Here is a 57,671-nt window from a genome sequence, read left to right as displayed (position 1 = left end):
GTCCAGCAGCTCACCCATCAGGGTGCCGTACCGACCGAGCAGATGCTCGACGCGTGAGACGCGCATACCGGTGCGCTCGGCCGTCAGGGCTCGGGAGTTGAACGCCCCGAGGTACCCGTCGGCACCGACGAGCGGAATGTCCTCGGTGACACACTTCGGCACCGTCCGCTCGAGCCCGTGGACCGCGGAATCGACTGCGTCCTTGGCCATCACGCGATAGGTGGTGTACTTGCCACCGGCGATCACCGTCAGTCCGCGCACCGGACTGGACACCGCATGCTCACGCGAGAGCGTGCTGGTGGAATCGGATTCGCCGAACAACAACGGTCGCAGTCCGGCGTACACACCGACGACGTCGGTGCGGTCCAACGGATCGGCGAGCAACTTGTTCACGTGACCCAGGATGTAGTCGATGTCGCTCTGGCTCGCGGCCGGATGAGCCAGGTCGAGCTTCCAGTCGGTATCGGTGGTACCGATGATCCAGTGGCTCCCCCACGGGATGACGAACAGCAGACTCTTCTCGGTTCGGGTGATGATGCCGGTGGCACTGTTGATGCGATTGCGCGGCACCACCAGGTGCACGCCCTTGGAGGCGCGAACCTGGAACTGCCCACGGCCACCGACCATCTGCTGCACCTCGTCGGTCCAGACACCGGCCGCGTTGATGACCTGCTTGGCCCGGACCTCGAAGGAGCGTCCTGTTTCGAGGTCGCTCGCCACGACGCCGACGACCTTGTCGTCCTCACGCAGGAAGCCCGTGACGCGAGTGCTGTTGGCGCACAACGCACCGTAGGCGGCCGCGGTACGGGCGAGCATCATCGTGTGCCGGGCGTCGTCCACCTGACCCTCGTAGAACTTCACCGCACCGCGGATCGCCGAGCGCTTGCCGGACGGGAAGGACTCGAGTGTCTTCTTCTTGCCGAGGTGCTTGTGGTGGCTCGGGACGCCGCGTCCGGCACCCATGACGTCGTAGACGCCGATGCCGAGTCCGACGTACGGACGGTCGATCACCTTCTCGAGCGGATAGATGAACGGCACCGGGCGAGCGAGGTGCGGACACAGCTTGTTCAGTACCAGCGAACGCTCCTTCAGCGCCTCGAACACCAACGCGAAGTTGAACTGCTCGAGGTAGCGCAGACCGCCGTGAAACAGTTTGCTCGAGCGGCTGGACGTGCCGGCCGCGTAGTCACGCGCTTCGAGCAGACCGACCTTCAGTCCGCGCGTGACGGCGTCGAGTGCGGTGCCCGCTCCGACGACGCCGCCGCCGATCACCAGGATGTCGAGCTCTTCGGCTTCCATCCGCGCCAACGCATCAGCGCGGGACTGCGGGCTCAAAGCCGTTGTGGTGGAACTCATTCTTCATCAACCCAATCGAGAGTACGTGTTACTGCCTTCTTCCAGCCGGCGTACAGCTTTGCCCGCTGGTCTTCGTCCATGGACGGTGTCCATGTCTTGTCCTCGGCCCAGTTCTGCCGGATGTCGTCCTCGCTCTCCCAGTACCCGACGGCGAGGCCGGCCGCGTATGCCGCTCCGAGAGCGGTTGTTTCGGCGACGACGGGCCGCACCACGTCGACGTTCAGGATGTCGGACTGGAACTGCATCAGCAGTTCGTTGACGACCATTCCGCCGTCGACCTTGAGTACCTCGAGGTCGACTCCGGAGTCTGCGTTCATGGCCTCGATGACCTCGCGCGTCTGGTACGCGGTGGCTTCCAGGACGGCGCGGGCCAGGTGGCCCTTGTTGACGAACCGCGTCAATCCCACGATGGCACCGCGGGCATCCGCGCGCCAATGCGGGGCGAAGAGTCCGGAGAATGCGGGGACGAAGTACGCGCCTCCGTTGTCGTCCACCGACCGTGCGTCGGTCTCGATGTCCGCCGCCGAGGAGATCATGCCGAGGTTGTCGCGCAGCCACTGCACCAGCGACCCCGTCACAGCGATGGAACCTTCGAGCGCGTACACCGTCGGCTGGTCGCCGATCTTGTAGCAGACCGTGGTCAGCAATCCGTTCTTGCTCATGACCTTTTCGGTGCCGGTATTGAGGAGCACGAAATTGCCTGTGCCGTAGGTGTTCTTGGCCTCACCGGGAGACAGGCAGGCCTGCCCGAAGGTCGCTGCCTGCTGGTCGCCGAGAATTCCGGAGATCGGCACTCCGCGGAACGGGCCGCGCTCACGGCCGGTGCCGTACACCTCGGAACTCGAGCGGATCTCGGGCAGCATCGACATCGGTATGTCCATGTCGGCGCAGATGCTCTCGTCCCACGCCAAGGTGTCGAGATCCATCAGCAGGGTGCGCGAGGCGTTGGTCGGATCGGTGTAGTGCAATCCGCCGTCGGTTCCGCCGGTCATGTTCCACAGCACCCACGTGTCCATGTTGCCGAAACACAGTTCTCCCGCTTCGGCTTTCGCTCGTGCGCCGTCGACGTTGTCGAGGATCCACTTGATCTTGGGTCCGGAGAAGTAGGTGGCCAGGGGTAGGCCGGTCTTGGCGGTGTACTTGTTGGCGTCGCCCCCGCCGAGGGCGGTTGCGATGCGATCGGTACGGGTGTCCTGCCAGACGATGGCGTTGTAGATCGGCTTGCCCGTCGCGCGCTCCCACACCAGCGCCGTCTCACGCTGGTTGGTGATACCGACTGCAGCGATGTCCTCACGCGTCAGATCCGCTGCGGCCATGGCACCGGCCGCGACGGCGCGCACGTTGTCCCAGATCTCCGACGCGTCGTGCTCGACCCAGCCGGCCTGCGGGAAGATCTGCTGATGTTCCTTCTGATCGACCGCGACGACGGTGCCCGCGTGATCGAAGATCATGCAGCGTGAAGACGTGGTTCCCTGATCGATCGCGGCGACGTACTTTCCTGCGAACTCGGTCATGGCTTCTCTCCTGTGGTCTGGGTGTCTGCTGGGAGTCGTGATGGCAGCTCGGGCGTCGAACCTTCTTGTTTGCGTAGGTTCTTACCGATGAGCAGGTCGTACAGGAACACTCCTATCGGTCCGCCTACGAGAGGTCCGACGATCGGGACCCAGAAGTACAGGCCGCCGTATTGATCTCGCCAGGCTCCACCGTATCCGGTGATGTAGGACGCCAGGCGAGGTCCGAAATCTCGGGCCGGATTGATCGCGTATCCGGCGTTGGTGGCCCATGCGAAACCGATGGCGACGACGATGAGACCGACGATCAGCGGAGCCATGTTGGCCATCGGCGCGGTGCCGAGCGAATCGGTCACTGCCACAATGAGGAACAGCAGGATCGCGGTGCCGATGATCTGATCGATCAGCGCCGAGGACACGCTGACGGGCAACGTTCCGTTTCCGGGAAGCGTCGAGAAGATCGTCTGGGTGGCGGTGGTGTGCCCGGGATCCACCGCGTTGATCATGTCGTTGTAGTTCCAGCGCACCAGCAGCGCGGCCACGAAGGCACCTGCGGTCTGCGCGAGGATGTAGGGCGCAACCATCTTCCAGCTGAATCCGCGGAAGAGGGCGAACGTGATGGTGACCGCAGGGTTGAGGTGCGCCCCGGTGATACGACCGGCGACGTAGATGCCGAACATCACGCCAAGCCCCCATGCCCAGGCGATCGAGTCGTGGTCTCCGAGACTTCCCGATTCACCGCCCGAGACGACCTGCGCGACGACGCCGACGCCGAACAGAATGAGAATCATGGTTCCGGCGAACTCGGCAGCCATGTGCGCCGGCAGTCCCCATTCCGGTTCCTTACGAGCCATTGTGTAGCCTCCGCAAAGTTGGTGATGCACGCCACATTGCGTGCTGTTCGCCACGGTAGACGGCCTGCACTGCGTTGCACAGCTGATGCACATATGTGCAAACCGGTCGTACACTGCGACGGTGACGGACCAACGCATTACGCCCGAATCGGATCTGCGGACCGGCCATGCCACCCAGGCAGCGCGCCTCTATTACTTCCAGGACATGACGATGGCGGCGATCGGCCGTGAGCTGGGCGTATCGCGTTCGACGGTCTCACGACTCATCACGTTCGCGCGGGCATCGGGATTGGTGGAAATCAAGATCTCCACCCCGCTCGGTCAGGCCCCACGAATCGAGCGTGCATTCGCCGATCTGTACGACATTCGTGCACATGTCGTCCCCGTGTCGGAAACCGTCGACGAACTGCAGCGCCTCGATCGCGTCGCCACCTTCGCAGGCCGATTGCTGACTTCGTTCTTCGAGTCCGACATGGTGATGGGCGTCGCCTGGGGAACCACCGTCAGCGCCGTCAGCCGCAAGCTCGCACCCAAACGAACGCACAACTCCACCGTCGTGCAACTCAACGGCGCAGCGAACACCCGCACCACCGGAGTCTCCTACGCCACCGACATCGTCCGAACCTTCGCCGACGCCTACGGCGCTGTGGCGCAGGGATTTCCGGTACCCGCATTCTTCGACTACCCGGAGACCCGGCAACACCTGTGGCGTGAACGCAGCATCAAGCGAGTACTCGAACTGCAGGATCGGATGAACCTCGCCGTGTTCAGCATCGGCGTCATGAGCGGTGCCGTTCCGAGTCACGTCTACAGCGCCGGCTACCTCGAGCGTGAGGACAGAGCCGAGCTCCAACGTGACGGCGTCGTCGGAGACATCGCCACCGTGTTCCTGCGCTCCGACGGCAGCCACGACCGAATTGCGTTGAACGACAGATCGAGTGGACCGAGCCTGGATCGGCTCAAGGTGGTTCCGCGCCGAGTCTGCATCGTCGCCGGAGCGTCCAAACTCGATGCACTCACCGCCGCACTGCGCGGCGGATTGATCACCGACCTCGTCATCGACGACATCAGCGCGGCCCAGTTGATCCTGCGCTCGCGCGGCTGACCTCTTGCGCTCACCCGATTCTCGTGCCACTCTTTTCTTCATGACAACCGGAAAGGCGGACACCGCCTCCCTCACGTGAGCGCCGTGCCGATGCCGTCGACATTCCCCCGTCGCGGCACATTCAGTGACAATCCCGATGAATACGCCGAGAGCATTCGTGCGCTCTGCGCGCAGCGCGATCGATGGCTCCGCTACGGCCTGAAGGCCGGTCCTTCCGATAGAACCACGGCGGAATCAGCAGTGGCACAGTTGTATCGAAGAGCCGGTTTCGACGCGCCCGAGTTCGTGTGGGTACCGTCCCCCGCTGCCGCCGCGTCCTTCGTCACGGCAGAGCAGCTGGTGAACGACATTCCCACGACCGCCGCGATAGCCGATAAAGCACCTGCACGCATCGCATCGTTGCTGTCGAATTCCCGTCGACGAATGGACGAGCGAATCGACAAGCGAAGAATCGAATGGCCGCGGTGGTACTTCTACCAGAATCCGAACAAGCCGAGCGATCGAGAAGCGCGGACGACCGTTGCAACACGTTCACCGGAGGACGCGGCCCGAGCCGGCATCAGTCCCGATCCCATCATTCGCCGGACAGTGTGGGATTCGTTGCGCACCAGCCTGTTCGACGGTGTCGCTTCTACAACGAGAAGCCTCGCTCCACACTCGTTCGGCAGTATCACCTGGTACGGCCAGCAGGAAGCGCATCGCGTCGCCTACTACGACATCTATCGCACCTTTCACCTCGCCACGTTCGAGCGCGAGGACAACGAACTTCTCGACATTCAATCCGCTCTCGTCGAATCGACGGGATGGTGGTGGGCGTTCGACGACGTCGCAGTGATGTCCGAACGCCCCACCGCAGTGCACACCGAGCCCATTCCAAATCCGGTGCACGGTGAAGTGCGCCTGCACAATTCGTCGTCTCCAGCAGTCGAGTTCAGCGACGGCAGCGGTGTCCATGTCCTGAACGGGACCGTGGTTCCCAAGTGGGTGATCCACGATCCGACGGTCGAGCGCATCACCGTCGAACGCAACGTCGAGATCCGACGGAGCGCCATCGAACGAATCGGTTGGGACAACTATCTCGACCGAGCCGGTTTGCGACTGGTCGACACCGACGCCGATCCGGGCAATCCCGGTTGCACCCTGCAACTGTTCGCCACCCCGGCGGGCTGGGGCAGCGAGGGTCGAATCCTTCTCGCCGTCAACGGCTCTCGCGAACGTGACGGCGAGCGCCGACGCTACGGACTTCGCGTCCCCGGCGCGTTCTCGTCCGCGGTCGACGCCGCGGGCTGGACCTACGGCCTGGCCGGAGCCGACTACGGCCGGCTACTCCGCAGAACCTGACACCTAACGACGACACCACACCACGACGACACACACCCCCGACAACACACACAAGGTGACTCACATGAACTCGAACATCACACTGTCCGCACTGACCGACCTCACCGGCCTCGACGTATTCGACTATCTCGACAAGGAGATCTCCGTGCCCGTCATCGACGGCCTGCAAGCTCAAGGCGATCTGATCGTCGTTCCGTACGTACTGCTCGACGGCATAGTCGTTCCCACCGGCCAGACGCGACGCGAGAAGGTGCCGCTGACGGGAATCGAACTACTGCGCAGCGCCGCAGGCGGTAACCCCCACAGCCTGGTGGCCGATGGTGGCGTCTGCTCGTGGGCCAGCCCCGTGCACGACGTCCGAGGTCTGGCCCTGGGCATCCTGACCAACTCGCAGACGGCATACCTCATTCATCCCGAACACGGAGCCACCGGAATCGCGCCGGGGACATACGTCATCGGCCGGCAGCGAGAAGGCGGACAGGGCGGCTGGTTCCATTCGCCCCACTTGATTGCCGACTGAGAAATAGTGGTGCCCGTCACATTTCTGTCGAAGTGCTAGGTCCATCTCACAAACCTATCTTCGGTAGTAAGTGTGACGTTGTGTACCACTAAGGTTCGCGACATGGCTGCTGTTGTCGTTTCCACGGTCGCATGACCGGCTCCCCCTCGCCGGTACAGAACCGACTCCTCGGAATCGCTCTTGTCGTGCTCATCGTCGTGTTCGTGGGGTGGAGCGTCACCTCGTACAACAAGACGTTCAAGGACGTGGTGACGGTCTCCCTCGAGACCGACAGCGTCGGCAACGCACTTCCGCGCAACGCCGACGTCAAGGTACGCGGCCTGATCGTCGGTGAGGTGCGATCGGCGACGACGGCCGGTGGCGTCGTCACCTCGGAGTTGGCCATCGAGCCGGACATGGCCGAGATGATTCCATCGAACGCCACCGCGCGACTGCTGCCGAAGACACTGTTCGGTGAGCGGTACGTCGCGTTGGTGTTGCCGGACGGCAAGCCCGGGTCGCCGATCACCGAGGGCACCGTGCTGAAGCAGGATCGCAGCGGCAACGCCATCGAGGTAGGGCAGGTACTCGACGGCCTGTTGCCGCTGCTCCAGGCGGTGCCACCGGAGGACCTGTCGAACACCCTCGGCGCGATCGCCCAGGGCCTGAGCGGACGCGGCGAGGAACTCGGCCTCACGATCGACAGACTCGAGAACATCTTTGCCGGGCTCAATACCGAGTTGCCCGCAATCCAGGAGGACCTGCGCGGGCTTGCCGACTTCTCGCAGACCTACTCCGATGCGGCTCCCGAGTTGATCAACGCACTGGACAACCTACGGACCACCGGAAATACCGTCGTCGAGAAGCGACCGGCCCTCGAGTCGCTGTACGCGTCTTTGACATCCGCCTCCAACACCACCGCCGACTTCCTCGATGCCAACTCCGCGGACATCATCGGGCTGGCCGCGAATTCCCGTGAAGCACTCGAGGTGTTCGCCGAGTTCTCCCCGGCCGTCGGCTGCACCGTCGCCCAATTCGCCGAGGGTGCCAGACGCGGCAGGATCGTCACCGGCGTCGGCGACGAGTATCCCGGCATCAACGTCTCGATGCCGTTCGTCAACCCGAAGGGTCGGTACCTACCGAACCAGGACGAGCCGAGATTGTTCGAGCAGGACCGTGGACCGACCTGCTACTCCTCGCTCGACCGCTCGTCGGGCGAATACTTCCCGCAGTACCCGGGCAGCTCCCCCAACGACGGCTCGTACCAGGTGCCGTCGAGAAACCCCGGCGAACAGGACATTCCGTCACTTCCGGTTCCTCAGCTCTCCCCCGTGCCCGCGTCGTACGCGAACTCGGTCACCGAGCAGCAGACCCTGGCCGTCGTCTACGGCGGGGCCACGGGGATCGAGCCAGACGCAGTGCCGTCCTGGACGACGACGCTCGGCGCTCCAGCACTCAGAGGAACGCAGGTCACGTTCGAATAGGACCTACTGATTGAATGGTCCGCATGCCCCGTCGACGAGCGCGGCGGGTAACGATTCAGGAGTACAGATGCCAGCCGATACGAACACCGCCGGATTTTCCATCCAGTCCAGCAACGACGGCCGCGCGGCCGTCATCGCGGTCGCCGGTGAACTCGACGTCACCACGGCCCCCGCATTGTCGAGCGCGATCGACGCCCAGATTTCCACCACGCCCGCTGCACTGATCATCGATCTGAGCAAGGTCTCGTTCTTGGCCTCGGCGGCCATGACCGTGCTGGCAACGACCCAGAAGGATCACGGGGACACCGTCGCGTTCTCGGTCGTCGCCGATGGGCCGACCACCAGCCGCCCGATCAAACTGATGGGTCTCGATCAGGAATTCGCGCTGCACGCCGATCTGGCGTCAGCCCTCGCCGCCCTCGACTGACGACACTCCGAGCGCCATCACTGCTGCGTCGTCGGCCAATCCGTCGCCGAAGCTGTTCAGTAGGACTCGCAGATTCTCGACGATGATCGCGGGCGTCGCCGGGGCGTGGGCGTTCGCGAACTCGAGCAGCGCGCCCTCGTCGTCGTATCGACCGGTGCCCACCCGCGCCTCGGTGAGGCCGTCGGTGTAGAGCATCAGGGTCTCGCCTGCGCTCAATGTCACGGTGGCAGGCACGAAGCGAGCGGCACGCAGAATTCCGACGAGTTGCCCACCCGTCATGTGGACGTAGTGCGCGCTGCCGTCGGCCCGCATCACCAGCGGAGGCGGATGACCGCCGCTGGCCATCGACACCAAGAATCCACCGGCCGAGCGGCTGAGCACCCCGAACACCGCAGTGCAGAACTGCGCATCGTTCTCGCGGAACTCCTGCCGCAGAACCGAATCCAAATTGTGCAGAACAGCTACCGGGTCGTGGTCGTACACCGCTGCCGCGCGCAGGGTGTACCGCGTCAACGACGTCACGGCTGCGGCCGACGCACCCTTGCCGCACACGTCGCCGAGGAAGAATCCCCAGCGGTCGTCCGACAGCGGGAACAGGTCGTAGAAATCTCCACCCACCTCATCGCTCGATGCCGCGTGATAGTGCGCGGCGGCGGTCATTCCCGACGGCGGCAGCAGGGCAGGAGGGAGCAGCGACCGCTGCAGTGTCTTCGCCAGCAGCTCCGCTCGCGTTCGAGACTCGAGCAACTCGCGTTCGTAGGTGCGACGGTCCCTGGCGTCGAGCGCGGTGATGCGAATCAGTACCGGCGTGTCCTTCTCGTCGGTCTTGACGTTCGCGGTCATGAACACGGGCAGCCGACGCCGATCGGACGTCACGAAGTCGATCGCGATGCCGTCGAGCTGGCCGTACATCCGCAGAATCGGACCGAAATGGGTCTCGTAGTGGATCCGGCCACCGGCGGTGAGGAGTTGAGTGAAGTCGGTACCGATCAAGGCGTCGACGTCGAAGCCCAGCCAGTTCGCCAGCGTCGAGTTCAGTCTCACGATCCGCATGTCCGGGAGAACCGAGAGGTAACCGCATGGCGCGTTCTCGTACAGGTCCTCGATGTCGAGTTCGTGAATCACGACGATCTCACGAAGGTCGCAATCGCCTCGGCGGTCTGTTCGGGCTGAGTGACGTGCGGGCAGTGCCCGCTGGCGTCGAGGGTCTTCAGAGTGCTGCCTGCGATGTGCTCGTGGACGTATCTGCCGACCTGAGGCGGTGCCAGCGAATCCCGCGCGCAGTCGACGATCATCGTGGGCAGGGCCACCCCGGCCAGGTCAGCACGATTGTCGGACAGGAAGGTGGTGCGGGCGAACACCCGTGCGCACTCGGGATCGGACCGGCAGTAGCTCGCGGTCCACAGGTTCTCGAGATCCGGCCGATCCGGTGCGTTCACCACGATCGGTGCCATCGATGCGGACCATCCCAGATAGTTGCTGTCCAACGACTCGAGCAACTCGTCGATGTCCTCGCGGCTGAATCCGCCGCGATAGTCACCGTCGTCGATGTACCGGGGGGACGGCGTCAGGAGAAAGAGCTTGCCGAACAACTCGGGAGCCGCCTGGACCGCGAGAACACCCATCATCGACGCCACCGAATGACCGACGAACGTGACGTCACGGAGGCCGAGTTCCCGGACTATGTCGACGATGTCATCGACGTAGGCGTCCAGCGGCGCGTACTTGTCGGCATCCCACGCCGAGGGGTCCGACGCTCCCGACCCGACGTGATCGAAGAGCACGATCGAGAAATTCGGAGCCAGGATATCGGTCACCGAACGCCACAGCGTCTGGTCGCAACCGAAGCCGTGAGCCAGCATCACCACGGGCCCGTCGACAGCCCCCACGACCCTGACGTTGTTCCTGATACGTGCACTCACCCGCACAGTCTGCCATCTGCCTCCGACACCGGGGAGTGAGACCGCTCCGACCGGGTATTGCCTGTGTCTACAGAAACGAGAAACTCATGCGAGTGCTGGTCACCGGCGCAACCGGATACATCGGGTCTCGGCTGATCCCGGTCCTCCTCGAACAGGGTCACCACGTGCACGCCGCAATGCGCGATCCGAGCAAGAAATCGCGCTTCGCCTGGGGCGCTCACGTCACCGCCGTGCACTTCGACCTCGACGAGCACGAGACCTTCGACACCGCGACCGAGAATGTCGACGCGGTCGTATACCTCGTGCATTCGATGGACGAGGGCGATTTCGTCGAAAAGGATCGGCATGCCGCGCAGGCCATGGCCGCCGCGGCCGAACGCAACGGTGTGCGCCGGATCGTCTACCTCTCCGGACTCATTCCCGACGACGGCACGCCGCTCTCGGATCACCTGCGCTCCCGCCTGCAGGTCGAGGAGACGTTCCTCGACAGTTCCGTCGACGCCACCGCACTGCGGGCGGCGATCATCCTCGGTTCGGGATCGACCTCGTTCGAGTTGGTGCGACGGATGACCGAGCGTCTGCCGCTCACGCCCATTCCGACGTGGATGCGCAGGCAGGTGCAGCCCATCGCCGTCGTCGACGTGGTGGCCATCATCGCCCGTGCTCTCGGCGACACCGCACGCCCGGGAACGTTCGACATCGGCGGAACCGAGACGATGAGCTATCCCGAGCTGCTGCAGGCGTACGGCAGCGTCGCCGGTCTGCGTCGCGTACAGATTCCGGTGCCGTTGTTGCCGACCGGTCTGGTGGGGCGCGCCGTCGCCAAGATCACCGCCATGCCTGCCGGCACGGTGATCTCGTTGGTCGACAGCCTCACTCACGACATGGTGGTGCGCCGCGGGAACGCGGCAACGGAGGTGTTCGCCGACCCCGGTACGTCGCTGATGAGCGTCCGAGAGGCCCTGGAACGTTCGATCACCGTCACCGCCGAGGAGGGCACCGATGCCCACGCCGATCCCCAGGCTGCCGCCGACACCGATCCCGAGTGGGCAGGCGGAGTCGTCGACATCGTCGACGGCCATGTGCGGCAACGGCCGTCGGGCATCCTCGGAAAGGCTCTGCTCGGAGCGACCCGCTAACCGATGTCGGCGTAGCGGTGGGCCCACGGCACGGCTCGCTCCAACTGTCCGGCCAGTTGGACGAGCAATGCCTCGCCGCCGAGCGGTGCGGTGAAGTGCGCGCCCATCGGAAGACCCTCGGGGGTCCAGTGCACGGGAACCGACAGCGCCGGACGCCCGGTGACGTTTCCCAGCTGCGTGTAGGGAATCCACGAGATGTTGTCGTCGATCATCTGATCCACGATGCCGGTGTAGCGCAGAATTCCTGCAGTTCGGCTGCGCAGCAACAACTCCGATGCCAGCTCCAACGGCTTCGCGAGATCGAAGGCACCGATCTTCGGGGGGAGCTCCGCGACAGTGGGCGTGAGCAGCAGGTCGTAGGTCTCGAAGAAGGTGGCCAGCGCACGCACGTGCACATGGCGACCTTCCACTGCTTCCAGGTAGTCGACACCGCTGGCGGATCTGCCCAGCGCCGCCATGATGCGGGTGTCCCGCTCGAATCTGTCGTCGCCGCAACCGGTTCTGTGCTTCACCTCGTCCATCTCCCACGCCAGGTAGGTGAACCAGGCCAACAGGAATTCGCGGTTGAGATTCGCGTCGTCGTAGGGCGGGGCGTCGAGAAGTTCGACGGTGTGACCGAGCTCGGTGAGTGCCTTCGCAGCAGACTCCATCGCGGCGACGGCCTGCGGGTGGGGCGACGGATTGACCGATGTCACAGCGTACATTCCGATGCGCAACGGCTTCGGGTCCTTGTCCACTCGGGACAGGAACGTTCCGTCCGGACGCGCGGGCAGGTAGTCGGACGTCGCCTCACCGCCCGCCAACACGTCGAGCATCGCGGCGGTATCGCGCACCGACCTCGACACGACGCCCTGCACCGCTGCCCCGTGCATGGGTTCGCCGAATGTGGGGCCCGACGGCACCAGTCCGCGTCCCGGCTTGAGTCCGACGAGCCCACAGCACGACGCCGGAATACGGATGGACCCACCGCCGTCGTTGGCTCCCGCCACCGGGACGATGCCGGACGCCACCGCAGCGGCCGATCCACCCGACGATCCACCGGGAGTTCTGCTGCGATCCCACGGGTTTCGAGTCGCGCCGTGCACCGCCGGTTCGGTGATTCCCTTCGCCCCGAACTCCGGGGTGTTGGTCTTTCCGAAGATCACCAGGCCTGCATCGAGCCAGCGCTGCACCACCGTGGAATGCTCCGGCATCGGCAAGTCCGTCAACGCACGCGATCCGCTCGACGTCGGCAGGCCTGCGTAATCCTGCGAGAGGTCCTTGATCAGGAACGGCACTCCCGCGAAGGGTCCCTGCACCGGCCGCGTCAACTGGTCGTCGGCTTGCTCCCGCATCACCCGAACCACCGCATTGAGCCGCGGATCGATCGACTCGACCTGCGCCAGTGCGCAATCGAGCAATTCGCGCGGTGTCACATCTCCCTCGGCCACGAGACCTGCCAGACCCAGGCCGTCGTACTGGCGATACTCGTCGATGCGCATACCGGCCACAGTATCCGAGGCCACGTCGGCCTCGGAGCGGAATCAGTGCCGCGAATTCGACCCGGCAAGGGGTCGCAGTGCTCCCATCACGATCAACGAACACGCCAGGAGCGCAGCGACCACCAGCAACGCGCGAAGCACGTCACCGTGCCCACCGAGAAATCCGATGAGGGGCGGACCGCCGAGAAAGGCGAAGTATCCGATGGAGGCGACCACACTGACGCGAGCGGCTGCAGCTGCCGGCTCGTCGGCCGCCGCACTCATGGCAACCGGGAAGCCGAGGGAGACGCCCGATCCCCACAGAAACGCGCCCAGAAAGGCAAGCGGCACAATCGGACTGAGCACGAACAACAGCACACCGACCACCGACACGCCCGCGAGACCTCGCAGAACGACGACTCGACCGTACCGATCCAGCAGACCGTTGCCGAACCACCGCACCGCGGTCATGGCGACCAGAAACGTGGTGAACGCCAGGGTCCCGGCGACGGCCGATGCATCGTATCCGTCGATCAATGCGATGTTGAGCCAATCGTTTCCGCTGCCCTCGGCAAACGCGAACGACAGGGCCACGACGCCGATCAACAGGGTGCGCGGCTCCTTCCACCGAGCGAGGGCATGCGGCCGCGAGGTGTCGGCGGCAGGCTGTTCGGGTTCGGCGTCGGACTCGTTCAGAAAGTTACGGACTCCCCACGGGATGACTCCGACGATCACGGCTGCGACCGCCAACAGATGCACCGTGACCGAAATGTTCAGCACCACCATCAGTGTTCCGATCAGGGCTCCCACCACAGTGCCCGCGCTGAAACCCGCGTGAAAGCGCGGCATGATCGATCGCCCGAGCCGTCGTTCGGCAACTGCGCCGTGGACGTTCATGGCAACATCCCATGCGCCGTTGGCGAATCCGAGCACGAACAGCCCGACGAGCAAGGGCACCACACCAACGAGATAGCCGGTGGAGATGACGGTCAGACCGGCCGCGAGGACGAGAGACATCACAGTTACCGTGAGCCGAGACCCGAAGCGGTTGATGATGATGCCGGACAGCGGCAGGGCGAGCAACGACCCGACCGCGATGGCCAGCAGCACGATTCCGAGTTGGGACGACGTGAGCTCGAGACGATCCCTGACCTGAGGGATGCGCGACGCCCAGCTGGCGAATGCGAAGCCGGCTCCGATGAACGCGATATAGGTGGCCCGTACCGCGGTGGTCGTACGCGCCGAGGTCACGTCGATATCAGACACTGTGAATTACCCTGTTTCTCTCGCTGTTCCGCAAGGGTAACGAACGAGGGGCCGGCCGCAGCGATCGCCGCCGAGGGCTCAGAATCCGATCGGCAGTCCCGCGTAGTTCTCCGCCAGCCCCGTGGCCCCGGCCTCGCTGGAGGCCACCCATTTCAGTTGCGAGAGCTGCAACTGCGTATCGAACGGATCGTCGCCGGTGTGCAACATCGTCGTCATCCACCAGGAGAAGTGCGTGCATCGCCAGACGCGTCGAAGTGCGTCGTCACTGTAGGCATCGGCGGCACGGGAGTCGCTCTTGCCCAGCAACGATGTCAGCGCCGGGGCCAGCAGTGCCACGTCGGCAACTGCGAGGTTGAGGCCCTTCGCTCCGGTCGGCGGCACGATGTGCGCGGCATCGCCGGCAAGGAAGAGTTTGCCGTGTCGCATCGGCGTCTGCACGTAGCTGCGCATCGGCAGCACGCTCTTCTCGGTGATCGGCCCCGGTGTCAGCTCCCAGCCGTCCTGACCGTGACCGAGCCTGCGTGCCAACGCATCCCAGATCCGCTCGTCGGACCAGGTGGCGATGTCGGTGCCGTTCGGAACCTGCAGATACAGCCGGCTGACCGTCGACGATCGCATCGAGTGCATCGCGAATCCATCCTGATGCCAGGCATAGATGAGCTCGTCGGTCGAGGGTGCGACGTCGGCCAGCACCCCGAGCCAAGAGTAGGGATACGTTCGCTCCCAGGTGTTGCGCACCGAATCCGGCATCGCCGCCCGGCTCGGACCGAAGGAACCGTCGCATCCGGCGATGACGTCGGCGTCGATCCGCATCGACGTTCCCGACGCGTCGGTGAACGTGACGTACGGAGCGTCGGACTCCACGTCGTGCAACGCGGTGTCGGAGACGTCGTAGTAGATCTGCTGACCGGCCTTCTCGCGGGCCGCAACGAGATCCTTCGTCACCTCGGTCTGCCCGTACACCCACACGCTTCGGTCCACCAGGTCGCGAAAGTCGATGTGGTGGCGCTCTTCCGGCCACTGCAGATAGATTCCGCGGTGCTCGTGCCCTTCGCGATGCAACCGCTCACCCAAGCCGTGGTCGTCGAGCAGCTGGACCGTCGAATGTTCGAGGATTCCTGCGCGGATTCGTGAGAGCACGTACTGCTGCGTACGCGACTCGATCAGAACGGAGTCGATTCCCTGCTCCCCGAGTAGGTGGGACAGCAACAGACCCGCGGGCCCTGCACCGATGATGGCGACCTGTGTACGCATGTATCGAGTACACCGCGCGTTCGGGCCGGGAACAAGAAGTCGTTTCCACTCAGTGAAAAGGCGATCTTCACCCCCGCAGACTTCGCTCGATTCCTCGGGCTGCAACCTGCAGAGCTGCAACCAGTCTGGCTCGATCACGGCCGATGCTCGGAACCACGATTCCCAGCGCGGCCACCACTGCCTCGCCTTCGCCGCGGACCGGTACGGCCACCGAACACGCCCCCAGCGTCATCTCCTCGACCGTCTGCGCGTACCGCTCGCGATGCACTCGGCGTAGTTCGCCGTCCAACTTTCCCGGGTGAGTCACCGTGTACGGGGTGATGCGGGCCAAGTTCCCGAGCACGCGATCGTGCACCTCGCGCGGGGCGTGGGCCAACAACACCTTTCCGACTCCGGTCGCGTACAGCGGCAGGCGGGCTCCGACCCGGCTGATCGCGGGCACCGACGCGTGTCCGGCCAACCTGTCCAGGTAGAGCACCTCGTCGCCGTCACGAATGGCCAGATGCACCGTGGCGAGCGTGGCTCCGTAGAGATCGTGCAGGAACGGCGACGCGATCTCGCGCAGGTCGGACTGATCCGGGGCCAGCAGCCCCAGCTTCCACAGCCGACGCCCCACCACGAACCGACCGTCGTCGCCGCGAACGAGTGCTCCCCAGTCGAGAAGCTCGTGCACCAAGCGGTGAGCCGTGGCGATGGGAAGACCTGCGCCGTCTGCCAATTCGGTCAACGTCAACGCAGGTGTCTTCTCGTCGAACACGCCGAGCAACGCCAGCAGCCGCGAGGCCACCGAGACCCCCGGATCCCGCGCATTGCCTGCCACCTGCACGACGATAGCCTCCCCGGTCATCGCCGAGCTCGAAGTTATGGACGAACTCCGGCCGAAAGTCATCCACAACTTCGAGTTCGGCGGGCATCAGACCGCGGCAGCCGCGAAGCCGATTCTGTTGAAACGCTTCTCGCGGGCGATCATCCGCATCGACGGATCCTGGGCGATCAGGTCGGCGAGCTCACGGTGCAGCACCGCACCCACCCGATCACAGAACTGCTGCGATTCGTCGGCCGCGTCGGGCAGCTCGGGAATGATGATGTCGACGACACCGGCGCGGAAGAGATCGAGCGAGCGCACTCCTTGCTTGGTGGCCATCTCCGCGGCATGGGCGGTGTCGCGATGCACGATGGCCGACGCACCCTCGGGCGGCAGCGGCGAGAGCCACGCGTGCTGAGCAGCGAGAACGCGATCGGCGGGCACCAGCGCGAGGGCGCCCCCGCCCGTCCCCTGTCCCAACAGCAACGACAGCGTCGGGGTTTCGAGGTCGACCATGTCTGCGATGCACCGAGCGATCTCGCCGGCCAGGCCACCTTCCTCGGCCTCCTTCGACAGCGCTGCGCCCGCGGTGTCGATGACGGTGACGAGCGGAAGCTTGAGATCCTGTGCCAGACGCATACCGCGTCGGGCCTCGCGAAGCGCTGCGGGACCGAGCGGTGTCTTGGTCGTCTGCCCACGTCGATCCTGCCCGAGCAGTACGCATGGCATGTCGCCGAACCGCACGAGAGCCAGAATCAGGCCAGGATCCGATTCCCCCTGCCCGGTTCCGTTGAGCGGCAGCACATCTGCTGCAGTACTGAACAGCAACTCGCGCACGCCGGGCCGATCGTTCCTACGGGAGGCCAGGATCGACGTCCACGCAGGCACGTCCTCGATCGTCCATTCGAGCGCCTCGACGGTACGTGGCCGGCACGACGGGATGTCGGTCATGATGCGCAGCGCCCGATCGACGATTTCGCCGAGCTGCTCGGGCGGGCGGATGGCATCGATGAGCCCGTGGGCCTGGAGGTTCTCCGACGTCTGCACGCCCGTGGGGAATTTCGCGTCGTAGAGAGCCTCGTAGACGCGAGGCCCGAGGAAGCCGACGAGGGCACCGGGCTCGGCGACGGTGACGTGTCCGAGCGATCCCCAGGACGCGAAGACTCCACCGGTGGTGGGGTGCCGAAGGTAGACGATGTACGGCAGGTTCGCCGCCTTGTGCGCAGTGATCGCGGCGGTGATCTTGACCATCTGCAGGAACGCGACGGTGCCCTCCTGCATGCGGGTTCCGCCGGAGGTCGGCAACGCGAGCAGCGGCAGCCGCTCGTCCGTCGACCGGTGCACGGCAGTGACGAGCCGTTCACCCGCCGCAACCCCGATCGAGCCTGCCAGAAATGCGAACTCGCCGAGCAGGATTGCGACCTTGCGGCCCCGAATGGTCGCCGAGCCGGTGAGGACGGACTCGTCGAGACCGGTCTTCTCACGGGCCGCCGCGAGTTCGCTCGCGTACTGGTCGTCGATGACGTAGTCCGCGGTCGGGGTGTCCCAGGAGTCGAAGCTGCCGGGATCGATCACCAGATCGAGCAGTTCGAGGGCGGTCATTCTGGTCATCGGATCGCTTCTTTCAGCCAGTCGCGGACGAGTTCGTCGTCGGCACCCAGTACCGGTGGTGCCAGGTGATTGGTTTCGGTGACTTCGGTGCCGTCGGATTCGAAGAAGCGCAGCGGCGGCCCCGGCAGAGTGACCGTGCCGAGAGTCGCGTGCTCGACGTCCACCAGCAGGCCTTGAGATTTGGTCTGCTCCCACTCGTACACTTCCTGTACATTTCGCACTTTGCCTGCGGGAACACCGATCTCGTCGAGGAGAGTCAGGAGCGGCTCGGTCTCGTAGGTGCGGAAGATCTTGGAGACGAGCTCGATGACGTCGTCGCGACTGTCGACGCGCTGCGGGTTGGTGGCCATGCCTTCGAGATCGGGGTCGATACCGAAGCCCTCACAGAAGCGATGCCACAGGCCCTCGCTGCCCACGGAGATCTGCACTGCGCCATCCGATGTCGGAAACAATCCGTACGGGCAGATCGACGGGTGATGGTTGCCCTGAGCCGCGCCGACCTCGCCGGCGACGGTCCACTTGGTGCCCTGGAAGGCATGCACTCCGACGACGCTGGCAAGCAGGGAGGTGCGGACGACCTTGCCGCGTCCGGTGCGGTCGCGTTCACGTAGTGCGGCGAGAACGCCGAAGGCTCCGTACATTCCGGCCAGCAGGTCTGCAATGGGAACTCCGACGCGCTGGACGTCCTCGGGACCGGAGCCGGTGAACGACATCAATCCGGCCTCACCCTGGGCGATCTGGTCGTAACCGGAGCGGCCGCCCTCGGGTCCGTCGTAGCCGAATCCGCTGATCGACAGCACGACCGTGCGCGGGTTGATCTCGGCGATGCGCTCCGGCGAGAAGCCGAGGCGGTCGAGCACTCCGGTGCGGAAGTTCTCGAGCAGCACGTCTGCTCGTTCGATCATGTGCTCCAACGCTTCTCGGCCGTCGTCGGTCTTGAGATCGAGTGCGATGGACCGCTTGTTGCGGTTGGCCGAGAGGAAGTACGTCGACTCACGTTCGGCATCGCGCGGAGTGACGAAGGGGGGACCCCAGACCCGGGTGTCGTCGCCGCCCTTGGGGGTCTCGACCTTGATGATGTCCGCGCCGAGGTCGCCGAGCATCATCGCCGCGTGCGGACCGGCCAAGGCGCGGGTCAGATCGACCACCACGGTGCCTTCGAGCGGTCCGGTTCTGCCTGTCGTGTTGAGGGGCATCGAATTGATCCTTACGTCGAAGCGAGGTGGGAGCCGGACCCGAAGTCCGATTGGATTACTGGGCCAGTGGCCTAGCCAATTCCATTGGACCAGCGAACCACGGAGAAGTCAAGTAACGATTTACGGGCCTTTGCTCAGCTCAGACGCGTGATGGCGGCACGCCGAGTACACGTGCCGCCATCATCGATCAGGGAAGTCGAGCTGCCGTACGGCTACATCCAGCCGGGTACCACCAGCAATCCCCAGGCGATCAGCGGACCGATGACCACGACCAGGGCGCTGTATTTGAGGATCTGCTTGTAGAACACATCCCGGTCGATGTCCTGGGCGTTGGCGAGCACCAGGGCTCCGTTGGTGGAGAACGGGCTGACGTCGACGATGGTCGAAGCGATGGACAGAGCCACGATGACTCCGATGGCCCCTACTTCACCGGCGAGCAGGAACGGAACAGCAAGCGGAATGGTGACGCCGAGGATCGCGGTGGACGACGCGAAGGCCGAGACGATGGCACCGATGTAGCAGAGCAGCAGCGCCACCAGGAGCGGGATGCCGATGTTGGCGACCGAATCGCCGACGTATTCGACGGTTCCGGCTTCCTGCAGCACGCCGACGAACGTGAGCACACCACCGATGAGCAGCACCGTCGACCAACTGATCTGGTTGATCGCGCCCTTCTGCGCCTTGGGCGATGCGAGAGCGAGGATCACGGCCACCGTCATCGCGATGAAGCCGACGTCGAGGTCGAGCACTAGCGCGAACAGAGCCAGCGAGGCGAGGCCGACGAGCGTGAGAATCTGGTCGAAGGTGATGGCCTTGACCGCGGTGGCCAGGGGCGGTGCGTTCTCGACCGTGACCGTCTGACCGGAGGGACGAGGCGTCGACGCCCCGAAGCCGCGCATGACCGTTCGCGAACCCGAACCGCCGACTCCACCGGTGTCACCGTCGGGACGAGTGCCGTCCTCGTCGTGCACGCTGCGTCCGATGAGGGAGCGGCCACCGAGGAACATGAACAGCAGCGCGCCGATTGCGGCGTTGAAGAACAAGCTGCCGAGGAAGAGTGTGAGTGGACTGTTGACCAGGCCTGCATTGGCGGCGATGTTGTTGACCGTGACGCCGTAGATGCTGATGGGTGAGAATCCGCCTGCCTGCGCGCCGTGGATGACCATCATGCCCATGAGCAGGGCGTTGATCTTGTAGCGCGCGGCAAAGCCGAGGGCGATCGGGGCAACGATGGCCACCGCGGCCGGACCGAGCGCCCCGATGGAGGTCAGGACGCCGGTGATACCGAACATCACCCAGGGGATGAGCGCCACCCGGCCTCCGACGAGCCGAACGGCTCCGCGAACCAGCAGGTCCACCGTGCCGTTGTTCTGCGCGATGGCGAACAGGTAGGTGATTCCGACGAGCGTGAGGAACAGGCTGCTCGGGAAGCCGGCAATGATGTCGTCGGCACCCATGCCCACGGCAAGTGTTCCGACGAAGAACGCTGCCACGAACCCCAACGCGCCCATGTTCACGGGGAACACGGTTGCGGCGAGGAACATGACGACGAGCGCAAGGATGGGTATCAACTCGGTCGACATCGAAGGTCTCCGGTCCGTCTGTGGTCTCACCCGGGCGGTCGCCCAGGATCTCCAGTGGCTAATTGGACTGGCCACTGAGTCAATAGGGACTCAACCAGTGAAGTGGATCACTTGTCAACCCCAACTGTGTCTGCCGTTACTGCTGCGACGGCGGCTAGGGTGGAGGTCCAGAGGAACAGAGAGCGAGTGACACAGTGGCTGAGCAAATTCGCCCCGTGACCCGACCACGGCTGTACGAGGTCATCGTCGAACAGCTGTGCAGGCACATCGCCGACCGCGATATGAACCCTGGCGATCGACTTCCCCCCGAGCGTGAACTGGCCGGGCATCTGGGAGTCAGCCGTGCATCGCTGAGTCAGGCCCTCGTCGCCCTCGAAGTGCAGGGCATCCTGTCGGTCCGGCACGGCGACGGCGCAGTGCTCGTGCGACGACCCGTGGGAGACATGGCAATTCGCGCCCTGCGCGAACACGCCGACCGTCTTCCCGAAGTGATCGAGGCCCGTGAGGCACTCGAGGTCAAGCTCGCCGAACTGGCCGCAACGCGTCGCAGCGACGACGAGATGGCGGCCATCGACCACGCCGTGTCCGTGATGGCCACCGAGATCACCGACGGCGATCGAGGAGACTCCGGCGACGAGTTGTTCCATCACGCCATCACCGAGGCCGCGCACTCACCGCTGCTCGCTCGCCTGATGGGCGAAATCGCCGAGCTGATTCGCGAGACCCGCATCGAGTCGCTGTCGCAGTCCAACCGCCCCCAGGCCTCGCTCGAGCATCATCGCCGCATCGCCGAGGCCGTCCGCAATCAGGATCCGGCCGAGGCAGGACGGGCAATGGCCGACCACATCCGACTCGTCTCGGACGTGGCGCTGCTGCGCTCGGTCGACGGCTAGAGAACTCCCCGCCGAGCTCGAAGTTATGGATGAATTCTGACCCGAATCCGTCCATAACTTCGAGTTCGGCAGCTCGGGCAGCACCCTTGGTTGACATCCACGACACCGTCGCGCCATCATAATTGGCACAGCGCCAACAAACCACGGATGCGCTTCGAGCCAAGGACCCACCATGACTGCACTCGCAGACCGCACCTCCGGCGACCTCGCTACCGAGCTCGCCGACGTGCGACAGCTCGCCCGAGGATTCTTCGAGAAGGAGGTCGCGCCGCACCGCGAGGAATTCGCGGCAGCCGGACGCCCCAGCCGCGAGGTCTACCGCACCGCGGGCAGCCTCGGACTGCTCGGCATGTCGGTACCCGAGCAGTACGGCGGAGGCGGCGGCGACTTCCGTCACGAGGCGGTGCTGTTCGAAGAACAGGTCCGCTCGGGTGACTCGGCCATGCAGCTCGGCGTGCACAGCGGCATCGTTCCGCACTACATCCTGGCCTACGCGTCCGAGGAGAAGAAGCAGCAGTGGCTGCCGAAGCTTTGCTCGGGAGAGTGGATCGGTGCCATCGCCATGACCGAACCGGGCACCGGCTCGGATCTGCAGGGCATCACCACCCGTGCAGTGCGCGACGGCGACGACTACGTCGTGACCGGCGGAAAGACGTTCATCTCCAACGGAGCTCACTGCGATCTGATCATCATCGCCGCCAAGACCGATCCGTCCGCCGGAGCCCGGGGACTGTCACTGCTCGTCGCCGAGGTCTCCGACGACACCGACGGCTTCCACCGCGGGCGCGTGCTGCACAAGATCGGCCAGAAGGGCCAGGACACAGCCGAACTCACCTTCGACGGCCTCCGCATCCCTGCCACGAACCTCCTCGGGGGCGGGAGTGGAGCCGGCAGGAACGACCAGGAAAGTCAAGAGGGTCGCGGCTTCGCGCAGTTGATGCAGCAACTCCCCCAGGAACGCCTGATCTGCGGCATCGCCGCCGCTGCGATGATCGACGCCGCCGTCGCGCAGACAGTCGAATACACCAAGTCGCGCAGCGCGTTCGGCAAGACACTGTTCGACCTGCAGAACACCAAGTTCGAGCTCGCCGAATGCGCCACCATCGGCCGCGTCGTGCGCACCTTCGTCGACGACGCCATGGCACAGCACATCTCGGGCACACTCGACGTCACCACGGCCGCGATGGTCAAGTACTGGACCACCGACCGACAGTTCGAGGTGGTCGACCGGTGCCTGCAGCTCTTCGGTGGGTACGGCTACATGGAGGAATACCCCATCGCCCGCATGTTCGTCGACGGCCGCATCGCGCGCATCTACGCCGGCGCCAACGAAGTCATGAAAGACCTCATTTCCCGCTCGCTCTAGAAAGGCCACCACCATGGAGGCATTCCTCTACGACGCAGTGCGCAGCCCACGTGGCCGTGGTAAGAGCTCCGGCTCACTGCACACCATCAAACCGGTCGATCTGGCCGCGAACACGTTGTCCACGTTGCTCTCTCGACACTCGCAGCTCGATCCCGCCCTGATCGACGACGTCGTGCTCGGTGTCGTCACCCCGGTCGGCGACCAGGGATGCGACATCGCCCGCACCGTTGCGATGGGGGCCGGACTGCCCGACAGTGTCGCCGGCGTTCAGCTCAACCGCTTCTGCGGATCGGGTCTCGAGGCCGTCAACACTGCGGCGCAACGTGTTCGGTCCGGCTGGGATCGGCTCATCGTGGCCGGCGGCGTCGAATCGATGTCTCGTGTCCCGCTCGGGGCGGACGGCGGCGCGTGGCCGTGTGACCCACTGACCAATTACGGCAGCTACTTCGTTCCGCAGGGAGTCAGTGCAGACCTCATCGCGACGATCGAAGGGTTCGACCGCGACGAGGTCGACGCCTTCGCGGTGCGCAGCCAGCAGCGAGCGGCGCATGCCTGGTCGATGGGCCACTTCGAGAAGTCGGTCGTCCCGGTCTTCGACTCGAACGGCCGGCTGATGCTCGATCACGACGAGATCATGCGCCCCGAGACCACCACGGCCGACCTCGCCGCCCTCAAACCGTCGTTCGCACAGATGGGTTCGCTCGCCGGGTTCGACGCCGTCGCGATGCAGAAGTACACCGAGGTCGAGCGCATCGATCACGTGCACCACGCCGGCAACTCCTCCGGCATCGTCGACGGTACCGCGATGGTGCTGATCGGCTCCGAAGAGGCCGGTCGCGCAGGCGGATTGACCCCACGCGGACGCGTCGTGGCCGGAGTCGTCGCCGGATCGGACCCCACGCTGATGCTCACCGGCCCGGTGCCGGCCACCCACAAGGTATTGGCCGCAGCGGGGCTCACTCTCGACGACATCGCGGTGTTCGAGGTCAACGAGGCATTCGCTTCGGTGGTGCTCAACTACGCGAAGAAGCTGGACGTCGACCACGATCGCATCAACGTCAACGGTGGCGCGATCGCGATGGGCCACCCGATGGGCGCGACGGGAGCGATGCTCACCGGAATGGCTCTCGACGAGCTCGAACGCCGGGGCGCGCGCTACGCGCTGATCACGCTCTGCATCGGTGCCGGAATGGGCGTCGCCACCATCATCGAGCGCCTGTGACCACCCCCGCGCTCGAACAACGACCCGAGGAAACGATGAACAGCTCTGCGGCACTGAAGACTTCCACGATCACCGGCGAGATCGGCACCGACCGCGTACTCGTGGTGACGATCGACGACCCGACGCAGTCGGCCAACACCATGAACGCCGCGTTCGGTGAATCGCTCGGTCGGACCGTCGACTGGCTCGAGGCCAATCGAGACGCATTCGACGGCGTCATCATCACCTCGGGAAAGGCTTCGTTCTTCTCCGGTGGTGACCTCGAGTTGTTGCGCGACGCGGGCCCCGCAGACCACGCACGTATCGCCGATGCCCTCGATTTCACCAAGGACAAATTCCGTCGGCTCGAAAAGCTGGGCAAGCCTGTCGTGGCTGCACTCGGCGGCACCGCGCTCGGTGGCGGCTTCGAGATCGCGCTGGCCTGCCATCACCGAATTGCACTGAACAGAAGCAACTCTCGGTTCGGCCTTCCCGAGGTGACCCTCGGTCTGCTCCCTGGCACGGGCGGCGTCACCCGAACGGTGCGGATGTTCGGAATCGTCGGCGCACTGACACAGGTGGTGGGCCAGGGACAACGCTACAGGCCGGCCAAGGCACTCGAGATCGGACTGATCGACAGGATCGTCGAGACCGAGGACGAGATGATGGCGGCAGCCCGTGCGTGGATAGCAGCGAATCCCGACGCAGTACAGCCCTGGGACAAGAAGGGATTCAGGATCCCCGGCGGCACCGCGGCCTCACCCGCGTTGGCTGCGCAGCTCCCTGCCTTCGCAGCCACGGTACGCAAGCAGGTCAAGGGTGCACCCATGCCGGCTCCGATCGCGGTGGTTGCTGCGGCCGTGGAGGGATCGGTGCTCGACTTCGAGTCGGCATCGCTCGTGGAAACCCGACACTGCACGGCACTCGCCTGCGGTCCGGTCTCGGGCAATCTGATCCAATCGATGTTCTTCGATCTCGGATCCATCAACAAGGGCGGCTCTCGTCCGAGCGCCGAACCGCACCGGGTACCCGAGAAGGTGCTGGTGATCGGAGCCGGGATGATGGGTGCCGCCATCGCCTACGTTGTCGCTTCGGCCGAGGTCCCCGTCGTACTGCGTGATGTCTCGATCGAATCTGCGGAGCGTGGAAAGGATTACGCGCGTTCGATTCTCGGCAAGGCCGTCGCGAAGGGGCGCACGACCCAGGCCGACGCCGATGCGGTGCTCGCACTGATCACACCCAGTTCCGACGCGGCCGATGCCGAGGGGTGCGATCTGGTCGTCGAGGCCGTGTTCGAGGATCCCGCCGTCAAACAGGGTGCATTCGAGGCCGTCGACAAGTATCTGACCGCCGACGCATTGCTGTGCTCGAACACCTCGACCCTGCCCATCACCGAGCTGTCGACGGGAGTCTCACGCACCTCGGACTTCATCGGCACTCACTTCTTCTCCCCAGTGGACAAGATGCCGTTGGTGGAAATCCTTGTGGGAGAACACACAAGCGACTCCGCTCTGGCTCGCGCGTTCGACTTCGTCCGGCTGATCGGCAAGACGCCGATCGTCGTCGGAGACAGTCACGGCTTCTTCACCACCCGCGTCATCGGCCGATTCATGGACGAGGCGATCTCGTTGGTGGCCGAGGGCGTGCACCCCGCCACCGTCGAGCAGGCTGCGCTCCAGGCCGGGTACCCGTCCGGTGCGCTCGCACTGATGGACGAGATCTCGTTGACCCTGTCCCGGCACATCCGTGAGGGCATGGCGCAGGCCGCCCGCGCCGACGGTCGACCGTGGATCGTCTCGAACTCGTATGCCCTCGTCGATCGACTGGTCGACGAGTTCGATCGGCCCGGCCGCAAGGGTGGGCGCGGCTTCTACGAGTACGCCGAGGACGGCACCAAGGCGGGGCTGTGGCCGGGCCTGGTGGAGCACTACCACCGCCCCGATCACGGAATTCCGTTCGAGGACATGATGGATCGCATGTTGATCGCACAGTCTCTGGACTCGGTCGCATGCCTGGACGAAGGAGTTCTACGCACGGTCGCCGATGCGAACATCGGCTCCATCCTCGGCATCGGCTATCCCGCCTGGACCGGCGGGGTGCTGCAGTTCGTCAATCAGTTCGACGGCGGGCTGCAGGGATTCGTGCATCGAGCCGACGAGCTGCGGGCGCGATACGGCGATCGCTTCGTCGTACCGAGGTCGCTGCGCTCACGCACCGAGCGGTACCTCTGACGCCTCGCGGAGTCGGTTCGGTGCAATCATGAGAACCATGCCGGCTGCAAGTACACCCAAGTGGAATCGACTGGAACCGGACGAGCGACGAACGCAGATCCTGGCCAGCGCCGTTCGCTTGTTCGGCGACAAGCCGTACGCCGAGGTCTCGATGTCGGACGTCGCCGCCTCCGCCGGAGTGGCCCGCGGGCTCATTCACCACTACATCGGCAGCAAACGCGATCTGTACCTCGAGAGCGTTCGCTTCCTGGTCACCGTGCCGCCGATCGAAGACGTACATCTGCCCACGGGCTCACTCGAGGAGCGGGCCCGTGGCAGTGTGCACTGGCTGGTGGGGGTGATCGAGACACACGGCACGGCGTGGGTGTCGATGGCGAGCGGGTCGGGCGTCGACGAGCAAGTGGCACAGATTCTCGACGAGGCCGACGATCTGGCTGCCGAACGCGTCCTCGACGCAACGGCATTCGAGGGCAGAGGCGGTGACCGTCGCATCGCGACGTCTGCGGTGCGCGCATTCGGCGGCATGGTCAAGGCGGCCGGCCGCGAGTGGTTGGTGCGCGGCACACTGACGCGCGAACAGGTCGAGATTCTGCTGACGGACGTGCTCGTCACCGTTCTCGCAACCGCACGTTCTTTCGACGACGCTCGGGAACGTTAGCAAGACAACCATTTTCGCGGAACCTCGAGATGGGCCGACCTGCATCTCCACTATTGACACAGTGCCAACAAGGTGGAACTGTGACGGTATTCACCCGGGCACCCTCGCCCCCTCTCGCACAAGGGACTCGACATGTATCTCACCCAAGGCCTGCACCGCTCTGCCGCAACAACTCCGAACCGCGCAGCGACGGTGTTCGGCGATCGCGTTCGTACTTTCGCCGAACAGATCGACAGAGTGGCACGACTGGCTGCAGGCCTGCACTCGATCGGCGTCGAGTCCGGCGATCGAGTTGCGATGCTGGCGTTCAACAGCGACCGGTACTCGGAGTACCTGCTCGCGGTGCCGTGGGCCGACGCCGTGCTCAACCCCGTGAACATCCGGTGGTCGCCCGTCGAGGTCGCGTACGCCCTCAACGACTCCGACACCAAGGTCCTGCTGGTCGACGACACCTTCGGTGCGATGGTCCCGGCACTGCGCCCGGCATGTGCCGGCCTGCAGACCATCGTCTACTGCGGAGACGGCGCCACCCCCGAGGGCATGGTCTCGTACGAGGACCTGGTCTCGTCGCACGATCCCGTCCCCGACGCACGCCGTAGCGGCGACGCACTAGCCGGCCTGTTCTACACCGGTGGCACCACCGGCTTCCCCAAGGGCGTCATGCTCTCGCACGCGAACCTCGTCACCTCCGGCCTGGGAACGGTGGCGACCGGACAGCTGCTCGACGACGCATCGATCCTGCTCCATGCCGCTCCGATGTTCCACCTCGCCGATCTGGCCGCCTGGGTGGGGCAGGTCATGCTCGGCGGCACCCATGTCATGGTTCCGTTCTTCGAGCCGACCGCCGTCCTCGGCGCGATCGCCGAGCACTCGATCACCGATGTGCTGTTGGTACCGACGATGATTCAGCTTCTCGTCGACCACCCCGCATTGAGCGAGTTCGACACCTCCTCGCTCAGCCGTGTGCTGTACGGAGGATCCCCGATCTCCGCCGGCGTCCTCGAGCGCACCCTCGCCCGCCTTCCTCAGGCCCGTCTCACTCAGGCCTACGGCATGACCGAGCTCGCACCGGTCGCGTCCCTGCTCTGGCCGGAACACCATGTGGGAGAACGTATCGGCTCGGCAGGCCTCGCGGCCCCGCACTCGGAGATCCGGATTCTCGGCCCCGACGACGAGCAGCTGGCCACCGGATCCGTCGGCGAGATCTGCGTTCGCGGTGGACATGTGATGCTGGGCTACTGGAACAAGCCGGACGAGACCGCCGCGGCCGTTCGCGACGGTTGGATGCACACCGGCGATGTCGGCTACCTCGACGCCGACGGATTCCTGTTCGTCGTAGATCGGCTCAAGGACATGATCATCACCGGTGGCGAGAACGTCTACAGCGCAGAGGTCGAGAGCGCGCTGAGCCGCCATCCGGCCGTCCTGGCCTGCGCCGTGATCGGTGTGCCCGACGGCGAATGGGGCGAGCGCGTCCACGCCTGTGTCGTGTTGGCCGAGGGCACCTCGCCGACGGTCGAAGAACTCCGCGATCACACCCGCAGCTACGTCGCGGGATACAAGACCCCGCGCACCATCGAGTTCGTCACCGCGCTGCCCATGAGCGGCGCAGGCAAGATCCTCAAGCGCGAACTGCGGGACGCACACGTGGCGAAGGACGCGCTCGGAGCTTCCCTGTGACCAGCCAGGTCCAGGCGCGAACCACCTTCGATTCCTCCTCACCCATCGACGACGGTCCGGTCGCCTCGTTCCCCGTCGATGGGGCGGAGTCCGTCGCGCGGACGGTCGGCCTCGCGCGGAGGGCGCAGCGCACATGGGCTTCGTTGCCGCCACGCACTCGCGCCCGGCACCTGCGGGCATGGCGACACGACATCTGGAGTCACCGAACCGAATTCGCCGATCTCATTCACCGTGAGAACGGCAAACCGGCCGACGATGCACTGCTCGAGATCGTACTGACCCTCGAACACATCGCATGGGCGGAAAAGCAGGCACCGCGGCTCATGCGGTCGCGCCGAGTCAACCCCGGGTTGCTGCTCGCGAACTACTCCGCTCACGTGGAGACGGTGGCACTCGGTGTCGTGGGCGTCATCGGCCCGTGGAACTACCCCCTGTATGCACCCAACAGTGCGATCGGTTCGGCTCTGGCAGCAGGCAACTGCGTGGTGTTCAAGCCGAGCGAGTACACCCCCGCGGTGGCAGCCCGATACGTTCGCGCCTTCCACGAAGCCAATCCGTCTCTGCCACTCGGCATTCTGTCGCTGGTGACCGGGTACGGCGAGACCGGTGCCGCGCTGTGCCGCTCGGGTGTGGACAAGATCGCGTTCACGGGCTCGACGAGCACCGGCTCGAAGATCATGGCCACGTGCGCCGAGACGCTCACCCCGGTGGTCGTGGAATGCGGCGGCAAGGATCCGGTGATCATCGCTGCGGACGCAGACATCGCTGCGGCAGCCGAGGCGGTGGCCTGGGGAGCATTCAGCAACGGCGGCCAAACATGCGTCGGAGTCGAGCGGGTGTACGTCGAGCGCAGTGTCGCAGCACAATTCACCGGCGCTCTGGTGCAGCACGCACGTACCATCGCGCCCGGTGGCGATGCGTCGGCCACTTACGGACCGATGACGATGCCCAGCCAGATCGACATCGTCCGTCGCCACCTCGCCGACGCCGAGGCGGCCGGTGGCCGAGCACTGATCGGCGGACTGTCCTCGATCGGCGAGCGATTCGTCGGACCCACCGTGTTGGTGGACACCCCCGAGAGCTGTTCGGCCGTTCGCGAGGAAACCTTCGGCCCCACGGTCACCGTCCGCGAGGTCGACAGCATCGACGACGCGATCGAGCTGAGCAACGATCATCGGTATGCTCTCGGCGCATCGGTGTTCTCCCGCACGCAGGGCAAAGAGATCGCGGCGCAACTGGTGTGCGGCCAGGTCACCGTCAACTCGGTGATCGCGTTCGCCGGAATGGGATCGGTTCCGATGGGCGGCGTCGGTGCCAGCGGCTTCGGCCGGGTACACGGCGACGAAGGCTTCGCCGAGTTCTGCCGCACGCACAGCCGTGTCACGAAGCTGTTCGACATCCCCGGATTCGAGCTGGTGACGCTCCAACGCCGACGGTGGGTCATGCCGCTGATCGACCGAGTGCTGGGGCTGCGTCACCGCCGCTGAACGATCAACGCACCGATTTCACCTGCCATGTCACCGCTGTCCACGCATGAGGACTTCCGCCGGTTCTCTCACCGAATCGTCGCGGTTCGCTCGGAGAGGATCAGCGCCTCGAGGTTGCACATCGAGATGTCGAATCGTGCGGACATCCCGGCGGTCGCGATGGGCCGCACAATACGTCCCAGCCAGCTCGGTGCGACATCGAACCAGAACTCGAAGGTCATCGCGGTGGAGGTACCGCCGCCGAGCGGCGCAAAGCGAAAGACGTTCGCCACGTTGGTGAGCGGCGCGAATCCCTGACCCGAATCGATTCGCAGTCGGTTCGGTTCCAGCTGCCGGACGGTCCACGTGGCGTGAGTGGTGAAGCGGCCGAGCGCCGCCACTTCCTCGGTGTAGACACCACCTGTGCGTGCGGTGCCGTGATGAGCGGTGACCGACCGGACGTCGGACACCCATTCCGCATACCGACTGGTGTCACCGGTCAGTGCCCACACTTCCTCCGGGCTCACCGAGAGTGTGCGATGGGCCGAGACTACGAAGCGTTGTTCCACGAGAGTTCTCCTTCGGTCGAAAGTATGTCTGCTGCTGCTTTTTCACCCGATCGCACGGCGCCGTCCATGTATCCGTTCCAATATTCGGAGTGCTCGGCGCCGGCCCACCGCACTCGCCCGAACGGAACATCGCGCCACCGTCCGAGCCCGGTCAACACCCCGGGGGTCAATACAGCGGTCGGCCCGCCCCGGGTCCACTGTTCGTCGGTCCAGTTCTGTTCGATCCATTCCGTCGGTTCGAGTGCGCGCGGCCCCACTGCGGTGGCGAACGCGCGAAGAACCTCGCCGCGGCGCTCGGATTCGTTGCCGTCGGACCAGTTTCGGCCGCCTCGGTGGCGGCCGCCCCAGGTGCCGACGAATCCCATCAGTACTCCCTGACTTCCGTCGGGAGGAGAGTTGTCGAACATCGACGACACCGGTACGTCGCTGTCGCGAAAGAGCGCTTGGCCCGACAGCCCGCTCGCGCGCCAGAACGGTTCGGGATACACGGCCTCGCACTTGGCCAATCCGCCGAAGTTCATCCGCTGAAACAGTGCTTCCTGGGCCGCGGGAAGCGCAGGGCTCCAGTCGATTCGGGTGGCCAGAACGGGCGGAATCGCGACGACGACCGATCGGGCGACCCACGATTCGGTATCGCTGTGCACCACCACTCGATCCGGATGCTGCTCCACGCGGCGCACGGGGGTATCCAGGCGGACCGAATCACCGAGCTGCTTCGCGATTTCGATGCAGATCGCCTGTGAGCCACCGTGGAATCGCCATTGCTGCGCTCCCCCAGCGACACTCATCAACCGATCGACGGTGCCGGGGGTGTACTCGTTGCCCGCCCCGGCTACGTACGCCAGGCCGAAAAGCGCCGACACGTCGGCGGACGTGCCACCGAACACCGAACCGAGCAGGATGTCGAGCAGTTCCACGCCGCCGTCGGTGGCCGCGTGCCGCCGGGCCCAGGTGGCGAGGGTCTGGGTGTCCCACTCGCCTGCACGAGGTGCCGACCACGGTCGGTCCACGGGGATCTGCCCGGCGGCCCGATCGATCCGCGCCACGAGCATCCCGACGTCGGGCAAAGCCGCCAGATCCGGTGGCACCCCGCCGTCGAAGCGTCGAGCGCCTCCGTTCTTGACGTAGATGCTCGATCCGATGTCGTGCGCGGGGAACGTCCCGACGCCCACCGACGCGGCCAGGCGGAGGATGTGATCCTGAGTCGGACCGACGAACTGTCCGCCGGTCTCGACCACCGAGTTCTCACCGAGTGCGTGGTTGACCGTCCGCCCACCCACCCGGTCTCTGGCCTCGAGGACCTGGACGGTCAACCCTGCGGCCGTCAGTTCCCTGGCGGCGGTCAAACCCGCGAGTCCTGCGCCGACGACCACTACGTCCACACGCGTGGGTTCCGAAATTTCGGTCATGGGTGCTCCTTTCCGGGCTGTTCGATGTAGCGGCGACAGTAGCCCAATATTGGCCACTAGGCCAGGATTGACGAAGAGTGCCTGCTGGAGAGCACTGCGGTGGGGGTGAAAGGCAGCACTCCGGCTACGTTGTAGCCATGACCGACGAGCGCCGGAAGACTCGATACGCGCGTGGCCAAGAGCGCCGCGACGCCCTGGTCGACGCGGCCATCGGCGTGATCGGAACACGCGGACTCGAACGCGTCTCGTTTCGGTCCGTGGCCGACGCCGCCGGCTTCCCGCCGTCGACGACCAGCTATTTCTTCGGCTCGGTCGGCGAACTCATCGATGCCGCGATCACCCGAATTGCCGAGAACGTGACGGCGAAGGTCACGGCTCTACTCGACGTCGCGCACACCGGCGGGCTCACTCGCGACGATCTCGCCGACGCGATCATGGACCTCGTCTCGCTGCTGTCCTCCCCCGAGGACGACGACTCCCTCGTCCAGTTCGAGGCGTACCTCGCCGTGCGGAGACGGCCCGAGCTGGCGGATTCGGTACACCGAATCATGCGGATGATCGAAGAGGCGGCCGAGGCGGCACTCGGGGAATTCGGCATAGCGGAACCACATCTACCGGCTCGGCATTTCCTGGCCTTGATCGACGGCTACACCCTGCACGAGATCGCCAGGCCGACGCCGGGTGGCAATCGGGCCGAACTGAAGGACGCCCTGCTGCGCGTGCTCGACTCGTACGTGCCGCGCGCCTGAGCCCGCTAGTCGGCACCTACGAGAAGCGGCACGATGTTGCGGTGCGCGAACGCGAGCAGATCGTCGTAGGTATCGAGCGCGGCGGCGGCCGACGGCGTCAGCAAGATCGAATGGACAACCCGCACAACGATTTCTGGCGCATCCGGCACGGCGAAGGCGTCGGATCCCTGTTCACCCCCGGCGATGTGGGCGGCCGCGTTGATTGCGGTCACGAGCAGTGCCGATGCATTGGTGGTCAGTTGCTCGAGCACCAACGAGCTCTCGGAATCGAACATCTTCAAGAGCACGGGGTTCGTTCGCACCGAGTCGATGGTCGTGGCGAATCCGTGCGCCGCCCGATCCGCACGTGACGTCTGTTCCGCAGCCGCAGCTGCCACCGCGACGAACAATCGCGACGACTCCCGCGCCATGACGGCCCGCACCAGGTCGTCTTTGGACCCGATGCGGCGATAGACCGTCACTCGGTTGATCTTGGCGCGCTTGGCGACGTCGCCGATCGTGGTTCGAGGAATTCCGACCTCACCGAACAGTTCCAACGCGGCATCGAGAATCGGTCCGTCGTCCCCATCTGGATGCATTGCTCGATCCTATCGGCCGTCCCGACTCAACCCTGTGCAACATTGCAACATAATGTGTTGCTATGTAGCATCACTCTCGGCAGCACGATCTCGAAGGAACGGAGTTTCGAATGTCTCGGAACAAGGCGGTCGACTCGGACGAGCAATACACGGACGAGTCCTACGCGATAGTGGCGCGCCCGGTGACATTCGACTGGTCCGGCGTTCCGCTGCAGTACATCCCCCACGAGTGGTACGCCACCCACTTCTGGAACGTGATGCACCTGGTCCTGCCCGAGGGAGAACGAGCCATGGCGGACGTGTTCGCCCGCGCGCTGCCGTTCATCGACGACCGCCGACTGCACGAAGAAGTTGTGGGGTTCGTGGGTCAGGAGGCGACACACGCGTCCTCGCACGAGAGCTTCCGCACCTACCTCGTTGCACACGGAGTGGACATCGAGCCGATTCTGCAGCGCATTCGCTTCGCCGTGGGTGTGGTGTTCGGCGATCACGGCCTCACCGGTCGCGCAGGCAAAGCATGGCTGAACGAGCGGCTCGGAATCTACGCTGCAGCAGAGCATTTCACCGCCGTTGTCGGAGAGTGGCTGCTCGACAACACCGAATTCGACCGCATCGGCGTCGACCCCACCATGCTGGACCTGCTCCGCTGGCACGGCGCGGAAGAGCTCGAGCACCGCAACGTCGCATTCGACGCGTTCCAATACGTCGACGGTGGCGGATTCCGCCGCGCCCGAACCGCGGTGGTCGCCAGTGCCGGGTTGGCCGTGCTGTGGTTCAGCACCGCCGCCTACCTGTACAGAAACTCGGTCGCCACGCCACGAACCGGTAAGCGCCGGCTGCGAACTCCCTGGCCGATCGCGTTCGCACGAGCGTCACGCAAGCATCTGATACCGGGCCTGTCGTTCCTGTTCGTGCAGCTCGCCCTGTACATCCGTCCGGGCTTCCATCCCTCGAAGATGGGCGACATCGACAAGGCCGTGCAGTATCTGGCAGTCTCCCCCGCGGCGTTGGCGGCCCAGCAGTGACAGCTACGGCGCCTCCGGTGCACAGCCATCTCGGCGAGATCACGGTGACGGCACCGGGACGGGGACTGCGCGCCATCGGTGCCGCGTCCCGCCTCTATGCCGCACTTGTCACCGACTTTTCGCTCGTGACGGCCCTGTCTCCGGCGCGGCCCCGGCGAAGCGTCGGATACGAATTCGAGACCGTCGTCGACGATACGATCGACGAGGCCGAGGACGTTCGCTCCCTGATGCTCTCTCGCACAGACGGTGCACCACTACCGACGTGGCAGCCCGGTGCGCACATCGACGTCACCACTCCGTCCGGTTCGGTGCGGCAGTACTCGCTCGCCGGTCGACCCGGCGCAGGTGATCGCTACCGCATCAGCGTCCGCAGGATCCCCGGCGGGACGGCGTCCACCGAGATCCACACCCTCTCTCGCGGCGATATCCTACGAGTTCGCGGACCCCGCAACGCCTTTCCGATGGCCGAGGCCGAGCACTATCTCTTCGTGGCCGCCGGAATCGGCATCACCCCCATCCGGGCGATGATCGAGCGCGCCGCTGCGGACGGGGCGCGGTGGACTCTGTACTACCACGGTCGCTCGCGGGCGAGTATGCCGTTCGTTGCCCTACTGCAGCAGTTGGCACTGACCTCGCGCGGTCATGTGATCGTCAAGACCGACGATGTCGACGGACTTCCGATTCCGGCGGACATCGTCGACCTCGGAATGGGCAACTCCGCGATGTACGTCTGCGGTCCCGCGGCGCTGTCGAGCAGGCTCCGCGCCGAGGTCCTCGACAGTACGGCCGTTCGTGAATTCCACACCGAATTGTTCGCGCCTGCACCGGTGGTCGACGGCACGCCGTTCGTGTTGCAGCTCGACCGTTCCGGCGAGACCGTCGAGGTCGGTGCCCAGGAGACCGCTCTCGACGCCATCCGTCGATCGAGGCCGGACCAGCCCTACTCCTGCCGCCAGGGGTTCTGCGGAGCGTGCGTGGTCGGTCTCGTCGGCGGGCGCGTCGATCACCGTGACCGTGTTCTCGACGCCTCCGAACGCGAGAACTCGCTCACCCTGTGCGTCTCGCGCGGTGCCGTCGACGGTGAAGTCGTCGTTCTCGATCTGTAGAAGGAGCCCACACCCTCATGACTGCAACACAATCCGGTACCGCAATGCCCTCCATCGACGTCGCGATCATCGGCGCGGGTTTCGGCGGTCTGGGTGCCGCAATCCGACTCGACCAAGAAGGTCGCGGTGACTTTCTGATCTTCGAACGCGATACCGCCGTCGGTGGAACGTGGCACGTGAACACCTATCCCGGTGCGCAGTGCGACATTCCGTCCGCGCTGTACTCGTTCTCGTTCGCCCCCAACCCCGACTGGACGCGGCTGTATCCGCTGCAGCCCGAGATCGAGGCGTACCTCAACGACTGCACCGACAAGTTCGGAATCCGAGATCGGATCCGCTTCGGTCACGAAGTACTGGACGCAACCTGGAACGACGAGCAGGCCAGGTGGGTGGTGCGGACGACTGCAGGAACGTGGTCGGCGCGCATCCTGATCGGGGCCCTCGGGCCGTTCAGCGAGCCCGCCTCGCCCGATATCGAAGGCCTGGAATCGTTCTCGGGCAGTGTGTTCCATTCGGCGAAGTGGGACCACGAGCACTCCGCCGAGGGTCGACGCATCGCCGTCATCGGCACCGGAGCATCGGCGGTGCAATTCGTCCCGCGTCTGGCCCCCGAGGCCGCACACCTGACTCTGTTCCAGCGAACGCCGACCTGGATTCTTCCGCACCCCGACCGGCCGATCTCCGAATCCGGCAGATCCGTGCTGCGGAAGTACCCCCGGGCCCAGCGGGCCATGCGCCGCGTGTTCGACCTGTTCCAGGAAGCGTTGGTCCCCGGACTCATCAGCCATCGCTCGTTGTTGGCACCGCTCACGGCTATGGGGCGCGCCCACCTACGCCGTCAGGTGAAGGACCCTGTTCTTCGCGAGAAGCTGACGCCCGGTTACGAATTCGGCTGCAAGCGACCCACCTTCTCGAACAAGTTCTACCCCGCACTGTGCCGAGAGAACGTCACCGTCGAGACCACCGGCATCGCTCGGATCGTGCCCGAGGGCATCGTCACCACCGACGGGACCGTGCACGAGGTGGACGCGATCGTCCTCGGGACGGGATTCACCGTGTCCGGCCACACCGGCTTCCGGCGCATCGTCGGCCGCGACGGAAAATCGTTGGCGGACAGGTGGCCCGACGGCGAAATGTCGTCGTACCGAGGTACCACGGTGCACGGCTTCCCGAACTTCTTCATGCTGCTCGGCCCCAACTCGGTGGTGTACACCTCGCAGGTGGTCACCATCGAAGCTCAGGTGAACTACATCCTCGCGGCCTTGCGCGCCATGGACTCCAACGCGATCACTGCGCTCGAGGTGAGCATGCGTGCGCAGTCGACGTTCGCCGAACACACCGACCGAAAGCTCGCGGGATCAGTGTGGAACTCCGGTGGGTGCAGCAGCTACTACCTGAGCCCGTCGGGCCGAAACGTGACGTACTGGCCCGGTTCGGTGCGTAACTTCACCCAACGTATGTCGACGATCGAACTCGGCCACTACCACTGGCGCAGTGCAGATTCTCAACCCGATACCGAGCTCGTGACCACGAGGGACCTCACATGAAGAACCGCATCGAGCTGTCCGGAAAAGTGGCATTGGTGACGGGTGGAGCACGTGGAATCGGAGCCGCGACGGTGGCGGAGTTGGTATCCGCGGGAGTCTCGGTGGCTGTGGTCGATCGAGACTTCCCCCCGGACGCCGCGAGCTCGGGACCGATCCTGCTGCTCACCGGCGATGTCACCGATCCCGATGCGATGGCTCACTGCGTTGCGGCGACGATCGAAAAGTTCGGCCGCCTCGACATCGTGATCGCCAATGCCGGCATCACTCCGCCGCCTGCCACCATCAGGTCGGTCGACCGCGCCGTCTTCGACTCGGTGATGGCGGTGAACTTCGGCGGCGTCCTCAACATCGTGCGGGCCGCCGCCGACGAGATCGTGGCGCGCGGCGGGCACATACTGCTCGTATCGTCCTGCGCTGCATTCACTCCCGGGATGGGCGGGTCCGCGTACATGGTGAGCAAGGCGGCCGTGGAACAGCTGGGCCGCGCACTGCGCATCGAACTCGCTGCCGTCGGCGCATCGGCCGGTCTCGCGTACTTCGGAGTGGTGGACACCGATCTGGCACGGCACACACTCGACGACGACCCGATCGGTCGGCGAATCGGAGGATTTCTTCCGTGGCCACTGAGCCGACGCCTGCCGTCTCAGCGAGCCGCCGAATTGCTCGTCCACGCGGTCCGGACCCGTCGGGCACGATTGATCGCCCCTGCCGTGTGGACTCCGTACTTCTGGTTCCGGGGAATGCTCAACCCGATTCTGGAACGCAGGCTCGTCCGGGACCGTCGGGTTGCGCAGATCATCCGGGATCTGGAGAAGACACACGCACGCTGACGTTCCGTAGGCGCATGGGCTATGCGCTCTCACCGTCCACGCTGGGAACGTCACTCATCGGCGGGAGCGGCCGGGCGCACAGGTCACGCGCATCGGCGTCGGGCATTCCGAGTGCCAGCAGCACGCTGTACGCCATTCCGTCCACGGCCTCGACGTCGTCTCGATCGGGTTGCTCGAGCAACAGCTGGCCGACGCCGAGCAACGCGCCTGCCACCAGAGCCAGGGACAGTTGCGGGTCCGCGACCCGGAAGTACCCGGCATCGACTCCGGCGACGATGTCCCTCGCCGCACGTGGACCGAGACCGTGCGGCGAGGTGATCAACTCGGGGCCGGAGTGGATGAGCACCCGACTGAGCTCCGGCTGCAACCGAAACAGGCGGCCGGATATTCGAAACGATCGAGTGAACGCCTCGGCGGGGTCGGCGTCGACATCGGTCAGCGAATCGAGGTAGCCACCCAGCAACTCCAGGGCACCGTCGACCGCCGACTGGAACAGCTGCTCTCGACTGACGAAGTGGTTGTAGAACGACCCCATACCCACGTCGGCGGCCTGGGTGATCTCTGCGATAGGCGCGTTCAGTTCGCCGCGGGCGATGAAGCCCTGCGCCGCTTCGATCAACGCTCCACGTGTTCGGGCCTTGCGGCGCTCGAGTCGATTCGGGGTTTCGGTCATGGTCCCTACTTCTGCCTGCGCTGGTCGACGGCCTGACTCTTCCTCATGGCTGACGATTCTGTCAATACTATTGACTGACGGCACTGTCATAGGTGACGATATTGTCACCAACGAGGGAGGCTCAATGGCACAGGACGTCGACGGCCACAAGGACATGCACGTGGACCAGGGCGCGCTCACCGGCGAGCACCCCGGTCGCGCGAAGGATCCGATCATCAAGGTCCGCGACATCGCGTGGCTGGAATTCCGCAAGCCGGACCTGGTGAAGGCCGAGGCGTTCGCAGTGGCGTTCGGATTCACCGTGTCGTTGCGCACTCCCGAGGAGATCCATCTGCGCGGCACGCACGTGGGCGCACCGTGCGTGATCATCCGACGCGGCAAGCGAACACGATTCGTCGGCGCGGCCTTCGCTGCTGCCGACAACGCCGATGTCGCAACCTTGGCCGACGCCACGGGGCAGCGGATTCAGCGTCTGCCCGACACCCTCGGCGGAATCTCAGTGACCCTCACCGATCCCGGTGGACAGCCTGTCCAGGTCGTGTCCGGCTACACCGAGCACCCCGAACTGCCAGGGCAGGACGCTCACACCTACAACTTCGGCGATCCGCGCTACCGAGTGAACGCGACGCAGCGTCCACCACGTCAGCCCGCCCGGGTCCAACGTCTGGGACACGTGGTGCTCCAGCGCACCGGCTACCTCGAGAACCTGAACTGGTACCTGCATCATCTCGGGCTGATCGTCAGCGACTTCCTCTACTACGACGGTCAGCGTGATCGCGGTCCGGTGATGAGCTTCATCCGCTGCGATCGCGGCAACACTCCGGCCGATCATCACACTCTCGCAATGACTCTCGGTCCGTCCAACCGGTATGTCCACTCGGCCTACCAGGTGTCGGATCTCGATGCCATCGCCGCGGGCGGGGAGTACCTGACCCAGCGCGGGTACCGGCATTCGTGGGGTATCGGCAGGCACATCCAGGGCAGCCAGATCTTCGACTACTGGCGGGATCCCGACGGTTTCCTGGTGGAACATTTCAGTGACGGCGATATGTTCGACAACTCCCTCGAGCCCGGCTGGGCACCGATGACCGCATCCGGCCTGGCTCAGTGGGGGCCGCCTGCGTCCAAGGACTTCCTCGGGATCGCGCCGAGCAAAGCGTCTCTGCACGAGCTGAAATCGATCATCTCCTCGCTACGCACCGACAACGAATTCGACACCGAACGCCTTCGCGGCCTGATGAAAGTGGCTTCCTCATGAGCATCGCTGTACTGCGCACCGCCGACGCCTGGTGGGTGGAGACCCCGGCCGGGGCGTCCCGAATCGACACCTCGGCTACCACCACCGCCGAATTACTCGCCGATCGAGCGGCCATCGAGTCGGCGCGAGACTCCACCGATGTCGTTGCCGTGGAGACGTTGTCGCCGATCTCGCCGGTCACCGCGCCCTGCCGAATCATGGCGAACATGACGAACTTCGTCTCGCATGTGAAGGATTCGGGAATGAACCCCGAGACGGTGCCGCTGACGTTCTTCCGCAAGACCTCGGGCTCCATCAGCGGACCGACCGACGACGTGATCAAGCCCGCGCACGTCAAACTGCTCGACTACGAGATCGAGATCGGTTTGGTGTTCGGCAAGACCATCACCGTCGGCACCAAGATCGACGCGTCCAACGTGGCCGAGTACGTGGCCGCGCTCGTGCTCACCAACGACGTCTCGGCCCGCGACGTCCAGTTGCCGAAAACTCAGTTCTACGAGGGTAAGTCGTATCCCACCTTCACTCCGGTCGGGCCACGTCTGGTACTGCTCGAGGCCGGCGAGTTCGACCGGTTCGGCGATCTCGCATTGACCTTGCGGGTGAACGGCACTGTGCGACAGGACAGCACGGTCGCCGATATGATCTACCGTCCGGTCGAATCGCTGAAGGCGCTGAGCAAGTTCCAGCGGATCGATCCGGGCGATCTACTGCTCACCGGCACGCCGGGAGGCACCGCACTGAAGGCCCCCGCCAAGCCGATCGAAATGATCGGATCGCTGGTTCCGCCGTCGGTCAAGTGGAAGGTCTTCTTCAAGAAGCAGGCCAAGAATCCGGCGTTTCTGAAGGACGGTGACGTGCTCGAACTGACGTGCTCCGCTCCCGACGGAGCCCTCGATCTGGGGGTCCAGCGCACCCGGGTCTCCTACCGATGACCGAAAACACGTCCGACGGTCGCCACTTTCCCGTGGTGATCGTCGGCGCCGGTCCGACGGGCATGACCGCTGCGTTGCTGCTGGGCCGGTACGGCGTCCCCTGCCTCGTTTTGGACAGGTGGGAGGACGTCTACCCACAGCCTCGCGCGGTCCATCTCGACGACGAGGTGTTCCGCATTCTCGGCGATATCGGCCTGGCCGAGGACTTCGCGGGAATCTCCCGCCCCGGTCGCGGACTGCGGTTGTGCGACAAGCAGATCCGCACGCTTGCCGAGTTCGAGCGGGATCCCGACGATCGACCGCACGGGTACCCGCAGGCCAACATGTTCGATCAGCCCGATCTCGAACAACTGATGCGCAAACACATGTCGCAATTCGAGTGCGTGGAGATGCGCGGCAATTGCGAGATCACCGACGTGCAGAACCTGAAGGATTCGGTTCGGGTCCGGTACGACTCGACCGTCGACGGAACCCCACACTGGGTGACCGCCGACTACGTTCTCGGCTGCGACGGGGCCAACAGCGTGGTGCGAGAATCCATCGGGTCGAAGATGCAGGACCTCGGGTTCGCCCAGCGATGGCTGGTGGTCGACATCGCCACCGATGCCGACCTGGATCAGTGGGACGGCGTGCACCAGGTGTGCGACTCCGAGCGATCGGCGACGTACATGCGCATCGGTACCAGCCGCTATCGCTGGGAATTCCGTCTGCACGACGACGAGACCATGTCCGCCTTCCCCGACTTGGCCTCGATCCGTCCGCTGATCGCGCCGTGGCTCGAATCGATCGACGAGCCGGACATGGAGCTGATTCGCTGCGCCGAGTACACCTTTCGCGCACAGGTCGTCGACCGCTGGCGAGATCGCCGAGTATTCCTTCTCGGCGACGCTGCACATCTGACACCGCCCTTCATCGGACAGGGCATGGGTGCTGGACTCAGAGATGCGCGCAACCTGGTCTGGAAACTCGTCGGTGTGCTCGACGGGCACCTCAGCGATGCGACGCTCGAAAGCTACGAGACGGAACGAAAAGCACACGCCAAGTCCATGATCGAGCTGGCGATCGCGATCGGTTGGGCCATGACCGGCGGCAGCAAGCTCACCGGCATCCTTCGTTCGAGTATCGCACCCGCTCTCGGCCATCTACCGTTCGTCGGCGAGAAGGTCACGGCCAGTACCACTCCGGCTCTACCGCGTTCGCAGTACGTGTTGCGCTCACCTGCGCAGATCCGCACCCTGGCCGGCAAACTCTGCCCGAACAGCCCGTTGGACAACGGGACCCGCCTGGACGACCTCGCACCTGGACAGTTCCTGTTCGTCTCGTCGACCCCGCTGACAACCGGTCATCGTCGAGAAATCGAACGTCGCGGAGCCGTCGTCGTCGAGGTGGCGGCGTCGTCGGACCTGGGGGTCTGGCTACGCAGCGGACGCGCTGTCGCAGCGATCGTCCGACCGGACCGCACCGTCATGGCGTCGGGTACATCGGTACCGGCGCTGCACACCAAGATGCCGACAACCGCGTATCGACGGCTTGCTTGCCCGACACCCACTGCGACCAAGCGACCTGCTGCTCGCACCGCACCCAAGAGGCGAAGATGAACACTGCAATCGTCACCGGAGCGACGTCCGGGATCGGCGAGGCCGTCGCCGAGATTCTGATCGCTGGCGGCTACCGCGTCATCGGCACGAGCCGCAACAGCTCGAAGGTGGCCGACCCGATCCCGGGCGTCGACTACCGAGATCTGGACCTGACGGATCCGCAATCGATTCGCGCGTTCGTCGACGGACTCGGCGACACCCCGATCGATGTACTGATCAACAACGCAGGCGAAAGCCAGTGCGGCCCCATCGAAGAACTCCCCATCGAGGCAATCACTCGGCTGTTCCAGCTCAACGTGTTCGGCGCGATCGAGTTGACCCAGGCCGTATTGCCGGCCATGCGTGAGCGGGGCCGCGGCAGAATCGTCAACATCGGCTCGATGCTTGCAAGCTTCCCGCTGGCCTACCGTTCCTCGTACGCCGCTACCAAGGCTGCGATCAAGGGCTTCAGCACCGCAGCGCGGTTCGAGCTCGAACCGTACGGAATCGACATCACCACAGTCGAACCCGGCTCGATCGCCACCGGCCTGTCCGCCCGTCGCACCAAGTACTGCGGACCGCATTCGCCCTACCTGCGCGATTTCACCACGGTGATCGCGAAGCTCGACGCCAAGGAGGCACAGGGCATTTCGGCCGAAACGGTCGCGAAGACTGTGCTCAGAGCGGTCGAAGACAAGAAGACTCTCCCGATCTACGCCGTCGGCAGCAATGCGCCTGCGGTGTTTCTCGCCCAGCGGTTGTTGCCACGCACCGTGCTCGAGAAATTCACGGCCCGCGCGTACGGATTGCCCAGCAAGCGGCCGGCGACCTAGCGGAACAGGTTCGCGACGAACGGAATCGTATCGGCCTGCGACTGGACGAAGGCTCCACTGTGGTCAGCGTTGTAGGGCCTGAACGTCACCGGCTGACCGTTGGCCGTCAGCCGTGCGACGTAGGCGGCGGTGGTCGGGAACGGAACGTCGATGTCCTGCACGCCGTTTGCCATGAAGAAGGGCTTGTCGAATCCGGTTTCGGGCATCGCCATGTAATCGTCGAGTACGGCGGTGAAATTGGGCAGGCTAGTCAGCGGCGCGGTGAAGAAGTCGCCGATCGTCACACCGTCGAGTTGTGCCTCGAAGTCCGATACGCACGTCGTCTCGGCCAGGTCTGCGTACTTCTTCCCGAGTGGAGTCAGGATGGTGTCCAGCCCGAGCTCGGGGTGCGCGTAGCGCAGTGATGCGCCGATGTACGCGACGTAGGCGGTCAGGCCCGACGGCAGCTCCACCGGCGGAACGCCCGGTCCACCGATCGAGACCAGCTTTTCTATGTATGCGGGAGTTCCGGTGCCGACCGCCCCGCGGTAGTCGAGATCGGGTCCGCCGAACTCGGTTGCGTAGCGAGCGGTGTAGATGGCTGCGCCGCCGCCCTGCGACTGGCCGACGGCCACCCAGGATCGCGAGAGGTCCTCGTTGTAGTTGCGGCCCGCCTTGACCATGTCGACCACGTTGTGAGCCGTGGTTCGACCGTCGAGATACGTAGGCAGGCCGGGCGTTCCGAGGCCGGCATAGTCACTGGCGACGATGGCGTAACCCTGTGCCAGCCAGTTCCCCAGGTACGGAAGATCCCGCTCGGCGTAGGTCGGACCGATCATCGACGGCGCACACGAATCCCCGAGACCGGATGTGCCGTGGGCCCACGAGATCACCGGCCAACCACCCGCGGGCGGCGTGCCCGGCGGCAGGAAGACGGTGCCGGTGCTCAGCGCTTTCTCGCCGAACGTGTCGGTGGTGACGTAGGTGAGCACTTCGGCCGAGGCCGCGCCGGGAACCCACAGTTCCTGCGGCAGATCACGAGTCGAGACGACGTCGCCGATCTCCTGAGTGATCGCCGGTGCAGCGGAAGCAGGTACGGCCAGCAGCGCCGTCACCATGCTCGACGCAACAGTCGCGGCAACTGCGAGGGCACCGATCCGACGACGAGAGGTCACTGGGTCTCCATTCCGTTCGAGTGTGCGAAGCCACCGCGTTCGTCGATGCGCGCCACCTTGTAATACACGACCGCACCGATCCACACGACGAAGAACGTGCCGACGACGAGTTGGCCGGCCAGATTGAGATCGATGACGGCCAACGCGTCCCACAGGCCGCCGGTCAGCTCGAACTGCTCGGCGAGCAGCGACAACAGCTGCACCGTGCCGATCACCAATGCCACGAAGACGGACAGTCCCGTCATCGTCATGTTGTAGTAGATCTTGCGCACCGGCGTCACGAACGCCCAGCCGTACGCCTTGGACATGAAGATGCCGTCGATGGTGTCCATCGTGGTCATGCCCGCGGCGAACAGAACCGGCAGCGCGATGATCGCCATCGGCGGAAGGCCGCCGGCCATGGCCGTCGTGCCTGCGATCGCAAGCAGACCGACCTGAGTAGCGGTGTCGAATCCCAGCCCGAACAGCAGACCCAACGGGTACATCTGCCACGAGTGGTTGATCAGCTTGTCGTAGCGGCCGCGGAACAGTCGATTCATCAGCCCACGCTTGGCCAGCAACTCGTCGAGGCCGGCTTCGGTGAACTCACCTCGTTTCGCACGTCGCCAGACTCCGACGATTCCCGCGAGCACTGCGATGTTCAACGCCGCGATGAGATACAGGAATGTTCCGGACACCAGCGTGCCGATGATGCCGCCGACTCCGGCGAATGCGTCCTGGAACGCCGTCGCCTGCGACGCGACGAAGGCGATAGCGGCGACGAAGACGAACACGACCGTCGAGTGACCGAGGGAGAAGAAGAGCCCGACGGCCAACGGCCGCTTGCCCTTCTGCAGCAGAAAGCGGGTGGTGTCGTCGATGGCGGCGATGTGATCGGCGTCGAAGGCGTGCCTGAGCCCGAGTGTGTACGCCAGCACGCCTGCTCCGGCGTACACGAGGGTGCCGTCGGCCCCGGTGAGTCCGTGGATACTCGGGATGGAGTCGTAGTGCGTGAACAACCCCCACCCGATCACGTGCAGAGCGGCCACCAACCCTGCCATCGCCAACAGGCGGGGAATCTCGTCGAGAGTGAATCGACTCTGCCGTCGGCCGACCTCGGCCCGCGATAGCTCAATCGTCATGGAGACATTGTGGCCGACGACAACGAATTACTCTTCCCGCGCGGCCACGGCCAGGACGCGTCGCGCATCGGGTTCGACGGACCAGTAGGCAAGGAGGGCCAGGATCCCGCCGACGGCCAACAGCGGTAGCAGCGGAACCAGGCCGACGGTGAGTGAATCGGCCGCGTCGGACACCACGCCGACCAGAAGCGGCCCGACGGCACCGCCCGCGGTCGCGGCGATCTGCAACATGCCGAATCCCAGACCCCGATCACGAGCCGGGACGACGTCGGCGACACACGCGGTGAGCGTGGGGAGGGCGAAAGCCGAGAAGAAGGCGAAGACGGTGAGAAATACGACGAACACCACCGTCGAGTTCATGGCGAGGGCAATCGACATGAACACACTGCCGAGGAGGATTCCGCCACCACCCAGCAGTACTCGCCACTGCGCGAGGCCGGTCCCGATCATGGCTCGTCGGGTTGCCATCGCCGCGACGAGCGTTCCGAGAACGATTCCCACCAGCGTCATTCCGCCGCCCGCCGTCGCGGCCGCCGATTCGGACAGGCCGTACCGGCGTTGCAGCAGACTCGGAAGCCAGAAGGTCAGGCCACCGATCGACAGGCTCATCACTGTCAGAGCCGCACCGGTGAACCACAGCGTTCGGATGGGCAGCAATCGGCGGAGCTGGGTGGCAAGCGGGCCGGACGGCGTGTGAGCCTGCAGGCTCGGGTCTGCGCGGGCGGCCAACCTGTCTGCGTAACCGCGTTCCGGCTCTTTCAGACGTGAGACGAGGACTGCGACAAGCAGTCCCGGAATCGTCATGACCATGAACGCCCCGCGCCAGCCCAGCCAGTCCGCCAGCACACCGCCCAGGACGATGCCCGCGCCGCCGAGGTACGCCGAGGTTCGCCACCAACCGAACGCGGTGGATCGCGTTGCGGGCGGGTAGAAGTCGGCGAGCAGGCTCGCGCTCGCCGGGTTGTCCACTGCCTCCGCGGCGGCAAGCCCGACCCGCACGAGGTAGAAGATCAGGAACGTGGGCGCAAGCGCGGAACCCAGCGTCGCCAGAGACCACAGAACGACGACCCAGGTCACGATCCTGCCGCGATCGTGACGGTCGGCGAAGTATGCAGCCGGTATCGCCAGGACGCCCGCGGCAATCGCGGATGCGCTGGGCAGCGATCCCGCCACGGCGTCGCCGAAACCCCATTCGGCCTGAAGCTGAGGAAGAACGGCGGCCACGAGACTGAATTCGATCCGGTCCACGAAGGCCACGAGCACCAAGACGATCGCCGGTCCCCAGCCGAACGGAAGGACTGCAGAGCCGGGCCCGGTCCGCAACGTCCCGATGGTTCGCCAACGGCTACCGCGATCGACCACTGTGCCTCGATCGATACCGGTCGCCATGCGTCGTCCCCCTGTTCAGCGCGATCGAACCCAGTGTGCACCGCGAGGCTCGATCTCAACATCGGTTGATGTCTCTGTCATTTCCCCCGAACGTGCTGACAGGTCACAACGCGGAAGCGGACATTCGGTGCTTTCGTCACGGCAGGATGAGGTGGCCGAAATCGAAAACAGTGGGGACGATGTTCATGTCACGGTTGAGAATTGCGATGTGCGTGCTCGCAGGTCTGGGATCCTTCGCGATCGCCGTTGCGCTTCTTCTGCCCACCCTCGTATACGACCGTCTAGCGGTCACTCCCCTCGACATCGCCGCAACCACGGTGGCCACCACGGCAGACGGAGCAGGCGGCGAGGTCCTCGACTCGAAGACGATCTCCGGCCCCGGCCCCTTGTCGATCGCGACCGACGTTCCCCTGATCCTCCAGCGCTACATCACCGTGGAGGATCCCTCCGACGCAGACCGCGTCACCTTCCAGGTCGGAGCCACGGTGCGACGCGCCGACCGCGACGGCGACGAAGGCCTGCTGACCGCCTCGGTGGATCGAGTGACCAGCGACCGGCGCACCGGCTTACCCGTCGAGCCCGCGGGATCATTGCAGACCACCGTCGATTCGCCAGCTATTTCGCTGCCCCGCACAGGGTTACAGCATCGCTTTCCCTTCGATACCCAGCCGATCACCTACACGGTCTACGACGCAACGGCGTGGACGAGCTTCGAGGCGAACTTCGTCGAGGAACTCACCATGGAAGGTCTGCCGATCTATCACTTTCGATCGATCGTGTCCGAAGCCGACCTGTCGACCACGACGCAGTCACCGATCAACTCGGTGACTCTCCCGGCATCGAAGTGGGGTCTGGGCGACGGGGACGAACCGATCACGATGAAGCGGTGGTACTCGAACGTTCGCGACATCTACGTCGAACCCAGGAGCGGAAGCCTGGTGTGGGGCAAAGAAACCCCGTACCAGTATTTCGCGAGAGATCCGAAGATCCCCGAGGTCACCATCTTCAAAGCGTCACTCGCCCTGGACGAGACGGGTCGGCTGGAGCAGATTGCCTCGGCACGCGACGCCGCGAACAGCCTGGCCTGGTTGACTTCTCGCGGACCGTTGTTGGGATACGCGATCGGTGGAGCCTGCCTCGTCGGTGCGGTTTCCGCCGGAGTGATCGGATTTCGCCGAGCGCGTTCACCCGAGCCCACCCACCGACATGCAGACGAAGCCGAGCGCGCGTCTGTGTAGTTGGTCGAAGCGTCAGGCAGGAACCCCCAACGCCCCCAGTGCCATTGCGCGCAACACCGGCCTGGCAGTCCGTGACGGACTGCGCCCAGCGCTGTAGGGCGTCGAGTTGATCAGACCGAACACGCCGTGTGCCGCGGTCCGAGCGTCGGCCTCGTTCGATGTCGAGTCGACGGCACACAGGACCGCGACCCACAGTTCCACGTACTCGCGCTGCATTCGGCGCACCTTGCGTCGAGAGCCCTCGGGGAGGCTCTGCAGGTCGCGATCCTGGATTCTGATGAATGCCGGTGTGTCGAAAGCGAAGTCGAGGTGGAACTCGACCAACGCAGACAACGTATCCACGGCAGCCCCAACACGATCGACCACCGCACGGCCACCGTCGAGCAGATACTCCGAGATCCCGACCATCAGCTCGACGAGGACTGCTTCCTTGTTCGGGAAGTGACGGTAGACGGCCGGTCCGCTGACACCGACTGCCGCGCCCAGATCCTCGAGTCGCACCGAGGTGAATCCGCGTTCGGCGAACAGCGATGCTGCGGCGTCGAGCAACTGCTGTCGACGCTCGGCCTTGCGCTGCTCGCGCACCGTCGTCGGCTTCGTCTCCAACTCCTGCACCCCCTCGACCCTGGACTCTCAGTTAATCGTAGTTTACTATGATGTCAGTTATCAACCATTAACTGAACTCCTGTGACACCGGCGTCCAACCCCTAAGGCGTGCACCTCATGGCAATCGATATTGCTGCCAACCGGGCAGATCACGAGCTTCTCACCAATGAGCTGGCCGAGCGGCTCGCCGCGGCGGCGCTCGGCGGTAGCGAGAAATCCCGGGAACGCCACATCGCGCGCGGCAAACTCCTCCCCCGCGACCGCGTCGACGAACTACTCGATCCCGGCAGCCCGTTCCTGGAGATCGCACCACTGGCTGCCAACGGTCTCTACGACGACGAGTGCCCCGGCGCAGGAGTGATCGCCGGCATCGGCCGCGTCTCCGGCCGCGAATGTGTGATCGTCGCCAACGACGCCACCGTCAAGGGCGGCACGTACTACCCGATGACGGTCAAGAAGCATCTGCGCGCGCAGGAGATCGCACTGCAGAACACCCTGCCGTGCATCTACCTCGTCGACTCGGGCGGTGCATTTCTCCCGCGACAGGACGAAGTCTTTCCCGACCGCGACCACTTCGGCCGCATCTTCTTCAATCAGGCGACCATGAGCGCCAAGGGAATTGCGCAGATCGCCGCGGTCATGGGTTCGTGCACCGCAGGCGGTGCCTACGTGCCTGCGATGAGCGACGAAGCCATCATCGTCAAGAACCAGGGCACCATCTTCCTCGGTGGCCCGCCACTGGTGAAGGCCGCGACCGGCGAGGTCGTCACCGCAGAAGAACTCGGCGGTGGTGATCTGCATTCGAAGATCTCCGGCGTCACCGACCATCTCGCCGAGGACGACCGAGACGCACTGCACCGAGTCCGCCGAATCGTGTCGACGCTGGGGCCCCGCACTCCACGCCCGTGGGACGTCGTCACGACGCGTGATCCGGTAGCCGACCAGACCGAGCTCTACGACGTCGTCCCCACCGATCCCCGCACCCCGTACGACGTGCGTGAAGTGATCACCCGGGTGGTCGACGGCGGCGAATTCGACGAGTTCAAGGCCGAATACGGCAAGACGCTCGTCACAGGATTCGCTCACCTCCACGGTCACCCCGTCGGAATCATCGCCAACAACGGTGTGCTGTTCGCCGAATCTGCCATGAAGGGCGCACATTTCATCGAACTGTGCGACAAGCGCAGTATCCCGCTCGTCTTTCTGCAGAACATCTCCGGTTTCATGGTCGGCCGCGACTACGAAGCAGGCGGCATCGCCAAACACGGCGCGAAGATGGTCACCGCAGTGGCGTGTGCCCGCGTCCCCAAGATCACCGTTGTCATCGGCGGCTCCTACGGCGCAGGCAACTACTCGATGTGCGGCCGAGCGTATTCACCACGTTTCTTGTTCATGTGGCCCAACGCGCGAATCTCGGTGATGGGCGGCGAGCAGGCTGCGTCTGTGCTCGCAACGGTGCGCAGCGAACAACTCGACGCGGCGGGTCAGCCGTGGAGCGACGAGGATCAGGAATCGTTCAAGGCTCCGATTCGCGAGCAGTACGAGAGCCAGGGCAACCCCTACTATTCGACGGCCCGCCTGTGGGACGACGGCATCATCGACCCGGCCGACACCAGGCAGGTACTCGGACTGGCCCTCGCGGCGTGCGCCAATGCACCGCTCGAGCCGGTCTCCTACGGCGTTTTCAGGATGTGACGGACATGACCACGATAGACACCGTTCTGATCGCCAACCGCGGCGAGATCGCTGTGCGGGTGGCACGAACACTGCGCCGCATGGGGATTCGCACCGTTGCCGTCTACAGCGACGCCGACGCCGACGCCCGCCACGTGCACGAGGCCGACACCGCAGTACGCCTCGGTCCCGCCAACGCTCGCGAGAGCTACCTCGACATCGCCAAGGTGATCGCGGCCGCGAAAGCCACAGGAGCGCAGGGCATTCATCCGGGATACGGATTTCTCTCCGAGAACTCCGAGTTCGCATCCGCCTGTGCCGAAGCCGGAATCGCATTTCTGGGGCCACCGGCGAAAGCCATCGAAGTGATGGGCGACAAGATCGCCGCCAAAGCCGCCGTCAGCGCCTTCGGGGTCCCCGTCGTCCCCGGCATCTCCCGCCCCGGCCTCACCGACGCCGACCTCATCGCCGGCGCTCCCGACGTCGGATTCCCGGTTCTGGTCAAACCCTCCGCCGGTGGCGGCGGAAAAGGTATGCGTCTGGTCGAGCGCGCCGAAGATCTACCCGCCGCGTTGACCAGCGCGCGACGGGAAGCGGCGTCGTCGTTCGGCGACGACACCCTCTTCCTCGAGCGATTCGTGTTGCGGCCCAGACATATCGAAGTCCAAATTCTCGCCGACGGATACGGCAACGTCATCCACCTCGGCGAACGCGAATGCAGCCTGCAGCGCAGGCACCAGAAGGTGATCGAGGAGGCCCCGTCTCCCTTGCTCGACGAGGCAACTCGCGCTCGCATCGGCGAGGCCGCCTGCAACACTGCACGCAGTGTCGACTACTCCGGTGCCGGCACAGTCGAATTCATCGTCTCGGCCGAACGCCCCGACGAGTTCTTCTTCATGGAGATGAACACCCGCCTGCAGGTCGAGCACCCGGTCACCGAGATGGTCACCGGCCTCGACCTCGTCGAATGGCAGGTGCGGGTGGCGTCGGGTGAGCCCCTGACTCTCGCGCAGGACGACATCACGCTCACCGGACATGCGATCGAGGCCCGCGTCTACGCCGAGGATCCCGGTCGCGGATTCCTCCCCACCGGCGGTTCCGTCGTCGGACTGCGCGAGCCATCGGCACCGGGGATCCGCGTCGACTCCGGTCTTGCCGTCGGAACAGAGGTGGGTAGCAACTACGACCCCATGCTCTCGAAGGTCATCGCGCACGGACCCGATCGCGCGACCGCACTGCGCAGCCTCGATCGTGCACTGGCCGACACCGCGGTGCTCGGCGTCGTCACCAACATCGAGTTCGCCCGGTTCCTGCTCGCCGACAACGACGTCCGCGCAGGCAATCTCGACACCGGCCTGCTCGACCGTCGCGTCGAGGACTTCGCAGCGGCCGAGGCGACCGACGAGGCATTGATCGCCGCCACCGCCGTGCAGTGGCTCGACGAGTGGCAGGCGGCGGGACAGGACATCTGGGCAACACCATCGGGTTGGCGAGTCGGAGCGAAAGCGTCGTTCCAACGTCGCCTCGCGTCCGGGGGTCGGACGGCGCACGTGTCCATCACCGGAACCCTCGATGCGGCGACGGTCGTCGTCGACGACGGATCGCCGCGCACCCTCCGGGCAACGACCACCGAGGATTCCGTGAATCTGGTGATCGACGGTCTACGCGAGTCGATGACCTTCGCCCGAAACGGCTCGGCCACTTGGATCTCGAGTTCTCGAGGCACCTGGCGCATCGATCGGATTGCCGAGGCCAGCGTCCGCGAGGACGATGCGCACTCCGGTGACGCCGAGATCCTCTCGCCGATGCCGGGTTCGATCATCGCCATCGGAACAACCACCGGCAGTGCCGTCACCGCAGGCACCGCCATCGTCGTCGTCGAGGCGATGAAGATGGAACACACCCTGACCACCCCGATCGACGGCACGGTCGAACTCACTGTCGCAGTGGGCGATCAGGTCCCCGTCGATCAGATCCTCGCCCGAATCGTTCCCACACCCACCGAAGAGGACCAGCCATGACCGATCACCTGTCGTCGTCGAATCTGCCCGACGAGTACCAGCAACTGGTCAAATCCGTTGCCGACTTCACCAGAACGGTCGTAGCGCCGGTGTCGGCGAAACACGATGCCGAGCATTCCTTTCCGTACGAGGTAGTCGCAGGCATGGCGGAGATGGGCCTGTTCGGCCTGCCATTTCCCGAGGAGTTCGGCGGCATGGGCGGCGACTACTTCGCGCTGTGCCTGGCGCTCGAGGAGCTCGGCAAGGTCGATCAGAGCGTCGCCATGACCCTCGAAGCCGGCGTCTCGCTCGGTGCCATGCCGGTGTACCGCTTCGGCAACGACGCACAGAAGCAGCAGTGGCTGCCCAAGCTCACCGCAGGCAAGGCCCTGGCCGCATTCGGTCTGACCGAGCCCGGTGCCGGCAGCGATGCGGGCGGCACCAAGACCACCGCCAAGCGTGACGGCGGCGACTGGATCATCAACGGCAGCAAGCAGTTCATCACCAACTCCGGCACCGATATCACCGAGCTCGTCACCGTCACCGCGGTGACCGGCGTCGACGAGGCGACCGGACGCAAGCAGATCTCGTCGATCCTCGTTCCCACGAACACCCCCGGGTTCGTCGCCGAAGCGGCCTACAACAAGGTCGGCTGGAACGCGTCGGACACGCATCCGCTCAGCTTCACCGATGTGCGCGTGCCACAGGAGAATCTGCTCGGGCAGGAGGGCCGCGGGTACGCGAACTTCCTGCACATTCTGGACGAGGGCCGGATCGCGATCGCGGCGGTGTCGGTGGGTGCGGCGCAGGGCTGCGTGGACGAGAGCGTGAAGTACGCCAAGGAGCGTGAGGCCTTCGGTGCACCGATCGCGCGCAATCAGGCGATCTCGTTCAAGATCGCCCGCATGGAGGCCCGCGCCCACACCGCGCGAACCGCGTACTACGACGCGGCAGCACTGATGTTGGCGGGCAAGCCGTTCAAGAAGGCAGCGTCCATCGCCAAGCTCGTCGCCTCCGAGGCCGCGATGGACAATGCGCGTGACGCGACGCAGATTCACGGCGGCTACGGCTTCATGAACGAGTACGTCGTCGCTCGCCACTACCGCGACAGCAAGATCCTCGAAATCGGTGAGGGTACAACCGAGGTTCAGCTGATGCTGATCGCCCGGAGCCTGGGACTATGAGCGACAGGAGGATTCGCCAGCGCGGCCTGTGGTTCGAGGAGATGGAGCTCGGCACCGTCTACGAGCACCGGCCGGGCCGCACCATCACCGAGGCCGACAACACCCTGTTCACCACGCAGACGATGAACACTCAGGCCCTGCACCTCGATGCCGCCTACAGCGAGACGACAGCGTTCGGCCAGCGTCTGGTGAATTCGATGTTCACCGTCTCCACTCTTGTCGGACTGTCGGTGACGCAGTTGACTCAGGGCACCATCGTGGCGAACCTCGGCTTCTCGGAGGTGTCGTTTCCCAAGCCACTGTTCCACGGCGACACCCTCTACGCCGAGACCGTGATCTCGGACAAGCGCGAATCGAAATCCCGCCCTGGTGAAGGCATCGTGACGTTCACCCACACCGGCCGAAATCAGCACGGGGACATCGTCGCAGTGGCGGTGCGCAAGACGCTCGTCCGCATGCAACCACCGGAGGACGCATCGTGAACTGGGTTCCGCCGGGGCCGGCGTGGCTGTTCTGCCCGGCCGACCGCCCCGAACGGTACGAGAAGGCCGCAGCCCGAGCAGATGTGGTCATTCTCGATCTCGAGGACGCCGTGGGTGCCGCGGACAAAGCAGGTGCCCGTGAGTCCGTGGTCACCACCCCGCTGGATCCGTCGCGCACCATCGTTCGTGTCAACGCGCACGGCACCGACGATCAGGCTGCGGACCTCGAGGCGTTGCAGCGGACCGAGTACACGACCGTGATGCTCCCCAAATGTGAATCGGCCCAGCAGATTGCGGCTTTGGCTCCGTTGAACGTCGTCACGCTGATCGAGTCTCCGCTCGGCGCGATGACGGTGTTCGACGCCCTCGCCGCCGACAATGCCATCGGTGCCATGTGGGGTGCCGAGGATCTGGTGGCCGCCATGGGCGGCAACTCGAGCAGACACACCGGTGGCCGGTACCGCGATGTGGCGCAGCATGTTCGGTCGCAGACCTTGCTCGCAGCCAAGGCACGCGGGGTGTTCGCATTGGACTCGGTGTTCCTCGACATCCCCGATCTCGACGGTGTCCGCGCGGAAGCCGACGATGCCGTGGCCGTCGGCTTCGACGGCAAGGTGGCCATTCACCCGAGCCACATCCCCGTCATTCGCCAGGCCTACGCGCCGTCCCCCGACGACGTCGAGTGGGCCACCGCCGTACTCGACGCCGTCGCACACAACCGCGGCGTCTTCACCTTTCGTGGTCAGATGGTAGATGCCCCGGTGCTGGCGCATGCTCGACGCATCATCGCACGTCGACCCTCGTAGTCCTCTCGCGTTCGGTCAGCCCACCCCAGATTCCGTAAGGCTCGTCGCATTGCTCGGCATGTGCCAGGCAGGACTCGAGTACCGGACACTGCCGACAGATGGCCTTTGCCTCGGCCTCGATGCGCCGGAGGGTAGGGCCACGCAATCCTCTGTCCGGGAAGAACATCGATATCGGCATCGTTCTGCACTGGGCTCGAAGTTGCCATTCCCACACGCCGGCGATCGGCGGAGGCAGCTGCACGTCGAGTGACTTGTACTTCATGGTGTTCCGTTCTGTGGTTCTCAGTGCATGTGGCTTCCACCGTTGATGTCGATCGTGGTGCCGGTGAGGTACGCGGCATCCTCGGACGACAGGAAGGTGATGACGGAGGCGACTTCTCTGGTGGTGGCGGTGCGTCCGAGCGGAATGCCCTGGGCTATCGCACGTTCCTGTTCGTCGGTGCTTCCGACGCGGATGTTGGTGTCCACCGCTCCCGGGGTGACCGCGTTGATCGTCACGCCGGTGTCTTCCAACTCGCGGGCAAGGGATTTCGTGAAGCCGAGCAGAGCGGCCTTGGCCGAGGAATAGGGTACCTTGCCGAACACTCCGCCGCCGCGCTGTGCCGAGACCGAAGACATCGTGATGATGCGGCCCCAACGCTGCTCGATCATGTCCGGCAGAAACGCTTTCGTCACCAAATACGTTCCGGTGGCGTTGACCGCGAAGACCTTGTTCCACAATTCGACCGTGGTTTCGAGAAACGGCACCGGGGACGTGATGCCAGCAATGTTCGCCACGGCTCCGACCGGTGGCAGGTTCCCTGCTTCGACCTCCGATTTCGTTGCTGCATAGGCCTTCAGAACGGAATCCTCGTCCGATACGTCGATGGCGTGTCCAAACGCAGCGACGTTGTACGCGGCCGCAATCTCTGCTGCGACTTTCTCGGACTTCTCGCCGTCGAGGTCGAGAATGACGACGCCCCAGCCGTCCTCGGCGTAGCGCTCTGCGGTGGCGCGGCCGATTCCCTTGTCGGAGGTAGCCCCGGTGATCACTGCGGTACGGATGGTTGTGGTCATGATGGCTCCTGGTGTGTGTCGAGTAGAAGTTCGGTGATCAGGTCTCCGGCGGCAGCGGTCGCCGCCGGACGTTGTTTGTCGGAGATGTCTCTCGTCTCGAGTTCGAGCGCGAAATGGCCGGTGAATCCCGCAGATCCGAGGGCATCGATGCCGCCGCGGAAGTCGACCTCGCCGCGACCCACGCTGATGTTGATGTTGCCCGGCTTGTCGACGGCGTCGGGTTCATCGAGCCTGACCTCGCCTCGGGTCGAATCGCGAATGTGAACGTGCGAGATTCGGCTGCCCATCGACCGCGCGAAGTGAGCCGGGTCGCCGCCGGAGGCAACAATGTGGCTGAAGTCCATGACGATGCCGATCGCCGGATCGATGCGCTCGGCCAACGCGACCGCGCGCCCGGTGGTGCAACAGAGTCGGAACACGTGCAGCGACTCGGTCCAGATGTCGACGCCGTGCCGATGTGCCCGTGTCGACGCATAGTTCAGGTTGGCCGCAACCCGATCGAGATCGGAGTCGAGGGACTCGATGGGCTCATGCGTGAGGGCACCGTTCGGTAGAACGAGCGCGTGCGCCCCCACCCGAGAGGCCAACTCGAGCAGTCGTTCGAGATGAAGGGACGCCTCGAGGTCGGTCGCCGGATTGTTCATATCGCCGACATCGCAATTGATCGACCGGACGGCCAGGCCTGAGCGCTGCACGGCCTCCACCACCTCGCGAACACCACGATCGTCCAGGTCGAGGGGTACGTGGTCGCACACCCCTGGTAGCGATCCCAGGTCGATTTCCGTGAAACCGAGCTCGCCGATGACCTCGAGCGCGCTGCGCAGAGGTAGGTGCCGAAACGAGATCGTCGAGCAGCCCAGCCGCGAATCGAACATCCGAGCCTCCCTCCTGTCGTCGTGATGCGGACCACAGTAAGCACCTCTCCGTCTCTTCGTCAACCGTCGCCGGTTGACTGTTGACAGTGCAATGGGTCACACTCGTGGTGTTGACAGTCGACGGTCACTTGGACGAGTTTGAAACCAACACCTCAGCAGGAGAGTCCCCATGAGCACAGATGCTCTGCAGATGCGCGGACCGGTTCACGGCACGAAAGACGCAAAACGCGTCGCCGTCGGATCTTCGGTCGGTGCCGTCATCGAAACGTACGACTTCATCGGCTTCGGTACCGCCGCCGCGCTGTACTTCGGAACCGCATTCTTCCCCGGCTCCAACTCCGTCACCGGCACACTGGCGGCCTTCGCCACCCTCGGCGTCGGCTTCGCCGCCCGCCCCCTCGGCGGCATCGTCGGAGGACACCTGGGCGATCGCGTAGGCCGTAAACCCGTGCTGGTCGGCTCCCTGATCCTCATGGGCATCGCCACCTTCGCCATCGGCTTGCTGCCCACGTATGCCCAAGCCGGCATCATCGCGCCGATCCTGCTCGTGGTGGTGCGCATCATCCAGGGACTCGCCTTCGGTGCCGAATGGGGCGGGGCGATTCTGATGAGTTACGAGCACGCGCCGTGGCGCAAGAAAGGCAAGTTCACCGGCATCGTGCAGGCAGGCTTCCCCGTCGGACTACTGCTCG

Annotated in this window: 52 protein-coding genes (2 of these 52 cut by a window edge); 29 read left to right on the top strand and 23 right to left on the bottom strand. The window is 64.9% G+C overall.

All coding sequences use genetic code 11. The features are described from left to right. The 3 genes in view from CH251_RS21055 to CH251_RS21045 are tightly spaced (each overlapping or abutting the next) and all read right to left on the bottom strand, a layout consistent with a single transcriptional unit that may run on beyond the window. Positions 1-1,356, bottom strand: partial view of a glycerol-3-phosphate dehydrogenase/oxidase gene (locus CH251_RS21055; protein WP_094614871.1) — the 5' portion only. The gene continues 351 nt to the left of window position 1, outside the view; the window shows 1,356 of its 1,707 coding nt (coding positions 1-1,356); its start codon is at positions 1,354-1,356; the stop codon falls past the left edge of the window. Continuing rightward, complete coding sequence (glpK, locus tag CH251_RS21050; RefSeq protein WP_094614870.1) at positions 1,353-2,870, bottom strand: glycerol kinase GlpK; 1,518 nt, start codon at positions 2,868-2,870, stop codon at positions 1,353-1,355. Before glpK ends, CH251_RS21055 begins: the two co-directional genes overlap by 4 nt. After that, entirely contained in the window at positions 2,867-3,721 is an 855-nt protein-coding gene (locus tag CH251_RS21045) for an MIP/aquaporin family protein (protein ID WP_094614869.1), read from the bottom strand. The genes glpK and CH251_RS21045 overlap by 4 nt, the downstream gene beginning before the upstream one ends. 121 nt (positions 3,722-3,842) lie before the next feature. Here CH251_RS21045 and CH251_RS21040 point away from each other — a divergent pair, with 121 nt between their 5' ends. From CH251_RS21040 to CH251_RS21020, 5 genes are all read left to right on the top strand, one after another. Continuing rightward, a complete protein-coding gene (locus CH251_RS21040) occupies positions 3,843-4,826 on the top strand; it encodes a sugar-binding transcriptional regulator (protein WP_256979207.1) in 984 nt (327 codons plus the stop codon). 75 nt (positions 4,827-4,901) lie between these two features. Then, complete coding sequence (locus CH251_RS21035; RefSeq protein WP_373454975.1) at positions 4,902-6,167, top strand: DUF6745 domain-containing protein; 1,266 nt, start codon at positions 4,902-4,904, stop codon at positions 6,165-6,167. Positions 6,168-6,231: 64 nt separating this feature from the next. Next, a complete protein-coding gene (locus CH251_RS21030) occupies positions 6,232-6,687 on the top strand; it encodes a hypothetical protein (protein WP_094614868.1) in 456 nt (151 codons plus the stop codon). 131 nt (positions 6,688-6,818) lie between these two features. After that, positions 6,819-8,150 carry an MCE family protein gene (locus CH251_RS21025; protein WP_094614867.1) on the top strand — a complete coding sequence of 444 codons (1,332 nt, stop codon included), beginning with the start codon at positions 6,819-6,821 and terminating at the stop codon, positions 8,148-8,150. Between the two features lie 67 nt (positions 8,151-8,217). Beyond that, positions 8,218-8,577: an STAS domain-containing protein gene (locus CH251_RS21020; RefSeq protein ID WP_094614866.1), complete on the top strand. Its 360-nt coding sequence runs from the start codon at positions 8,218-8,220 to the stop codon at positions 8,575-8,577. Here the strand turns inward: CH251_RS21020 and CH251_RS21015 are convergent. Together CH251_RS21015 and CH251_RS21010 are read right to left on the bottom strand one after the other, a co-directional pair. Then, positions 8,554-9,702, bottom strand: a complete 1,149-nt coding sequence (locus tag CH251_RS21015; RefSeq protein ID WP_256979206.1) for a PP2C family protein-serine/threonine phosphatase — start codon at positions 9,700-9,702, stop codon at positions 8,554-8,556. The two genes, CH251_RS21020 and CH251_RS21015, sit on opposite strands and share 24 nt — an antisense overlap. Further along, on the bottom strand, positions 9,699-10,499 hold the full coding sequence (locus tag CH251_RS21010) for an alpha/beta fold hydrolase (RefSeq protein ID WP_094614865.1): 801 nt from the start codon (positions 10,497-10,499) through the stop codon (positions 9,699-9,701). Before CH251_RS21010 ends, CH251_RS21015 begins: the two co-directional genes overlap by 4 nt. 86 nt (positions 10,500-10,585) lie before the next feature. Between CH251_RS21010 and CH251_RS21005 the strand changes: the two genes are divergently transcribed. Beyond that, on the top strand, positions 10,586-11,638 hold the full coding sequence (locus tag CH251_RS21005) for an NAD(P)H-binding protein (protein ID WP_094614864.1): 1,053 nt from the start codon (positions 10,586-10,588) through the stop codon (positions 11,636-11,638). Here CH251_RS21005 and CH251_RS21000 read toward each other — a convergent pair. The 7 genes from CH251_RS21000 to CH251_RS20970 form a co-directional block, all read right to left on the bottom strand. Next, the gene (locus CH251_RS21000) at positions 11,635-13,119 is read right to left on the bottom strand and encodes an amidase (protein ID WP_094614945.1); all 1,485 of its coding nucleotides are present in this window, start codon (positions 13,117-13,119) and stop codon (positions 11,635-11,637) included. The two genes, CH251_RS21005 and CH251_RS21000, sit on opposite strands and share 4 nt — an antisense overlap. A 42-nt stretch (positions 13,120-13,161) precedes the next feature. After that, positions 13,162-14,364 carry an MFS transporter gene (locus tag CH251_RS20995; RefSeq protein ID WP_094614863.1) on the bottom strand — a complete coding sequence of 401 codons (1,203 nt, stop codon included), beginning with the start codon at positions 14,362-14,364 and terminating at the stop codon, positions 13,162-13,164. 78 nt (positions 14,365-14,442) lie between these two features. Then, a complete protein-coding gene (locus CH251_RS20990) occupies positions 14,443-15,618 on the bottom strand; it encodes a 4-hydroxybenzoate 3-monooxygenase (RefSeq protein WP_094614862.1) in 1,176 nt (391 codons plus the stop codon). A gap of 67 nt (positions 15,619-15,685) precedes the next feature. Beyond that, positions 15,686-16,438 (bottom strand): IclR family transcriptional regulator, encoded by a 753-nt coding sequence (locus CH251_RS20985; RefSeq protein WP_094614944.1) that lies wholly within the window; start codon positions 16,436-16,438, stop codon positions 15,686-15,688. Between the two features lie 93 nt (positions 16,439-16,531). Beyond that, entirely contained in the window at positions 16,532-18,034 is a 1,503-nt protein-coding gene (locus CH251_RS20980; RefSeq protein WP_094614861.1) for a carboxyl transferase domain-containing protein, read from the bottom strand. Next, positions 18,031-19,230 carry a CaiB/BaiF CoA-transferase family protein gene (locus tag CH251_RS20975; protein WP_094614860.1) on the bottom strand — a complete coding sequence of 400 codons (1,200 nt, stop codon included), beginning with the start codon at positions 19,228-19,230 and terminating at the stop codon, positions 18,031-18,033. Before CH251_RS20975 ends, CH251_RS20980 begins: the two co-directional genes overlap by 4 nt. A gap of 212 nt (positions 19,231-19,442) precedes the next feature. After that, positions 19,443-20,813, bottom strand: a complete 1,371-nt coding sequence (locus CH251_RS20970) for an SLC13 family permease (RefSeq protein WP_094614859.1) — start codon at positions 20,811-20,813, stop codon at positions 19,443-19,445. A 194-nt stretch (positions 20,814-21,007) separates the two neighbouring features. On the opposite strand from CH251_RS20970, the gene CH251_RS20965 reads away from it, so the two are divergent. From CH251_RS20965 to CH251_RS20935, 7 genes are all read left to right on the top strand, one after another. Continuing rightward, positions 21,008-21,706 carry a FadR/GntR family transcriptional regulator gene (locus tag CH251_RS20965; protein WP_094614858.1) on the top strand — a complete coding sequence of 233 codons (699 nt, stop codon included), beginning with the start codon at positions 21,008-21,010 and terminating at the stop codon, positions 21,704-21,706. 172 nt (positions 21,707-21,878) lie between these two features. After that, positions 21,879-23,072, top strand: a complete 1,194-nt coding sequence (locus CH251_RS20960) for an acyl-CoA dehydrogenase family protein (RefSeq protein ID WP_094614857.1) — start codon at positions 21,879-21,881, stop codon at positions 23,070-23,072. Positions 23,073-23,085: 13 nt separating this feature from the next. Further along, positions 23,086-24,294 (top strand): acetyl-CoA C-acetyltransferase, encoded by a 1,209-nt coding sequence (locus CH251_RS20955; RefSeq protein ID WP_094614856.1) that lies wholly within the window; start codon positions 23,086-23,088, stop codon positions 24,292-24,294. Positions 24,295-24,329: 35 nt separating this feature from the next. Then, positions 24,330-26,504 (top strand): 3-hydroxyacyl-CoA dehydrogenase NAD-binding domain-containing protein, encoded by a 2,175-nt coding sequence (locus CH251_RS20950; RefSeq protein WP_094614943.1) that lies wholly within the window; start codon positions 24,330-24,332, stop codon positions 26,502-26,504. A 28-nt stretch (positions 26,505-26,532) separates the two neighbouring features. Further along, entirely contained in the window at positions 26,533-27,162 is a 630-nt protein-coding gene (locus tag CH251_RS20945; protein ID WP_306436823.1) for a TetR/AcrR family transcriptional regulator, read from the top strand. A 132-nt stretch (positions 27,163-27,294) separates the two neighbouring features. Continuing rightward, a complete protein-coding gene (locus tag CH251_RS20940) occupies positions 27,295-28,842 on the top strand; it encodes a long-chain fatty acid--CoA ligase (RefSeq protein WP_094614854.1) in 1,548 nt (515 codons plus the stop codon). Next, complete coding sequence (locus tag CH251_RS20935; RefSeq protein ID WP_094614853.1) at positions 28,839-30,329, top strand: aldehyde dehydrogenase family protein; 1,491 nt, start codon at positions 28,839-28,841, stop codon at positions 30,327-30,329. Before CH251_RS20940 ends, CH251_RS20935 begins: the two co-directional genes overlap by 4 nt. A gap of 68 nt (positions 30,330-30,397) precedes the next feature. On the opposite strand, the gene CH251_RS20930 is transcribed toward CH251_RS20935, so the two are convergent. Together CH251_RS20930 and CH251_RS20925 are read right to left on the bottom strand one after the other, a co-directional pair. Next, the gene (locus tag CH251_RS20930; RefSeq protein ID WP_094614852.1) at positions 30,398-30,877 is read right to left on the bottom strand and encodes an SRPBCC family protein; all 480 of its coding nucleotides are present in this window, start codon (positions 30,875-30,877) and stop codon (positions 30,398-30,400) included. Next, complete coding sequence (locus CH251_RS20925; RefSeq protein ID WP_094614851.1) at positions 30,859-32,286, bottom strand: FAD-dependent oxidoreductase; 1,428 nt, start codon at positions 32,284-32,286, stop codon at positions 30,859-30,861. The genes CH251_RS20930 and CH251_RS20925 overlap by 19 nt, the downstream gene beginning before the upstream one ends. 137 nt (positions 32,287-32,423) lie before the next feature. On the opposite strand from CH251_RS20925, the gene CH251_RS20920 reads away from it, so the two are divergent. Continuing rightward, complete coding sequence (locus tag CH251_RS20920; RefSeq protein ID WP_094614850.1) at positions 32,424-33,035, top strand: TetR/AcrR family transcriptional regulator; 612 nt, start codon at positions 32,424-32,426, stop codon at positions 33,033-33,035. Positions 33,036-33,040: 5 nt separating this feature from the next. Here the strand turns inward: CH251_RS20920 and CH251_RS20915 are convergent, their stop codons facing one another. Beyond that, complete coding sequence (locus CH251_RS20915) at positions 33,041-33,613, bottom strand: TetR/AcrR family transcriptional regulator (protein WP_094614849.1); 573 nt, start codon at positions 33,611-33,613, stop codon at positions 33,041-33,043. Between the two features lie 110 nt (positions 33,614-33,723). Between CH251_RS20915 and CH251_RS20910 the strand changes: the two genes are divergently transcribed. The 4 genes from CH251_RS20910 to CH251_RS20895 are packed head-to-tail and all read left to right on the top strand — an operon-like array spanning position 33,724 to position 38,121. Continuing rightward, a complete protein-coding gene (locus tag CH251_RS20910) occupies positions 33,724-34,638 on the top strand; it encodes a metal-dependent hydrolase (RefSeq protein WP_094614848.1) in 915 nt (304 codons plus the stop codon). A 17-nt stretch (positions 34,639-34,655) separates the two neighbouring features. Then, positions 34,656-35,744 (top strand): PDR/VanB family oxidoreductase, encoded by a 1,089-nt coding sequence (locus CH251_RS20905; RefSeq protein ID WP_256979205.1) that lies wholly within the window; start codon positions 34,656-34,658, stop codon positions 35,742-35,744. Positions 35,745-35,761: 17 nt separating this feature from the next. Continuing rightward, entirely contained in the window at positions 35,762-37,291 is a 1,530-nt protein-coding gene (locus CH251_RS20900) for an NAD(P)/FAD-dependent oxidoreductase (protein WP_094614847.1), read from the top strand. Beyond that, complete coding sequence (locus CH251_RS20895; RefSeq protein ID WP_094614846.1) at positions 37,288-38,121, top strand: SDR family NAD(P)-dependent oxidoreductase; 834 nt, start codon at positions 37,288-37,290, stop codon at positions 38,119-38,121. Before CH251_RS20900 ends, CH251_RS20895 begins: the two co-directional genes overlap by 4 nt. A 19-nt stretch (positions 38,122-38,140) precedes the next feature. Here CH251_RS20895 and CH251_RS20890 read toward each other — a convergent pair whose 3' ends face one another. After that, positions 38,141-38,794, bottom strand: coding sequence for a TetR/AcrR family transcriptional regulator (locus CH251_RS20890; RefSeq protein WP_094614845.1), 654 nt, complete (start codon positions 38,792-38,794; stop codon positions 38,141-38,143). 124 nt (positions 38,795-38,918) lie between these two features. Between CH251_RS20890 and CH251_RS20885 the strand changes: the two genes are divergently transcribed. Genes CH251_RS20885 through CH251_RS20870 form a run of 4 tightly spaced genes read left to right on the top strand, consistent with a single transcriptional unit; the run spans position 38,919 to position 43,394 of the window. Beyond that, the gene (locus CH251_RS20885) at positions 38,919-40,052 is read left to right on the top strand and encodes a VOC family protein (protein WP_094614844.1); all 1,134 of its coding nucleotides are present in this window, start codon (positions 38,919-38,921) and stop codon (positions 40,050-40,052) included. Then, a complete protein-coding gene (locus CH251_RS20880) occupies positions 40,049-40,984 on the top strand; it encodes a fumarylacetoacetate hydrolase family protein (RefSeq protein ID WP_094614843.1) in 936 nt (311 codons plus the stop codon). Before CH251_RS20885 ends, CH251_RS20880 begins: the two co-directional genes overlap by 4 nt. After that, positions 40,981-42,582 carry a bifunctional 3-(3-hydroxy-phenyl)propionate/3-hydroxycinnamic acid hydroxylase gene (locus CH251_RS20875; RefSeq protein ID WP_094614842.1) on the top strand — a complete coding sequence of 534 codons (1,602 nt, stop codon included), beginning with the start codon at positions 40,981-40,983 and terminating at the stop codon, positions 42,580-42,582. The genes CH251_RS20880 and CH251_RS20875 overlap by 4 nt, the downstream gene beginning before the upstream one ends. Next, on the top strand, positions 42,579-43,394 hold the full coding sequence (locus CH251_RS20870) for an SDR family oxidoreductase (protein ID WP_094614841.1): 816 nt from the start codon (positions 42,579-42,581) through the stop codon (positions 43,392-43,394). Before CH251_RS20875 ends, CH251_RS20870 begins: the two co-directional genes overlap by 4 nt. On the opposite strand, the gene CH251_RS20865 is transcribed toward CH251_RS20870, so the two are convergent. From CH251_RS20865 to CH251_RS20855, 3 genes are read right to left on the bottom strand one after another with little or no spacing between them, the layout of a single operon-like run. Beyond that, complete coding sequence (locus CH251_RS20865; RefSeq protein WP_256979215.1) at positions 43,391-44,491, bottom strand: lipase family protein; 1,101 nt, start codon at positions 44,489-44,491, stop codon at positions 43,391-43,393. The two genes, CH251_RS20870 and CH251_RS20865, sit on opposite strands and share 4 nt — an antisense overlap. 53 nt (positions 44,492-44,544) lie before the next feature. Further along, on the bottom strand, positions 44,545-45,669 hold the full coding sequence (locus CH251_RS20860) for a HoxN/HupN/NixA family nickel/cobalt transporter (protein ID WP_094614839.1): 1,125 nt from the start codon (positions 45,667-45,669) through the stop codon (positions 44,545-44,547). A 27-nt stretch (positions 45,670-45,696) separates the two neighbouring features. Then, the gene (locus tag CH251_RS20855; RefSeq protein ID WP_094614838.1) at positions 45,697-47,058 is read right to left on the bottom strand and encodes an MFS transporter; all 1,362 of its coding nucleotides are present in this window, start codon (positions 47,056-47,058) and stop codon (positions 45,697-45,699) included. Between the two features lie 185 nt (positions 47,059-47,243). Between CH251_RS20855 and CH251_RS20850 the strand changes: the two genes are divergently transcribed. Continuing rightward, complete coding sequence (locus tag CH251_RS20850; RefSeq protein ID WP_179273479.1) at positions 47,244-48,296, top strand: DUF3068 domain-containing protein; 1,053 nt, start codon at positions 47,244-47,246, stop codon at positions 48,294-48,296. 12 nt (positions 48,297-48,308) lie between these two features. On the opposite strand, the gene CH251_RS20845 is transcribed toward CH251_RS20850, so the two are convergent. Next, entirely contained in the window at positions 48,309-48,911 is a 603-nt protein-coding gene (locus tag CH251_RS20845; RefSeq protein ID WP_094614836.1) for a TetR/AcrR family transcriptional regulator, read from the bottom strand. A gap of 108 nt (positions 48,912-49,019) precedes the next feature. On the opposite strand from CH251_RS20845, the gene CH251_RS20840 reads away from it, so the two are divergent. The 5 genes from CH251_RS20840 to CH251_RS20820 are packed head-to-tail and all read left to right on the top strand — an operon-like array spanning position 49,020 to position 55,048. After that, positions 49,020-50,597: a carboxyl transferase domain-containing protein gene (locus CH251_RS20840; RefSeq protein ID WP_094614835.1), complete on the top strand. Its 1,578-nt coding sequence runs from the start codon at positions 49,020-49,022 to the stop codon at positions 50,595-50,597. Positions 50,598-50,602: 5 nt separating this feature from the next. Then, the gene (locus CH251_RS20835) at positions 50,603-52,597 is read left to right on the top strand and encodes an acetyl/propionyl/methylcrotonyl-CoA carboxylase subunit alpha (RefSeq protein ID WP_094614941.1); all 1,995 of its coding nucleotides are present in this window, start codon (positions 50,603-50,605) and stop codon (positions 52,595-52,597) included. Further along, the gene (locus tag CH251_RS20830; RefSeq protein ID WP_094614834.1) at positions 52,594-53,760 is read left to right on the top strand and encodes an acyl-CoA dehydrogenase family protein; all 1,167 of its coding nucleotides are present in this window, start codon (positions 52,594-52,596) and stop codon (positions 53,758-53,760) included. Before CH251_RS20835 ends, CH251_RS20830 begins: the two co-directional genes overlap by 4 nt. Next, positions 53,757-54,242: a MaoC family dehydratase gene (locus CH251_RS20825; RefSeq protein ID WP_094614833.1), complete on the top strand. Its 486-nt coding sequence runs from the start codon at positions 53,757-53,759 to the stop codon at positions 54,240-54,242. The genes CH251_RS20830 and CH251_RS20825 overlap by 4 nt, the downstream gene beginning before the upstream one ends. Next, a complete protein-coding gene (locus CH251_RS20820) occupies positions 54,239-55,048 on the top strand; it encodes a CoA ester lyase (RefSeq protein ID WP_094614832.1) in 810 nt (269 codons plus the stop codon). Before CH251_RS20825 ends, CH251_RS20820 begins: the two co-directional genes overlap by 4 nt. On the opposite strand, the gene CH251_RS20815 is transcribed toward CH251_RS20820, so the two are convergent. From CH251_RS20815 to CH251_RS20805, 3 genes are read right to left on the bottom strand one after another with little or no spacing between them, the layout of a single operon-like run. After that, a complete protein-coding gene (locus tag CH251_RS20815; protein WP_094614831.1) occupies positions 55,026-55,310 on the bottom strand; it encodes a WhiB family transcriptional regulator in 285 nt (94 codons plus the stop codon). The two genes, CH251_RS20820 and CH251_RS20815, sit on opposite strands and share 23 nt — an antisense overlap. 20 nt (positions 55,311-55,330) lie before the next feature. Continuing rightward, entirely contained in the window at positions 55,331-56,104 is a 774-nt protein-coding gene (locus CH251_RS20810; RefSeq protein ID WP_094614830.1) for an SDR family NAD(P)-dependent oxidoreductase, read from the bottom strand. Next, positions 56,101-56,979, bottom strand: coding sequence for a sugar phosphate isomerase/epimerase (locus CH251_RS20805; RefSeq protein WP_094614829.1), 879 nt, complete (start codon positions 56,977-56,979; stop codon positions 56,101-56,103). The genes CH251_RS20810 and CH251_RS20805 overlap by 4 nt, the downstream gene beginning before the upstream one ends. A 169-nt stretch (positions 56,980-57,148) precedes the next feature. On the opposite strand from CH251_RS20805, the gene CH251_RS20800 reads away from it, so the two are divergent. Continuing rightward, positions 57,149-57,671: the 5' end (the start) of an MFS transporter gene (locus CH251_RS20800; RefSeq protein ID WP_094614828.1), read on the top strand. 836 nt of this gene lie beyond the right edge of the window; 523 of the gene's 1,359 nt are visible here — the first part of the coding sequence; the start codon lies at positions 57,149-57,151; its stop codon lies beyond the right edge, outside the window.

The sequence above is a fragment of the Rhodococcus sp. 06-462-5 genome (assembly GCF_002258315.1).
Taxonomy (GTDB): Bacteria; Actinomycetota; Actinomycetes; order Mycobacteriales; family Mycobacteriaceae; genus Rhodococcoides.
The sequence above is the reverse complement of the archived record's forward strand: the minus strand, read 5'-3'. Positions and strand labels throughout refer to the sequence as shown.

Bases quoted from the DNA above. Each gene is read 5' to 3' on its own strand.
- glpK (WP_094614870.1), bottom strand. From the start codon at position 2,870: ATGACCGAGTTCGCAGGAAAGTACGTCGCCGCGATCGATCAGGGAACC.
- CH251_RS21045 (WP_094614869.1), bottom strand. From the start codon at position 3,721: ATGGCTCGTAAGGAACCGGAATGGGGACTGCCGGCGCACATGGCTGCC.
- CH251_RS21030 (WP_094614868.1), top strand. From the start codon at position 6,232: ATGAACTCGAACATCACACTGTCCGCACTGACCGACCTCACCGGCCTC.
- CH251_RS21025 (WP_094614867.1), top strand. From the start codon at position 6,819: ATGACCGGCTCCCCCTCGCCGGTACAGAACCGACTCCTCGGAATCGCT.
- CH251_RS21020 (WP_094614866.1), top strand. From the start codon at position 8,218: ATGCCAGCCGATACGAACACCGCCGGATTTTCCATCCAGTCCAGCAAC.
- CH251_RS21005 (WP_094614864.1), top strand. From the start codon at position 10,586: ATGCGAGTGCTGGTCACCGGCGCAACCGGATACATCGGGTCTCGGCTG.
- CH251_RS21000 (WP_094614945.1), bottom strand. From the start codon at position 13,119: ATGCGCATCGACGAGTATCGCCAGTACGACGGCCTGGGTCTGGCAGGT.
- CH251_RS20990 (WP_094614862.1), bottom strand. From the start codon at position 15,618: ATGCGTACACAGGTCGCCATCATCGGTGCAGGGCCCGCGGGTCTGTTG.
- CH251_RS20980 (WP_094614861.1), bottom strand. From the start codon at position 18,034: ATGACCAGAATGACCGCCCTCGAACTGCTCGATCTGGTGATCGATCCC.
- CH251_RS20975 (WP_094614860.1), bottom strand. From the start codon at position 19,230: ATGCCCCTCAACACGACAGGCAGAACCGGACCGCTCGAAGGCACCGTG.
- CH251_RS20970 (WP_094614859.1), bottom strand. From the start codon at position 20,813: ATGTCGACCGAGTTGATACCCATCCTTGCGCTCGTCGTCATGTTCCTC.
- CH251_RS20960 (WP_094614857.1), top strand. From the start codon at position 21,879: ATGACTGCACTCGCAGACCGCACCTCCGGCGACCTCGCTACCGAGCTC.
- CH251_RS20955 (WP_094614856.1), top strand. From the start codon at position 23,086: ATGGAGGCATTCCTCTACGACGCAGTGCGCAGCCCACGTGGCCGTGGT.
- CH251_RS20950 (WP_094614943.1), top strand. From the start codon at position 24,330: ATGAACAGCTCTGCGGCACTGAAGACTTCCACGATCACCGGCGAGATC.
- CH251_RS20945 (WP_306436823.1), top strand. From the start codon at position 26,533: ATGAGAACCATGCCGGCTGCAAGTACACCCAAGTGGAATCGACTGGAA.
- CH251_RS20940 (WP_094614854.1), top strand. From the start codon at position 27,295: ATGTATCTCACCCAAGGCCTGCACCGCTCTGCCGCAACAACTCCGAAC.
- CH251_RS20925 (WP_094614851.1), bottom strand. From the start codon at position 32,286: ATGACCGAAATTTCGGAACCCACGCGTGTGGACGTAGTGGTCGTCGGC.
- CH251_RS20920 (WP_094614850.1), top strand. From the start codon at position 32,424: ATGACCGACGAGCGCCGGAAGACTCGATACGCGCGTGGCCAAGAGCGC.
- CH251_RS20915 (WP_094614849.1), bottom strand. From the start codon at position 33,613: ATGCATCCAGATGGGGACGACGGACCGATTCTCGATGCCGCGTTGGAA.
- CH251_RS20910 (WP_094614848.1), top strand. From the start codon at position 33,724: ATGTCTCGGAACAAGGCGGTCGACTCGGACGAGCAATACACGGACGAG.
- CH251_RS20900 (WP_094614847.1), top strand. From the start codon at position 35,762: ATGACTGCAACACAATCCGGTACCGCAATGCCCTCCATCGACGTCGCG.
- CH251_RS20895 (WP_094614846.1), top strand. From the start codon at position 37,288: ATGAAGAACCGCATCGAGCTGTCCGGAAAAGTGGCATTGGTGACGGGT.
- CH251_RS20890 (WP_094614845.1), bottom strand. From the start codon at position 38,794: ATGACCGAAACCCCGAATCGACTCGAGCGCCGCAAGGCCCGAACACGT.
- CH251_RS20885 (WP_094614844.1), top strand. From the start codon at position 38,919: ATGGCACAGGACGTCGACGGCCACAAGGACATGCACGTGGACCAGGGC.
- CH251_RS20880 (WP_094614843.1), top strand. From the start codon at position 40,049: ATGAGCATCGCTGTACTGCGCACCGCCGACGCCTGGTGGGTGGAGACC.
- CH251_RS20875 (WP_094614842.1), top strand. From the start codon at position 40,981: ATGACCGAAAACACGTCCGACGGTCGCCACTTTCCCGTGGTGATCGTC.
- CH251_RS20870 (WP_094614841.1), top strand. From the start codon at position 42,579: ATGAACACTGCAATCGTCACCGGAGCGACGTCCGGGATCGGCGAGGCC.
- CH251_RS20865 (WP_256979215.1), bottom strand. From the start codon at position 44,491: ATGGTGACGGCGCTGCTGGCCGTACCTGCTTCCGCTGCACCGGCGATC.
- CH251_RS20860 (WP_094614839.1), bottom strand. From the start codon at position 45,669: ATGACGATTGAGCTATCGCGGGCCGAGGTCGGCCGACGGCAGAGTCGA.
- CH251_RS20855 (WP_094614838.1), bottom strand. From the start codon at position 47,058: ATGGCGACCGGTATCGATCGAGGCACAGTGGTCGATCGCGGTAGCCGT.
- CH251_RS20850 (WP_179273479.1), top strand. From the start codon at position 47,244: ATGTCACGGTTGAGAATTGCGATGTGCGTGCTCGCAGGTCTGGGATCC.
- CH251_RS20840 (WP_094614835.1), top strand. From the start codon at position 49,020: ATGGCAATCGATATTGCTGCCAACCGGGCAGATCACGAGCTTCTCACC.
- CH251_RS20835 (WP_094614941.1), top strand. From the start codon at position 50,603: ATGACCACGATAGACACCGTTCTGATCGCCAACCGCGGCGAGATCGCT.
- CH251_RS20830 (WP_094614834.1), top strand. From the start codon at position 52,594: ATGACCGATCACCTGTCGTCGTCGAATCTGCCCGACGAGTACCAGCAA.
- CH251_RS20825 (WP_094614833.1), top strand. From the start codon at position 53,757: ATGAGCGACAGGAGGATTCGCCAGCGCGGCCTGTGGTTCGAGGAGATG.
- CH251_RS20815 (WP_094614831.1), bottom strand. From the start codon at position 55,310: ATGAAGTACAAGTCACTCGACGTGCAGCTGCCTCCGCCGATCGCCGGC.
- CH251_RS20810 (WP_094614830.1), bottom strand. From the start codon at position 56,104: ATGACCACAACCATCCGTACCGCAGTGATCACCGGGGCTACCTCCGAC.
- CH251_RS20805 (WP_094614829.1), bottom strand. From the start codon at position 56,979: ATGTTCGATTCGCGGCTGGGCTGCTCGACGATCTCGTTTCGGCACCTA.